At 70.8% G+C, this 55,568-nt stretch carries 57 protein-coding genes, 1 tRNA gene, 2 pseudogenes and 1 riboswitch (1 of these 61 only partly in view); of the genes and pseudogenes, 33 read left to right on the top strand and 27 right to left on the bottom strand.

The annotated features are described in order from the left end of the window. Nucleotides 1-58: 58 nt before the first annotated feature. Both P3X83_RS10315 and yidC read left to right on the top strand, forming a co-directional pair. Nucleotides 59-226 (top strand): hypothetical protein, encoded by a 168-nt coding sequence (locus P3X83_RS10315; protein ID WP_277304705.1) that lies wholly within the window; start codon nt 59-61, stop codon nt 224-226. A gap of 7 nt (nt 227-233) precedes the next feature. Next, entirely contained in the window at nt 234-920 is a 687-nt protein-coding gene (gene yidC / locus P3X83_RS10310) for a membrane protein insertase YidC (protein WP_277304704.1), read from the top strand. 91 nt (nt 921-1,011) lie between these two features. On the opposite strand, the gene P3X83_RS10305 is transcribed toward yidC, so the two are convergent. Further along, complete coding sequence (locus tag P3X83_RS10305) at nt 1,012-1,455, bottom strand: ATP-binding protein (protein WP_277304703.1); 444 nt, start codon at nt 1,453-1,455, stop codon at nt 1,012-1,014. 136 nt (nt 1,456-1,591) lie between these two features. Continuing rightward, on the bottom strand, nt 1,592-3,487 hold the full coding sequence (locus P3X83_RS10300) for a PAS domain-containing sensor histidine kinase (protein ID WP_277304702.1): 1,896 nt from the start codon (nt 3,485-3,487) through the stop codon (nt 1,592-1,594). 185 nt (nt 3,488-3,672) lie between these two features. Here P3X83_RS10300 and P3X83_RS10295 point away from each other — a divergent pair, with 185 nt between their 5' ends. Beyond that, the gene (locus P3X83_RS10295; protein ID WP_277304701.1) at nt 3,673-4,233 is read left to right on the top strand and encodes a methylated-DNA--[protein]-cysteine S-methyltransferase; all 561 of its coding nucleotides are present in this window, start codon (nt 3,673-3,675) and stop codon (nt 4,231-4,233) included. Between the two features lie 54 nt (nt 4,234-4,287). Here the strand turns inward: P3X83_RS10295 and P3X83_RS10290 are convergent, their stop codons facing one another. From P3X83_RS10290 to P3X83_RS10275, 4 genes are all read right to left on the bottom strand, one after another. Continuing rightward, on the bottom strand, nt 4,288-5,745 hold the full coding sequence (locus P3X83_RS10290; protein ID WP_277304700.1) for a cytosine permease: 1,458 nt from the start codon (nt 5,743-5,745) through the stop codon (nt 4,288-4,290). Further along, nucleotides 5,736-5,848: riboswitch (TPP riboswitch) on the bottom strand. Its footprint overlaps the gene before it by 10 nt. Nucleotides 5,849-6,018: 170 nt before the next feature. After that, on the bottom strand, nt 6,019-6,342 hold the full coding sequence (locus tag P3X83_RS10285) for a rhodanese-like domain-containing protein (protein WP_277304699.1): 324 nt from the start codon (nt 6,340-6,342) through the stop codon (nt 6,019-6,021). Nucleotides 6,343-6,359: 17 nt separating this feature from the next. After that, nucleotides 6,360-7,238 carry a DNA-formamidopyrimidine glycosylase family protein gene (locus P3X83_RS10280; RefSeq protein WP_277304698.1) on the bottom strand — a complete coding sequence of 293 codons (879 nt, stop codon included), beginning with the start codon at nt 7,236-7,238 and terminating at the stop codon, nt 6,360-6,362. A 26-nt stretch (nt 7,239-7,264) separates the two neighbouring features. Further along, a complete protein-coding gene (locus P3X83_RS10275; protein WP_277304697.1) occupies nt 7,265-7,879 on the bottom strand; it encodes a transcriptional regulator in 615 nt (204 codons plus the stop codon). 84 nt (nt 7,880-7,963) lie between these two features. Here P3X83_RS10275 and P3X83_RS10270 point away from each other — a divergent pair, with 84 nt between their 5' ends. After that, nucleotides 7,964-8,617, top strand: coding sequence for a GPP34 family phosphoprotein (locus P3X83_RS10270; protein ID WP_277304696.1), 654 nt, complete (start codon nt 7,964-7,966; stop codon nt 8,615-8,617). Between the two features lie 229 nt (nt 8,618-8,846). On the opposite strand, the gene P3X83_RS10265 is transcribed toward P3X83_RS10270, so the two are convergent. After that, nucleotides 8,847-8,978: a hypothetical protein gene (locus P3X83_RS10265; protein WP_277304695.1), complete on the bottom strand. Its 132-nt coding sequence runs from the start codon at nt 8,976-8,978 to the stop codon at nt 8,847-8,849. A 142-nt stretch (nt 8,979-9,120) separates the two neighbouring features. On the opposite strand from P3X83_RS10265, the gene P3X83_RS10260 reads away from it, so the two are divergent. Next, the gene (locus tag P3X83_RS10260) at nt 9,121-9,621 is read left to right on the top strand and encodes a nuclear transport factor 2 family protein (RefSeq protein WP_277304694.1); all 501 of its coding nucleotides are present in this window, start codon (nt 9,121-9,123) and stop codon (nt 9,619-9,621) included. A gap of 632 nt (nt 9,622-10,253) precedes the next feature. On the opposite strand, the gene P3X83_RS10255 is transcribed toward P3X83_RS10260, so the two are convergent. Next, nucleotides 10,254-11,576, bottom strand: coding sequence for an LCP family protein (locus P3X83_RS10255; RefSeq protein WP_277304693.1), 1,323 nt, complete (start codon nt 11,574-11,576; stop codon nt 10,254-10,256). Nucleotides 11,577-11,912: 336 nt separating this feature from the next. On the opposite strand from P3X83_RS10255, the gene P3X83_RS10250 reads away from it, so the two are divergent. Then, entirely contained in the window at nt 11,913-13,271 is a 1,359-nt protein-coding gene (locus tag P3X83_RS10250) for a hemolysin family protein (protein WP_277304692.1), read from the top strand. Beyond that, nucleotides 13,268-14,302: a hemolysin family protein gene (locus P3X83_RS10245; RefSeq protein WP_277304691.1), complete on the top strand. Its 1,035-nt coding sequence runs from the start codon at nt 13,268-13,270 to the stop codon at nt 14,300-14,302. The genes P3X83_RS10250 and P3X83_RS10245 overlap by 4 nt, the downstream gene beginning before the upstream one ends. Before the next feature lie 567 nt (nt 14,303-14,869). Here P3X83_RS10245 and P3X83_RS10240 read toward each other — a convergent pair. After that, a tRNA-Leu gene (locus P3X83_RS10240) sits at nt 14,870-14,952 on the bottom strand. A 147-nt stretch (nt 14,953-15,099) separates the two neighbouring features. Between P3X83_RS10240 and P3X83_RS10235 the strand changes: the two genes are divergently transcribed. From P3X83_RS10235 to pknB, 7 genes are all read left to right on the top strand, one after another. Continuing rightward, nucleotides 15,100-15,840, top strand: a complete 741-nt coding sequence (locus P3X83_RS10235) for a DUF3662 and FHA domain-containing protein (RefSeq protein ID WP_277304690.1) — start codon at nt 15,100-15,102, stop codon at nt 15,838-15,840. Nucleotides 15,841-15,857: 17 nt separating this feature from the next. Continuing rightward, the gene (locus P3X83_RS10230) at nt 15,858-16,325 is read left to right on the top strand and encodes an FHA domain-containing protein (protein ID WP_277304689.1); all 468 of its coding nucleotides are present in this window, start codon (nt 15,858-15,860) and stop codon (nt 16,323-16,325) included. Beyond that, nucleotides 16,322-17,593 carry a Stp1/IreP family PP2C-type Ser/Thr phosphatase gene (locus tag P3X83_RS10225; protein ID WP_277304688.1) on the top strand — a complete coding sequence of 424 codons (1,272 nt, stop codon included), beginning with the start codon at nt 16,322-16,324 and terminating at the stop codon, nt 17,591-17,593. The genes P3X83_RS10230 and P3X83_RS10225 overlap by 4 nt, the downstream gene beginning before the upstream one ends. 65 nt (nt 17,594-17,658) lie before the next feature. Continuing rightward, on the top strand, nt 17,659-19,005 hold the full coding sequence (locus tag P3X83_RS10220) for an FtsW/RodA/SpoVE family cell cycle protein (protein WP_277304846.1): 1,347 nt from the start codon (nt 17,659-17,661) through the stop codon (nt 19,003-19,005). Next, entirely contained in the window at nt 19,002-20,456 is a 1,455-nt protein-coding gene (locus tag P3X83_RS10215; RefSeq protein ID WP_277304687.1) for a penicillin-binding transpeptidase domain-containing protein, read from the top strand. Before P3X83_RS10220 ends, P3X83_RS10215 begins: the two co-directional genes overlap by 4 nt. After that, the gene (locus tag P3X83_RS10210; protein WP_277304686.1) at nt 20,453-21,952 is read left to right on the top strand and encodes a serine/threonine-protein kinase; all 1,500 of its coding nucleotides are present in this window, start codon (nt 20,453-20,455) and stop codon (nt 21,950-21,952) included. The genes P3X83_RS10215 and P3X83_RS10210 overlap by 4 nt, the downstream gene beginning before the upstream one ends. Nucleotides 21,953-22,035: 83 nt before the next feature. Next, nucleotides 22,036-23,880, top strand: coding sequence for a Stk1 family PASTA domain-containing Ser/Thr kinase (pknB, locus tag P3X83_RS10205; protein ID WP_277304685.1), 1,845 nt, complete (start codon nt 22,036-22,038; stop codon nt 23,878-23,880). A 162-nt stretch (nt 23,881-24,042) separates the two neighbouring features. Here pknB and P3X83_RS10200 read toward each other — a convergent pair whose 3' ends face one another. Then, nucleotides 24,043-24,624, bottom strand: coding sequence for a gamma-glutamyl-gamma-aminobutyrate hydrolase family protein (locus P3X83_RS10200; protein ID WP_277304684.1), 582 nt, complete (start codon nt 24,622-24,624; stop codon nt 24,043-24,045). 116 nt (nt 24,625-24,740) lie between these two features. On the opposite strand from P3X83_RS10200, the gene P3X83_RS10195 reads away from it, so the two are divergent. Beyond that, nucleotides 24,741-24,992 carry a cell division protein CrgA gene (locus P3X83_RS10195; RefSeq protein ID WP_277304683.1) on the top strand — a complete coding sequence of 84 codons (252 nt, stop codon included), beginning with the start codon at nt 24,741-24,743 and terminating at the stop codon, nt 24,990-24,992. 86 nt (nt 24,993-25,078) lie between these two features. Here the strand turns inward: P3X83_RS10195 and P3X83_RS10190 are convergent, their stop codons facing one another. Next, nucleotides 25,079-25,966, bottom strand: coding sequence for a rhomboid family intramembrane serine protease (locus P3X83_RS10190; RefSeq protein ID WP_277304682.1), 888 nt, complete (start codon nt 25,964-25,966; stop codon nt 25,079-25,081). A 134-nt stretch (nt 25,967-26,100) separates the two neighbouring features. Beyond that, on the bottom strand, nt 26,101-26,631 hold the full coding sequence (locus tag P3X83_RS10185) for a peptidylprolyl isomerase (protein ID WP_277304845.1): 531 nt from the start codon (nt 26,629-26,631) through the stop codon (nt 26,101-26,103). A gap of 197 nt (nt 26,632-26,828) precedes the next feature. Between P3X83_RS10185 and P3X83_RS10180 the strand changes: the two genes are divergently transcribed. Further along, nucleotides 26,829-27,341, top strand: a complete 513-nt coding sequence (locus P3X83_RS10180; RefSeq protein ID WP_277304681.1) for a hypothetical protein — start codon at nt 26,829-26,831, stop codon at nt 27,339-27,341. Nucleotides 27,342-27,610: 269 nt separating this feature from the next. Here the strand turns inward: P3X83_RS10180 and P3X83_RS10175 are convergent, their stop codons facing one another. The 3 genes from P3X83_RS10175 to P3X83_RS10165 all read right to left on the bottom strand — a co-directional run bounded on the left by P3X83_RS10175 (nt 27,611) and on the right by P3X83_RS10165 (nt 30,885). Continuing rightward, nucleotides 27,611-28,831 (bottom strand): hypothetical protein, encoded by a 1,221-nt coding sequence (locus P3X83_RS10175; RefSeq protein WP_277304680.1) that lies wholly within the window; start codon nt 28,829-28,831, stop codon nt 27,611-27,613. Next, nucleotides 28,828-29,373: a SigE family RNA polymerase sigma factor gene (locus P3X83_RS10170; RefSeq protein ID WP_277304679.1), complete on the bottom strand. Its 546-nt coding sequence runs from the start codon at nt 29,371-29,373 to the stop codon at nt 28,828-28,830. The genes P3X83_RS10175 and P3X83_RS10170 overlap by 4 nt, the downstream gene beginning before the upstream one ends. 597 nt (nt 29,374-29,970) lie before the next feature. Next, nucleotides 29,971-30,885 (bottom strand): NAD(P)-binding domain-containing protein, encoded by a 915-nt coding sequence (locus tag P3X83_RS10165; RefSeq protein ID WP_277304678.1) that lies wholly within the window; start codon nt 30,883-30,885, stop codon nt 29,971-29,973. Between the two features lie 213 nt (nt 30,886-31,098). Here P3X83_RS10165 and P3X83_RS10160 point away from each other — a divergent pair, with 213 nt between their 5' ends. Then, entirely contained in the window at nt 31,099-31,356 is a 258-nt protein-coding gene (locus tag P3X83_RS10160) for a hypothetical protein (RefSeq protein ID WP_277304677.1), read from the top strand. Here the strand turns inward: P3X83_RS10160 and P3X83_RS10155 are convergent. Next, a complete protein-coding gene (locus tag P3X83_RS10155; RefSeq protein WP_277304844.1) occupies nt 31,335-32,450 on the bottom strand; it encodes a hypothetical protein in 1,116 nt (371 codons plus the stop codon). The two genes, P3X83_RS10160 and P3X83_RS10155, sit on opposite strands and share 22 nt — an antisense overlap. Further along, nucleotides 32,450-33,859 (bottom strand): hypothetical protein, encoded by a 1,410-nt coding sequence (locus P3X83_RS10150; RefSeq protein WP_277304676.1) that lies wholly within the window; start codon nt 33,857-33,859, stop codon nt 32,450-32,452. Before P3X83_RS10150 ends, P3X83_RS10155 begins: the two co-directional genes overlap by 1 nt. A 300-nt stretch (nt 33,860-34,159) precedes the next feature. Here P3X83_RS10150 and P3X83_RS10145 point away from each other — a divergent pair, with 300 nt between their 5' ends. Further along, nucleotides 34,160-34,441, top strand: a complete 282-nt coding sequence (locus P3X83_RS10145) for a hypothetical protein (protein WP_277304675.1) — start codon at nt 34,160-34,162, stop codon at nt 34,439-34,441. Between the two features lie 18 nt (nt 34,442-34,459). Here the strand turns inward: P3X83_RS10145 and P3X83_RS10140 are convergent, their stop codons facing one another. The 4 genes from P3X83_RS10140 to P3X83_RS10125 all read right to left on the bottom strand — a co-directional run bounded on the left by P3X83_RS10140 (nt 34,460) and on the right by P3X83_RS10125 (nt 39,076). Then, complete coding sequence (locus tag P3X83_RS10140) at nt 34,460-37,249, bottom strand: TIR domain-containing protein (protein WP_277304674.1); 2,790 nt, start codon at nt 37,247-37,249, stop codon at nt 34,460-34,462. 4 nt (nt 37,250-37,253) lie between these two features. After that, nucleotides 37,254-38,189 carry a WD40 repeat domain-containing protein gene (locus P3X83_RS10135; protein WP_277304673.1) on the bottom strand — a complete coding sequence of 312 codons (936 nt, stop codon included), beginning with the start codon at nt 38,187-38,189 and terminating at the stop codon, nt 37,254-37,256. 199 nt (nt 38,190-38,388) lie between these two features. Beyond that, complete coding sequence (locus tag P3X83_RS10130; RefSeq protein WP_277304672.1) at nt 38,389-38,709, bottom strand: hypothetical protein; 321 nt, start codon at nt 38,707-38,709, stop codon at nt 38,389-38,391. A 169-nt stretch (nt 38,710-38,878) separates the two neighbouring features. Beyond that, a complete protein-coding gene (locus P3X83_RS10125) occupies nt 38,879-39,076 on the bottom strand; it encodes a hypothetical protein (RefSeq protein ID WP_277304671.1) in 198 nt (65 codons plus the stop codon). Nucleotides 39,077-39,201: 125 nt separating this feature from the next. Here P3X83_RS10125 and P3X83_RS10120 point away from each other — a divergent pair, with 125 nt between their 5' ends. The 5 genes and pseudogenes from P3X83_RS10120 (at nt 39,202) to P3X83_RS10100 (ending at nt 42,387) form a co-directional block, all read left to right on the top strand. Beyond that, nucleotides 39,202-39,549 carry a His/Gly/Thr/Pro-type tRNA ligase C-terminal domain-containing protein gene (locus tag P3X83_RS10120; RefSeq protein ID WP_277304670.1) on the top strand — a complete coding sequence of 116 codons (348 nt, stop codon included), beginning with the start codon at nt 39,202-39,204 and terminating at the stop codon, nt 39,547-39,549. A gap of 92 nt (nt 39,550-39,641) precedes the next feature. Further along, on the top strand, nt 39,642-40,337 hold the full coding sequence (locus P3X83_RS10115; protein ID WP_277304669.1) for a hypothetical protein: 696 nt from the start codon (nt 39,642-39,644) through the stop codon (nt 40,335-40,337). Next, on the top strand, nt 40,334-40,864 hold the full coding sequence (locus tag P3X83_RS10110) for a hypothetical protein (RefSeq protein ID WP_277304668.1): 531 nt from the start codon (nt 40,334-40,336) through the stop codon (nt 40,862-40,864). Before P3X83_RS10115 ends, P3X83_RS10110 begins: the two co-directional genes overlap by 4 nt. Before the next feature lie 939 nt (nt 40,865-41,803). Beyond that, nucleotides 41,804-41,914, top strand: a pseudogene (locus P3X83_RS10105) (ATP-binding cassette domain-containing protein); the annotation flags it as partial. A 74-nt stretch (nt 41,915-41,988) separates the two neighbouring features. Continuing rightward, a complete protein-coding gene (locus P3X83_RS10100; RefSeq protein WP_277304667.1) occupies nt 41,989-42,387 on the top strand; it encodes a hypothetical protein in 399 nt (132 codons plus the stop codon). An 18-nt stretch (nt 42,388-42,405) separates the two neighbouring features. Here the strand turns inward: P3X83_RS10100 and P3X83_RS10095 are convergent. Both P3X83_RS10095 and P3X83_RS10090 read right to left on the bottom strand, forming a co-directional pair. Next, nucleotides 42,406-42,525 (bottom strand): annotated as a pseudogene (locus P3X83_RS10095) (LuxR C-terminal-related transcriptional regulator); the annotation flags it as partial. A 228-nt stretch (nt 42,526-42,753) separates the two neighbouring features. Next, complete coding sequence (locus P3X83_RS10090) at nt 42,754-43,071, bottom strand: hypothetical protein (protein ID WP_277304666.1); 318 nt, start codon at nt 43,069-43,071, stop codon at nt 42,754-42,756. Between the two features lie 188 nt (nt 43,072-43,259). On the opposite strand from P3X83_RS10090, the gene P3X83_RS10085 reads away from it, so the two are divergent. The 4 genes from P3X83_RS10085 to P3X83_RS10070 all read left to right on the top strand — a co-directional run bounded on the left by P3X83_RS10085 (nt 43,260) and on the right by P3X83_RS10070 (nt 46,225). Further along, nucleotides 43,260-43,655 (top strand): hypothetical protein, encoded by a 396-nt coding sequence (locus tag P3X83_RS10085; protein ID WP_277304665.1) that lies wholly within the window; start codon nt 43,260-43,262, stop codon nt 43,653-43,655. A gap of 246 nt (nt 43,656-43,901) precedes the next feature. Beyond that, on the top strand, nt 43,902-44,429 hold the full coding sequence (locus P3X83_RS10080) for a hypothetical protein (RefSeq protein WP_277304664.1): 528 nt from the start codon (nt 43,902-43,904) through the stop codon (nt 44,427-44,429). Continuing rightward, nucleotides 44,372-44,536: a hypothetical protein gene (locus P3X83_RS10075; protein ID WP_277304663.1), complete on the top strand. Its 165-nt coding sequence runs from the start codon at nt 44,372-44,374 to the stop codon at nt 44,534-44,536. Before P3X83_RS10080 ends, P3X83_RS10075 begins: the two co-directional genes overlap by 58 nt. 255 nt (nt 44,537-44,791) lie before the next feature. After that, a complete protein-coding gene (locus P3X83_RS10070; RefSeq protein ID WP_277304662.1) occupies nt 44,792-46,225 on the top strand; it encodes a WGR domain-containing protein in 1,434 nt (477 codons plus the stop codon). A 15-nt stretch (nt 46,226-46,240) separates the two neighbouring features. Here P3X83_RS10070 and P3X83_RS10065 read toward each other — a convergent pair whose 3' ends face one another. After that, complete coding sequence (locus P3X83_RS10065) at nt 46,241-46,897, bottom strand: HNH endonuclease family protein (protein WP_277304661.1); 657 nt, start codon at nt 46,895-46,897, stop codon at nt 46,241-46,243. A 290-nt stretch (nt 46,898-47,187) separates the two neighbouring features. On the opposite strand from P3X83_RS10065, the gene P3X83_RS10060 reads away from it, so the two are divergent. Beyond that, nucleotides 47,188-47,364: a hypothetical protein gene (locus tag P3X83_RS10060; protein WP_277304660.1), complete on the top strand. Its 177-nt coding sequence runs from the start codon at nt 47,188-47,190 to the stop codon at nt 47,362-47,364. Between the two features lie 4 nt (nt 47,365-47,368). Here the strand turns inward: P3X83_RS10060 and P3X83_RS10055 are convergent, their stop codons facing one another. Beyond that, nucleotides 47,369-48,484 (bottom strand): epoxide hydrolase family protein, encoded by a 1,116-nt coding sequence (locus tag P3X83_RS10055; protein WP_277304659.1) that lies wholly within the window; start codon nt 48,482-48,484, stop codon nt 47,369-47,371. 62 nt (nt 48,485-48,546) lie between these two features. On the opposite strand from P3X83_RS10055, the gene P3X83_RS10050 reads away from it, so the two are divergent. The 3 genes from P3X83_RS10050 to fmdA all read left to right on the top strand — a co-directional run bounded on the left by P3X83_RS10050 (nt 48,547) and on the right by fmdA (nt 51,600). Further along, nucleotides 48,547-49,506 (top strand): YafY family protein, encoded by a 960-nt coding sequence (locus P3X83_RS10050; RefSeq protein ID WP_277304657.1) that lies wholly within the window; start codon nt 48,547-48,549, stop codon nt 49,504-49,506. Between the two features lie 27 nt (nt 49,507-49,533). Continuing rightward, nucleotides 49,534-50,094 (top strand): SMI1/KNR4 family protein, encoded by a 561-nt coding sequence (locus tag P3X83_RS10045; RefSeq protein ID WP_277304656.1) that lies wholly within the window; start codon nt 49,534-49,536, stop codon nt 50,092-50,094. A gap of 249 nt (nt 50,095-50,343) precedes the next feature. Continuing rightward, nucleotides 50,344-51,600, top strand: a complete 1,257-nt coding sequence (gene fmdA / locus P3X83_RS10040; protein ID WP_277304655.1) for a formamidase — start codon at nt 50,344-50,346, stop codon at nt 51,598-51,600. 69 nt (nt 51,601-51,669) lie between these two features. Here fmdA and P3X83_RS10035 read toward each other — a convergent pair whose 3' ends face one another. Further along, nucleotides 51,670-52,908, bottom strand: coding sequence for an MFS transporter (locus P3X83_RS10035; RefSeq protein ID WP_277304654.1), 1,239 nt, complete (start codon nt 52,906-52,908; stop codon nt 51,670-51,672). A gap of 95 nt (nt 52,909-53,003) precedes the next feature. Between P3X83_RS10035 and P3X83_RS10030 the strand changes: the two genes are divergently transcribed. Together P3X83_RS10030 and P3X83_RS10025 are read left to right on the top strand one after the other, a co-directional pair. Further along, a complete protein-coding gene (locus P3X83_RS10030) occupies nt 53,004-53,555 on the top strand; it encodes an ABATE domain-containing protein (protein ID WP_277304652.1) in 552 nt (183 codons plus the stop codon). 217 nt (nt 53,556-53,772) lie between these two features. Next, nucleotides 53,773-55,290: a ricin-type beta-trefoil lectin domain protein gene (locus P3X83_RS10025; protein WP_277304651.1), complete on the top strand. Its 1,518-nt coding sequence runs from the start codon at nt 53,773-53,775 to the stop codon at nt 55,288-55,290. 53 nt (nt 55,291-55,343) lie between these two features. Here P3X83_RS10025 and P3X83_RS10020 read toward each other — a convergent pair whose 3' ends face one another. Further along, nucleotides 55,344-55,568 carry the 3' end of a hypothetical protein gene (locus P3X83_RS10020; RefSeq protein ID WP_277304650.1) on the bottom strand. It continues 312 nt past the right edge of the window, so only the last 225 of its 537 coding nucleotides appear in the window; the start codon falls outside the window, past its right edge; the stop codon is at nt 55,344-55,346.

The following is a 55,568-nucleotide window of genomic DNA, read 5'->3' as shown; positions in this document are numbered from 1 at the left end:
CCAATCCCGCAGGAGACGGGTCGCGCGGCCCGGACGGCCGGCGCGTACGGTGGTTCGCATGGCTCGAATCGTGCTAGGTGTCCTGGGCGTACTGCTCGCCCTCTACGTCGTGTTCGGTCTTGTCCTTCCGATGCTGGTGGGCCTGCTCAAACTGGTCCTCGTCATCGGAGTCATCGCGGTCGTCGTGGTCGGCGTCGTGATGATCCTCGGCAAGGCCTCCAAGTGACCCGGCCGTGTTCGACGGTCTGATCGGGTTCACCGGGAGCCTGCTCGCCGGGCTCGCCGACATCGTCTCGCCGGTCGCCGGGGCCAACGCCACGGCACTGGCGATCGTGCTGTTCACGCTCGCCGTCCGGGTGCTGCTGCTGCCGCTCACGCTGCGCGCGGCCCGGGGCGAGCGGATCAGGCAGCGCCTCGCGCCGCAGGTGGGCAAGCTGCGCAAGCGCCACCGGCACAATCCGGAGAAGATGGCCAGGGAGGTCCGGGCCCTCTACGCCAAGGAGGGCGGCTCGCCGTTCTCCGGCGTGCTGCCCTCGTTCGCCCAGATGCCGTTCTTCATGCTGCTGTTCCAGGTGGCGTCCCAGCCGAGCACGCACACGCTGTTCGGGGCGCCGCTGGGCGCCCAGGTGGCGTCGGTGGTCGGCGCCTACGGGCCGTTCGGGGTGCCGGTCCTGGTGTTCGCCGCGGTGATCGCGATGATCGCCGGGGTGGCCTGGGTCTCCTCGCGCCGCGCCGCCCGCGCGGCGGAAGCGGTGACCGACCAGCCTCCGCTGCTGCGGAAGATCATGCCGCTGATGCCGTTCGGCGCGGTGCTCGCGGCGCTGTTCCTGCCGCTCGCGGCGGCCCTCTACCTGCTCGCCACCACGGCGTGGTCGGCGGCCGAGCGGGCCCTGCTCTTCCCCAAGCCCGCCACCGCCTGACCCGGCGCACGGCGGCTCACGACACACAGCGACTCGCGACACACGACACCTCACGGCGGCCCGCCTCACGCGGGCCGCCGGAGAAGCTACGTCACTCGTGCAGGACCGGGATGTCCTCATCGGCCCGATGGCCGTTGACCGGATGTGGGCACGCGACCACCGCCCAGACGGTGGTGATCTCACCCTCGTGTCTCACTCCCCAGCGTTCCGCGAGGAACTCCACGATGCCCAGGCCCCGACCCCCGAGGGAGGACAGCGCGGGAACCGCGGCACGCGGTTCGGTCGTCGCCCCTCCGTCACTCACCGCGACTTCGACGTGGCCGTCCATCCGGTGCCAGGCCACACCCACCTGCCCTGACGGCAGCGGATGCGCGTGCCTCAGCGCGTTGCTGAGCAACTCGCTGACCACCAGCACGGTGTCGTCGATGGCGGTGCGGAAGACCCCCCATTCCTGCAGGTCGGAGTGGATGCGCTGACGAGCGACGGCGACGCTGGACAGCGCGTACGGCAGCAGCACGGCGCTCGACGAACTCACCTCCCCCATTCCCGTCGGTCCCCCGGGGACCATCCTCAGTACGACCGAAATGCCCCGTTAGACCGCCATGGAAACCGACTGGCGATTACAGCTTGTGCACATTGGAGGATAGACCGAGCGTTCGCTGACCGGTTCGTTACCCCTCCCGTATATCGGTGCTGGTAGTGGCACGCGGCAGGAACAGGCGCATCCGCGTGCCGCCGCCGGGCCTCGGATGCGCGCTCACGTCGCCGCCCTGGGCCCTGGCCAGGTTGCGCACGATATAGAGCCCGAGGCCCACGCCGCCGAACCTGCGGCGGTCGCCGCTGTCGAGCTGGACGAACCGTTCGAAGATCCGTTCGCGGTCGGCGGCGGCGATGCCGACACCCTCGTCGTCCACCACGACGACCACACCGCCGTAGCCGTCGAGGTCGGGTCCGGCCTCCGGCCACGCCTCGACCCTGACCAGCCCGCCGTCCGGGGAGTACTTGAAGGCGTTGTCGAGGAGCTGGCCGAGCATGATGTCGGTGGCCAGCGGATCGCCCACCACCTTCGGCAGCTCGTCCGGCAGCACCACCTCGACCTTGTGACCGGCCGACAGCGCGGGCATGCCCAGCGTGGCACGATGCACCAGCTCGCCCAGGTCGAACCGCTCCGCCCGGACGGCCAGCTCCTCGGCCCCGGTGCGCGCGCCGAGCAGCAGGTGGTCCATGAGCCGGCCGAGCGAGCGGGCCCGCTCGGCGATCGTGTGGACGGCCGCGCGCCGCTCGGCGTCGGTCATCATGTCCCAGCGGGCGTCGAGCGTGCCCGCGAACCCGCGCACCACCGTGATCGGGGTGCGCAGCTCGTGGCTGGTGATCGCCAGGAAGAGGTCCTTGGCCTCCTCCAGCTCCTTGGCGCGGGTCACGTCGCGGAAGTCGACCACGATCTCGCCGGTCTCGGGGATCTCGGCGCTCACCACGTCGAGCCACACACCGCTCGGAAGCTGGAACGTGGCCTTCTCGCCGGGCGCGGGCAACGGAAACGGCGGCGGCCCGCCCAGCACCACGCCCGCGTGGTGGCCGGTCAGCTCGCCCGCCGCCGGGTTCCACTGGATGACCACGCCGTTCCGGTCGAGCACCGCGATGCCGTCGGCGCTGGCGTCGAACACGGCCCGTTCATGGGCGCGCTGGCGCAGGACGTCCTGGTAGGCCATCGCGTTGCCGACGGCGATCCCGGCGTGACCGGCCAGCAGTTCGAGCAGTTCCAGCTCCACATGACCTGGCTTGCGGCGGGAGAACAGCGCGTAGAGCGCCCCATAGGGCCGGCCGCCCACCGCCGCGATGCCCAGCGCGATGGAGTGCAGGCCGGGCAGCTCCGCCCAGATCAGCTTGCCGATCTCTTGTTCCTGGGTCTCCAGCAGCACGGTCTTGCCGGTGCGGAGCAGTTTGCCGACCAGGCTGGTGCGCAGGTCGGCGGTGGCGTCGCGGAGCGAGGCGGGCAGCCGGTGCCGGCTTACCAGGCGCAGCCGCTCGCCCTCGATCAGCACGAAGCCCCCGGCGTCGGCGCCGGTCAGCTCGGTCAGGCTGGCCGCGATGCGGTCGAGCACGGCGGGCAGCTCCAGCTCGGAGTTGATGTCGCCGACCACGTTGGTGAGCCGCCGCACCAGGCGCTCCCGCTGCGCGCCCCGATGCCGGGCGTCCTCGTCGTCCTGGACCAGGTGGTAGACGCAGACGTAGCCGAGCATTGCGGCCGAGGAGTAACGCAGCGCGCTGATGTCGGCCCGCACGCCGATCAGCCCGCCGTCGCGCCGGAACCGCTTGGTGCGCAGCGAGACCTCGTCGCCGGTGCGGACGCGCTCCAGCACCGCGTTGTGCTCGGCGGTCAGCTCGTGCGGCACGATCGGCGGGCGACGGCCGAGCATCTCCTCCGCCGACCAGCCGAAGAGCCGCTCCGCGGCGGCGTTCCAGAACAGCACGGTCTGGTCGCGGTCGAGGGCGACGATGGCATTGGGAGAGCTGTCCAGCACCGCCCACGCGATGCTGTCGTCACTCTCGACCTTCTCGTCACCCACAATCCCATAGTGCCCGTTTCCGTGGCCCGATCTTGGCCTTTTCGTCCGGTCCAACGTGTCACAGCGTCGTTATCCGGCCTGAGTGGGGTGTCGCCAGAACCGATGTGCCGATCCGTCCGATACGCTGCGCTCAGCGCTGTCTGTGCGACTTGTATGGCGGCTTGTATGCGAGAGGGTGAGGGCCAGTGTCCGGCGACCTCGACGCCCTGCTGCGCGTCACCTCGCCCGGTTACCGTGGTCACGGCCCCCCCGACGTCGCCTTCGGCACCACCGCGAGCCCGGTCGGCACGCTCGTGCTCGCCGTCACGGCCCGGGGCGTGGTCGCGTGCAGCTACGAGGACGAGCACGCCGTCTTCGAGCGGGTCTCCCGCGCGGTGGGCACGTTCATCGGCCCCGACCCGCGCCGTCTCGACCCGGTCCGGCGCGAACTCGACGCCTACTTCGCCGGACGGCTGCGCACCTTCACCACGTCGGTGGACATGCAGCTCGCCACGGCCTTCGCCCGCACGGTGCTGTCCATGGTGAGCGCCGTCCCATACGGCACGACCACCACCTACCAGGCGGTCGCCGAACGCATCGGCCGGCCGCGCGCGCTGCGCGCGGTGGGCAACGCGCTGACGGCCAACCCGGTGTGCGTGATCGTCCCCTGCCACCGGGCGGTGGAGGACGACGGCCCCGGCCCCTACGCGGGCGGGACCGCCGCCAAACAGAACCTGCTGCGCCTGGAAGGCGCCCAAGCCGCCTAGGACGGTTTCGCCCAGGCGGGGTTTTCGCTTGGGCCGGGTTTTCGCCTAGGTCGGCTATTCGGAGCGGTCCGCGTCCTGGAGCGCGTGGCTCGCGTCCCGGCCTTCCCTGCGGGCCCGCAGCCGCCGGTCCAGCGGTGCGATCGCCAGGGTGACCAGCGCCGACACCAGGAACGCCCCCAGCGCCGCGCTCATCCACGGCAGCGGCGCGAACCCGATGGCCTCCCGGATCCCCAGCCACAGTGACTTCCACCACTCCACCTCCGGGAGCGCCGCCAGCAGCCACCACACGCCGAACCCCAGCACCCACGGCACGATCATTAGCCAGCGGGACGGCGCGTCGCGCCCGGTGTCCCACCGCGCGCCCCCGCCGAGCAGGAAGTAGTCCACCGCGAGCACCGCGAACATCGGCACGAACACCGCCCCGATCAGCGCCAGGAAGGCCGTGTAGGCGGTCACGTCCGCGACCAGTGCCACGCCCGCGATCAGCGCGCCGATCGCCACCGAGATGACCCTGCGATCCACCCGGGGCATCAGGTTCTGCAACGACATGGTGGTCGAGTAGGTGTTGGCGAACGACTGGTCCGTCTCGCGCAGCACCAGGATGCCGAAGAACAGCGCGCCCAGCGGCGCGGACACGAACGCGCTCCACACCCGGTCGGGATCGTTCTGCACGAGCGACAGCGCCACCACGCCCAGCGCCAGGCAGGCCACCTGGGCGATCGAGTAGCCGATGAAGACGCCGCCGAACGCCGCCCGCGCCGAACGGGAGTGCCGCGCGAAGTCGGCCGCCATCGGCACCCACGACACCGAGAGCGCGATCACGTAGTCCACGGCGGGCGCGAACGCCGACCACGAACCGCCGGTCAGCGACGGCCCGCGCAGGATCAGCGCGATCGACAGCCAGACCATGGCCACCACCACCCCGGCGGTGACGAAACGGCGCAGCAGCCGGATCGAGCCGAGCGGCCAGATGGTCAGCGCCACCGTGATCACGCCCGCGACCAGCACCCAGACCCAGTACGGCACCGCCGTCCCGAAGATGGCCTGCGCGCCGTGCGCGATCACCCACAGCTCGAACGCCCCCCAGCCGACCATCTGGACGGTGTTGAGCAGCGAAGGCACATACGACAGCCGTGCGCCGAACAGGCCGCGCAGCAGCACCATGGCCGGACGGCCGGTCCGCGCCCCCGGCACGGCGGCCAGCCCGACCATGGCGGTCCCGATCAGGCTGCCCACCACGGTCGCGACGATGGCCGCCACGAACGTCAGCGAGGTCGCGGGGCCGGTGGGGGCGACCAGCGCGAGCGCGCCGGAGAATCCGAGCAGGCTGACGCCGAGGTTGGCCCAGAACGCCCCCTGGTCGAGCATGCCGAGGGTTCTGGGCGGAGGTTGGTCGAGAGTGAGGGGGGCCTCTCCGTGCTCGTGGTGAGGGTCGTCGTGAGGGTCGTCGTGAGGGTCGGAGGAAGGACCGGTGGACGGTCCGGTGTGCGGATCAATGACGTCGGACGCCATCACACGCTCCCTACGCCGGCATTACCCGGACAGGTTCAGCGGTCGGCGACGGCTTCGGTCGCCCTCTCAGCCCGGTTCGCCCCGAGCTCCCGCGAGGATCTTGCGATTGCGTCCCCCATCATGCACCATCCGATTTCGGGTGGCCATGGGTGGTCATGGGTAGTCCGGATGACGGGTGATCGGTCCCCGACCCCCTGGCGACCGTTTCGAGGCCGCGCGGACGCACCACCCGGCCGTCGTCCACGGCCCCGGGCGGGGTCGGTGCGCACGCCGTCAGGCGACGTAGGGAGGCTGCCCGCTCTCGCTGGTCATGGTGAGGCCCGCGGCGGCCCAGGACTGCATGCCCCCGCCGACGTTGACCGCCTGCCTGCCGATGTGGTTGAGCCACGCGGTGGCCTGCGCGGAGCGCCCGCCGACCCGGCAGACGACGTAGACCGTGGCGTCGTCGGGCACCTCCGCGACCCGGGCCTGCAGTTCGCCGAGCGGGATGTGGGTGGCGGTGGGAGCGTGCCCGGCCCGCCACTCGTCGTTCTCGCGGACGTCGAGCAGATAGGCGTCGCCGGGCACCGCCCGCGCCTCGATCTCGGGAACGTTCATTCCCCGATTCTCCCAGCTCACTTGAGGAGCTTGGACATCCTTCTGTCGGCGAGCGGCTTGCCGCCCGTCTGGCACGTGGGGCAGTACTGCAAGGAGGAGTCGGCGAAGGAGACTTCGCGCACGGTGTCACCGCAGACCTCGCATTTCTGCCCGGTCCGGCCGTGCACCCGGAGCCCCGACTTCTTCTCCGACTTCAGGTCCTTGGCTGCCAGCCCGCGCGAACGCTCCACCGCGTCGCGCAGCGTGGTGACGATCGCCTCGTACAGGTCGGCGATCTGCGCGTCGGTCAGCGAGGAGGCGATCTTGAAGGGCGACATCCGCGCCACGTGCAGGACCTCGTCGGAATAGGCGTTGCCTATCCCCGCGATCACCTTCTGGTCGCGTAGCAGCCCCTTGATCTGCGTGCGGTTGCCGCCGACGATCGCCTTCAGCGTCTCCGCCGTGAAGCCGGGCGAGAGTGGATCGGGCCCGAGCGCCGCGATGCCCGGAACGGTGGCCGGATCGTCGGTCACATAGACGGCCAGCCGTTTCTGGGTGCCCGCCTCGGTCAGCTCGAAGCCGGGCGCGGCGCCGTCGTCATCGGGCGCGAACCGCACTCGGACGGCCAGCGGCCCCTTGCCCGGCCGCACCGGCCTGGCCCCCGTGAGGTCTTCCCGCCAGCGCAGCCAGCCGCCCCTGGCCAGGTGGAAGATCAGGTGCACGCCGTCGCAGTCGAGGTCGAGGAACTTGCCGTGCCTGGCCACCTTGGTCACGGTCAGCCCGCCGAGCGCGGTCGGCGGCGGGTCGAAGGTCTTCAACGCCTGGAAGGCCACCACGTCGACACCGGCGATCGCGCGGCCCACCGCGTGCTCGCGAAGGAACTCCGCGAGCGACTCCACCTCGGGCAGCTCTGGCATGCCACCACACTACGTCAGCGACCGCCTCAGGAGATGTCGGGAACGTCCCAGAAGGCCAGCTCATGGGCCATGCCACGACGGAAGGCCGCCTTCGCCCGCTCCGGGTCGGGCGCGGCCTCGTCGATCATCTCGCCGATCCGCCCGGCCAGCGCCGCGAACCCCGGATCGGCGTAGGTGTCCACCCACGCGCGGTAGCGCGGCTCGGACGGCGGCGCCTCGGCGAGCATCGCGCCAAGCGTGGAATATCCCCACATGCACGGATAAAGCGCAGCCAGCCCCACCCCGTAGTCACCCGCCGAATCCAGCAGGAACTCGGTGTAGGCCGCACACGTCGGCCCCTTCCGCGCCCCGTTGAGGTCCGCGCCGAACCCCGCCGACAGCGACCGGTGCAGATTCAGCTCCTCATGCCAGGTGGCGTGGGCCAGATCTACGAGGTCGCCGAGGTGGGCGTCGGGGGCCTGCCAGGCCAGCCTGCTGAACACGCGCACATAGTCGAGCAGGAACAGGTAGTCCTGCTCCAGCCAGGACCGGAACACCCGCTCCGGCAGATCACCCCTGGCGATCCCGGCGACGGTGGGATGGGCGAGCTGCTCGGCGAGCAGCGGACGTCCGATGGCGTGCAGTTCCTCCGACAGGCGCATGTCCGCAGCCTCCCAGAAGATCGTCCCCCAGGCCCCGCCGGTTCCCGCCGTCGCGGCCCCGTACCCGCGAAGTAGTGTCGAGGCATGTTCGTCACCATCGCCGAAGAGCTCCTCCTGCTGGCCTACCGCGAAGCCGACGGCAAACCCCTGGTCTCCTCCACCGAGCTCGACGCGGGGGTGGGCGGCGCCCTGCTCGCCGAACTGGCCCTCTCCGGACGTCTCGACCTGGGCGACAAGAAGATCACGGCCGCCGACCCGGCGCCGACCGGCGACCCCGAACTCGACGACGCGCTGGCCCTGATCGCCGCGCGGGACCGTCCGCAGAAGCCCGAGTGGTGGATCAACCGGCTGCGCCCCCACGACCGGCGCAAGCGCCTGCTGGGCCGCCTGGCCGAGCGCGGGGCGCTCACCGAGGAGAAGATCAAGATCCTCGGTCTCTTCCCGGCCACCCGCTACCCCGAGCGCGACCCCGGCATGGAGACCGAGATCCGCGACCGCCTCTGGAGCACCCTCACCGGCGCCGACCCCGACGAACGCACCGCCGTACTGATCGCCATCCTGCGCGCCTGCAAACTCGACCGGAAGGTCTTCCCCGAGGCCGACAAGAAGCGCGTCAAGGAAATCGCCGAGGGCGACTGGGCAGGCACCGCCGTGGCCCGCACCATCGCCAGCATCAACGCCGCCGTAGCGGCAGGCGTAGCCGCCGCCGCAGCCGCCACCGCCGCCAGCGCAAGCTGACCCCAGCGGTCCCTCCCGGGCCCCAAGGGACGGCGAGCAGAGGTATACCCATCGGCACGTGAGGTGAGAACGAGCCCGCCCGAGCCGCCGGCGACGGCAATGCCGAGAAGGGCACCACCGACGCGTGGTGCGGCACCCACCACCGGCGCGGCGGGCAGAGCCGTCCCTCATTGCCGCGTGCCGAGGTGCGCACCGGCGGCGTGGGTGGCGTGGTCCCGTTGGGGGATTCTCAGAGGGGGCTGACCCTGGCGTCGCTCGATGTGGGGCGCGGGGCGGTGCTGAAGGCGCGGTCGGCGAAGTAGGCCAGGGTGCGGGCCTGGGTTCGTCCGTCGCCTGCCCGACTGATCAGCAGGTCGGTCACGCCCCGCTGACCACCGTCATGCTCGACGGCCTCAAGACCACCTGACCACCAACGGGTCCGGGGCCGGCGCGGGCCTGGGCTGCTCGGTTCGAGGTCTGATCGCCGCCGGTGAAGACCTGCCCAGCAGGGAGATGATGGTGCGATGAGCACAACGGATTCAGTGAAGCGGCAGGTGGGCGAACCGCGAGCAGATGAGCGGACGCCGCCGGACGCTTGGACGGTAATGGAGGGGTTCTACGCGGCCGAGGTCGCATATGTGGCCGCCGGCGGTTTCGGCACGGCGAACTATGACGACGTCGCCGCCTATCTGGATCCAGAGGTGATCTTGTATCAGGCTCCCGGACTGCCCTTCACCGGCACCGGAACATGGCACGGCCATGACGGCATGGAGCGATTCCTGGCCCGCTTCAGTGAGGTCTGGGAGTCGATGGAGTTCTTGGGACAGGAGCACTGGGGCGACCAGGACACCGTGCTCGTGCGAAACCGAGTGCGCTTTCGCGCCCGCGCCACCGGCCGCGAGGTCGAGACGCTGATCCTGCAGCACATCACCGTCAAGGACGGCCGCATGCTCGAATGCCGCCCGTTCTATTGGAACCCTCAGGCCATCACCGACGCCTGTCGGCCAGGCGACGCCGGCAGGTGACCCGGACAGCGGGTTCAAGGGCCGGCCGGGACGTACAGTAAGCGATCACCATCCGGTGGCCGTCGACCGAGTGTGGTTTCCTGGGCCGAGCTTCGCCTGACGCTTGCCTCCTCGCCCCCTCAGTCTCGTGGCCCGTGCACGGCAGCATTGCACAGGTCGGCCACTCCGGCCGCGCCAAATTTCCACCACTCCGCAGGGGGCAGCCCTCACCCGGAGGCGGGGTCGCGTCCCGTGAGGGGCTGTGGGGGTGGGGGGTGGGTAACGGTCAGACGGCACCGGCACGGGCGGTCACCCCGGGAAGGGGCCTTCAAGGAGGGGCCCTTCTAGCCGGTGCCGTAACGGCGAGGAGCGACCACGCCTGAGAAGCGCTCGGGCACCGGGCCGTCACCACGCACGGGGGGCGGATGGCAGTGGGCTTGCCGTACGACGGGCGGCAGGACGGTCGTACGCACCTGCTGTATGTGGGCGGCGGGCCATATGGCGTGCACGGGCGGCGAGGCCGAGGGCGAACGTCGGGCGGAGCCCGACCCGAGAAGGAACGGCCGAGCGGAGCGAGGACCATGAGGCGCGCGGAGCGCGGTCCTCCCGGGAAGAGCGCGGGAGCGGCCCTCGCTCGGCAGGGTGCGGTGGGGTTAGCTCTTGAGGAGGACGTCCTTGGGGACGGGCTTGTCTTCGCGCAGGGCCTGGAAGAGCCGGAGGGCCTTGGCGCGGTCCCATTGGATGACGGAGCCGACGCCCGGCAGGGTCGGGGTGGAACCGACCGGGACGCTGGTGGTGATGGGGCCGTCGCCCATGGCCAGGCCGAGGCCGAGGAGGTCGAAGGCGCCGGTGCCGCCGTCCACGAGGACGGAGTCGGTGGCGCTGGAGGCCAGCGGAAGCGAGGTGAAGGGGTTGAGCAGCACGCCGGGGCTGGCGGCCTTCTTGACGACCGCGCCGAAGAGCTGGCGCTGGCGCTGGGTGCGGTCGAGGTCGGGCAGGGCACCGGTGGCGCGGGTGCGGACGTAGCCGAGGGCGGTGCCGCCGTCGAGGGTCTGCACGCCCTTCTTCAGGTTGATTCCGGCCTTCGGGTCTCTGATGTCCTGCTTGACGTTGATCTCGACGCCGCCGATGGCGTCGACGATGCCGACGAACCCGGCGAAGCCGATCTCCATGTAGTTGTCGATGCGGATGTCGGTGACCTGCTCGACGGTGCGGACCAGGAGTTTGCCGCTGCCGAAGGCGTAGGCGGCGTTGAGCTTGTTGCGGCCCTTGCCGGGGATCGGCACGTAGGAGTCGCGCGGGAGGCTGACCAGGGTGGGACGGTCGCCGCCGGCGGGGATGTGCAGCAGCATCATGGTGTCGGTGCGCTGCCCGGCGGCCCGGCCGGTGGCGAGTTTCCTGCGCTGTTCGGCGGTGAGGCCCTTGCGGCTGTCGGAGCCGACCAGCAGCCAGTTCTCGCCGGGGGTGTCGGCGGGACGGCCCTCATAGTCGTCGAGGACGCCCTCGATCGCCACCAGCCGCCCGTTGATCCAGAAGTATCCGGCGACGGAGCCGACCAGCAGCAGCACGAGCAGGGTCGCGAGGACCATCAGGATGATCCGCAGCGGACGCCGTTTACCGCCGCCGCTGCGGCTGCGGCCGCGCGTGCCGCCGCCGCCGGGGTCTTCCGGCGGCGGGTCGCCGCCGCGGCCGGCGCGCAGCGGGCGCATGGGGCTGCTGCCGGCGCGTTCCCGGCCGTAGACGCGGCCGGAGCGCTGCCCGGAGGAGCCTGCGCGTTGCTCTGAGGCTTGCGAGAAGGCGCCGCCGGCAGCGGCGGGCTGGGGGGACACCTGTGTGGGGTCGGCCGGCCCGCTCTGGGCCGGGTAGGCGGGTTGCGGGCCCCGTCCGGGCTCGTGCGGCCGCCCGGGCTCGGGCGAGCGCATGACCCGCGTGCGGTCGTCGTCGGGTCTCTGCCCGCGGTCCGGCCACTCAGCCACGTGTCGATCTCCGCCCGTCGTCCTACTTCGATGGTCGCCACTTCGACGCTACGCCCCGGTCACCCGCGGCGCTGCGGCGTCGTCAAGGTTTTCCCATGAAAAAGTACTTATACGGCGATGATCGCGCCAATCGGAGCCGGGACCGCTAGGTGGAAACATCCATACCCTGCCCGTTCGTTACCTTTGACGACGACTGATGACCCGTGACCGCGAGTGACCACTAGCGATCACGGCACCAAGCGAGAGGACGACCGTGTCCAGTCCGGACCCGTGGAGTACCGGCCCGTGCATACGCACGGGCTCCACTGATCACACCCCCCATGCGAGGCACCGGCGGTGAGCATCGCGCTGGGCCTCATCGCCCTTGTACTTCTCACTGTGGCGACCGGCTATTTCGTCGCCCAGGAGTTCGCCTTCGTCGCCGCCGACCGGGCCGCCCTGCGCGAGCAGGCGGAGTCGGGCGACGCGGCCGCGGGCCGCGCCCTGAAGGTGACCGAACGGCTTTCGTTCATGTTGTCCGGCGCGCAGCTCGGCATCACGGTGACCGCGCTGCTGGTCAGCTTCCTGGCCGAGCCCGCCGTGGCGGACGCGGTGCGTCCGATGCTGGAGTCGTGGGACCTGCCGCCCGCCGCCGTGACCGGTATCGCGGTCGCGATCGGCGTCGTGGTCGCGACCATCGTGCAGATGGTGCTCGGTGAGCTCGCCCCGAAGAACCTCGGCATCGCCCGGCCGGAGCCGGTGGCGAAGTTCCTCGCCCGCTCCACGCTGGTCTATCTGGCCGTGGCCGGGCCGGTGATCCGGCTGTTCGACTCGTCGGCCACGCGGCTGCTGCGCAGCGTCGGGGTCGAGCCGATCGAAGAGGTCGAGCACGGCGCGACGCCGGAGGAGCTTTCCCGGATCATCTCGGAGTCCGGCGCCTCGGGCGAGCTGCCCCCGCGCCTGTCCGAGCTGCTGGAGCGCGCCCTGGAGTTCGGCGACCACATCGCCGAGGACGTGATGGTGCCGCGCCCCCGTGTGGTGCTGCTGCGCGCCGAACGGCCGGTCTCGGACCTGCTGGAGGCGCTGCGCACGTCCGGCCATTCCCGTTACCCGGTGCTCGACCACGATGACGTGCTGGGCGTGACGGGCGTGCGGGAGGTCCTGGCGGTCGGGCCGGACGAGGACGTGACCATCGGGCGGATCACTCAGCCCGCGCTGCTGATCCCGGCGTCGCTGCCGCTGCCCGCCGTCCTGGACCGGATGCGCGCGGCGCGTGACGACATGGCGTGCGTGATCGACGAGTACGGCGGCCTCGCCGGCGTCGTCACCGTCGAGGACCTGGCCGAGGAGCTGGTGGGCGAGCTGATCGACGAGAACGATCCCGCCCCGCCCGGCCCCGTGCGGCGTGCCGACGGCGCCTGGGACGTCCCCGGCACCCTCCGCCTGGACGAGGTCGAACGCGCCACCGGGCTGGCGCTGCCCGAGAGCGACGAGTACGAGACGGTCGCGGGCCTGGTGCTCGCCCGGCTCGGCCGCATGTCGGAGCAGGGTGACAGCACCGTGGTCACGCTCACCCCGGACAGCGACCCGCTCGCCGAGGACGCGGCCGCCGAGCAGCACGCCGAGCTGCGGGTGCTGTCGGTGCACCGCCGCGTACCCGAGTGGGTGCGGCTGACGCCCGCCGTCCAGACCGACTCCGCGGGGGCGCGCCGATGAGCGTCATACCCGCGATGCTGCTGGGAGTGCTGCTCCTGGCGGGGAACGCGTTCTTCGTGGCGGCCGAGTTCGCCTTCGTGTCCGCGCGCCGGCACCGGCTGGAGCAGATCGCCACCGGCGGCGGGAAGATGATGCGCGTCGCGGCCCGCGCGGCGGCCAGGGGCGGGCGGCAGCTCTCCCTGATGCTGGCGGCGGCTCAGCTCGGCATCACGCTGTGCACGCTGGGGCTGGGCATGGTCACCGAGCCGGCGATCCACCACGCCCTGGAGCCGCTGTTCGCGGCCGCGGGACTGCCGGACTCGCTGCGGGTGGCGGTGTCGTTCGGCCTCGCGCTGGTGCTGATCACGTTCCTGCACATGGTGGTGGGCGAGATGGCGCCGAAGTCGTGGGCGCTGACGCACCCGGAGACGGCCGTGCTGACCCTGGCCCTGCCGTTCCGTGGGTTCACCTGGCTGGTCCGCCCGGTCATCGGGCTCCTGAACGGGTTCACGAACGTGGTGCTGCGGATGTTCGGCGTGCGGCCGCGCGACGAGCTGGCCAGCACCCGCACGCCGCACCAGCTCGCGATGCTGGTGGGCGAGTCGGGGCGGATGGGGCTGCTGGACCGGGCCGAGCACGACCTGCTCACCCGGGCGCTGCGGGTGCAGCAGCAGCCGATCGCCCGGCTGGCCCGGCCGATCGCGGAGGCGACCGCCGTCCCGGCGGGGGCGGACGACGAGCGGGTGCGCGACGTGGCGGCGCGCAGCGGCCACGTGCGGCTGCTGGTGAACTCCGGCGCCCCGGACGCCGTGCTGGGCGTGCTGCACGTCCGCGACACGCTGACCACGCCCGGCCGCAGGGCCGGCGACCTGGCTCGCCCGGTGCCGAGGGTGGAGCAGTCGGCGACGATCCCCGAGGCCCTGACCGTGCTGCAGGAGGCTCACGCGCACCTGGGGCTCGTGACGGACGCCGAGGGCCGCGTGATCGGCATGGTCAGCCTCACGGACCTGCTGAGGGAGCTGCTGGACACCTCGGCCGTCCCCTCCCGCTGAGAGGGCGCTCAGGCGACGCCGGGAGGGGAATCGCCGCCGTCTCGTGTCACGATGCGGACGTTTCTCTCCTGGCGTAACGAACCAGCCGTAACCTCGAAGTTCCCTGTGAACATTGAACCCTTTTCCACCAGGTTCCCCAGCCGTCCTGACGGGCAGTGCCTGGTGGAAAAAGGCTCAATGCAAGCGTTCCGAAAGCGAGCCACAAGCAGGCGAGGTAGAAAAGTCTTAACAGCCGCAAGCCTCCCCCACCGCCCCAGGCCCGTCGTCCGGGGCCTTCACCCCTGGGGGGAGACCGACCATCCCCATCGAGTTCGGCCAGCCCCGACACGTGAACGGCCCAGTGAATGACAGCGCGCACCAAGCCCGACGGCGGCACCCCCCACCGCCGCGCGGGTTCACACCCCGGTCAGACGGGCCTTCGGCCGCGTCGGGGCCCGGGATGCCATATGCCAATGGCCGCTGCCGGAAGGCGAGCGGCCATGCGAGGAAAGACGACCTCTACCGAAGAACAGGAGAGGGAGGAGAAGAAGGGAATCCGGTCTCCGGAGAGCCGGAGCCTCTTCCGAGTGGGCGAGGAGGGATTTGAACCCTCACGTCCTTTCGGACACACGGACCTGAACCGTGCGCGTCTGCCGTTCCGCCACCCGCCCTTGTGGGTGCTGAGAAACAGTAGCACGGAACCGATGGTGCCACTGAACCCGGATACGATCCCTCTAGACGCGAGCGGAGAAGCCGGATGCCGGCCAACGGGCATCTGAGCCGCCGCGACCACACGCACGGAAGAAGGGAGGTACCCGGTGGGAGTCCTTCAGCGCTTCGAGCGACGGCTCGAGGGATTGGTTGAGGGAGCCTTTGCGCGGGCGTTCAAGTCCGACCTTCAGCCGGTCGAGGTCGCCAGCGCGGTTCAGCGGGAGATGGACGAGCGGGCAGCGATCGTCGCCCAGGGACGCACTCTCGTACCCAACGACTTCGTCGTCGAGCTCTCGGTCACCGACAGCGAGCGTCTGGAGGTTTATGCCGACAGCATCGGCCACGAGCTCGCCAACCTCGCCAGGGAGTACGCCAAGGAACAGGGCTACTCCTTCGTCGGTCCGGTCCGGGTCCGTTTCGAGACCGCCGAGGATCTGGCGGTCGGCCTGTTCCGCATCCGCTCCGGGGTGATCCGGGGCGCGACCGTGGAACAGGACGAGATCCGGCGCCCGGTGAGCGACCTCCCACCGGCGCGTTCGCACGCCTTCGCCGGCCGTCCGAGGCTGCTGGTGTCCACCCAGGACGACCCGCAGGGACAGCGTTCCTTCGAGCTGACCACACCGGTGACGCTGCTCGGCCGCGGCACCGACTGCGACCTGAGGCTCGTGGATCCGGGGGTGTCCCGGCACCACGCCGAGCTGCGGGTCGAAGGCCAGCAGGTCGTGCTCGTCGATCTAGGCTCCACCAACGGCACCTTCGTCAATGGCCAGCCGGTTCGCCGGGTCGAGCTCCAGAACGGCACTCGCGTGACGCTGGGGCGTACGACTCTGGTGTTCCGGCGCGATTAGGGGTAGACAAACGGTCCATGTCCGAGCTCACGCTGCTGCTGATCCGGCTCGCGTTTCTCGCGGTGCTGTGGTTCTTTGTGATCGCCGCGGTCGGCGTGATCCGGACAGACCTGTTCGGCCCACGTACGGCTACGGCGCCAAAGGCGGCGAAGGCGGCCAAGCCGCACAAGCCGGCCGCCAAACCCAGGAAGGGGGAGCCACGGCAGATGGTCGTCACAGGTGGCCCGCTGCAGGGCACCACCATTACGCTCTCTGAGACGCCGATCACCATCGGCAGGGCGAACGACGCCACGCTGGTGCTGAGCGACGACTACGCTTCCAGCCGGCATGCCCGCCTCTTCCCCCAGGACGGTCAGTGGATCGTGGAAGATCTCGGTTCCACCAACGGCACATATCTCGACCGCTCCAAAGTCACCCGTCCGACTCCGGTGCCGCTCGGTGTTCCGATCCGCATCGGCAAGACCGTCATTGAATTGCGCAAATGACCATCGCACTCCGCTACGCCGCCCGCTCGGACGTCGGCCTCCTCCGCGAAGGTAACGAGGACTCGGCCTACGCCAGCGCCCGCCTGCTCGCCGTCGCCGACGGCATGGGCGGGCACGCTCACGGCGAGGTGGCCAGCTCGGTCGCCATCGCCGCCATGGCCGCCCTCGAAAAAGACACACACGGGGGCGATCTGCTCAGCGCCATCGAGGCCGCGGTACGCGACGCGAATCGCAAACTGCACGAGATGGTCGGCCGGGATCCCAGCCTGAAGGGCATGGGCACCACGCTCACCGCGATGCTCTGGAACGGCACCCAGGTCGCCCTCGTGCACGTCGGCGACTCACGTGCCTACCTGCTGAGACGTGGTGAGCTCTACCAGATCACCCACGACCACACCCTGGTGCAGTCGCTGGTCGACGACGGCCGGATCACGCCGGAGGAGGCCGCCACGCACCCGCAGCGGTCCATCCTGCTGCGGGCGCTCGACGGCAGCGGCGAGGTCGATCCCGACCTGACGCTGCGCGAGGCGCAGGTCGACGACCGCTACCTGCTCTGCTCCGACGGCCTGTCGGGGGTGGTCAGCGCCGAGACCATGCACAACACGCTGACCACGGTCGACGAGCCGGAAGAGGTCGTCAGGGCGCTGATCGACCTCGCCAACCGCGGCGGCGGCCCCGACAACATCACCTGTGTCATCGCCGACGTCATCGAGGTCGAGGACGACGGGGTGCCGCCGGGCGAGGCGGCCGTCGTGGGGGCCGCGGGCGCGACCCGCATGCAGGTCGCCACCCAGCCGCACGAGGTCCAGGAGGGGCGCGCGACGATCACCGCCCCGCAGCCGGTCATCACCGACGAAGACCTGGAAATGCCGATGGCGGCGGCGCGCCCGGTGCGCAGGAAGCGGGTCTGGCCGTTGCTCGCCGGCGTGTTCACGGTGGCCGCCGTCCTCGTTCTGGGCGGCGGCTATTTCGGCTGGCGCTGGACCCAGGACCAGTTCTTCGTCGGCGCCAACGGAGACCAGATCGTGGTCTTCCGCGGCGTCGACGCCGAGCTGGGCCCGCTCCAGTTCTTCGAGGTGGCCAAGAGCACCGGGCAGCGGGTGTCCACGCTCGACGCGTTCCAGCAGGGCCAGATCCGCAACGGCATACCGGTCACCAGCCTCGATGAGGGCATTCGCAAGGTCGAGGAGCTGCGCGGCCCTGCGGAGAAGTCGCAGGGCGAAGACGGCACGGCCAGTCCCAACCCCCAATCCACGAGGTCTCCCTAGTTGATTTCGGTGCATCGAGCGGCGACCGGAGCGCGGCCGTGGTAGCGACCACGGGCGCCGTCCCCATGCCCGCCAAGCGACGCGGGGCGCAGCTCGCCATGCTCGCCTTCGCCGTCGCGGTCGTGATGGGCGCCTACGCCAGCGTGGGATTGGCCATCGACGGCACCATCCCGGCAGGCATGCTGACCTACGGCCTGGGCCTCGGCGGCCTGGTGCTGGCCGCCTATCTGGTGCTGGCCAAGTTCGCCCCATGGGCCGACCCGCTGATCCTCCCGCTGGTCACCCTGGTCAACGGCATCGGCCTGGTGATGATCTACCGGATCGAGACGGCCGGGGAGGACCTGGCCTCCTCGAACACCCAGCTCTTCTGGACCGCCGTCGGCATCGTCATGTTCTCCGTCACGCTGATCGTGCTGCGCGACCATCGCGCGCTGCAGCGGATGACCTACACCGCAGGCTTCGTCGGGCTCGCCCTGCTCGTCTCGCCGCTGGTCCCCGGCCTGGGCCAGACCATCAACGGCGCCCGCATCTGGATCACCCTGGGCTTCGCCAACCTGCAGCCCTCCGAGTTCGCCAAGCTCGCGCTGGTGGTCTTCTTCGCCGGTTACCTGGTGGCCAAGCGCGACGTGCTGGCCCTGGCGGGCCGCCGTCTGCTGTTCATCGACCTGCCGCGCGCCCGCGACCTCGGCCCCGTGCTCATCACCTGGGGCGTGAGCCTCGGCGTGCTCGTCCTGCAGCGCGACCTCGGGTCCTCGCTGCTGCTGTTCGGCACGTTCATCGCGATGCTTTACATCGCCACCCAGCGCACCTCGTGGGTGCTGATCGGCATCCTGCTCTTCGTCGGCGGCGCCATCCTGGCCGGGCTCGTCTTCGACCACGTCGCCGACCGTTTCACGGTCTACCTCAACCCGGAGGACCCCAAGCTCTTCGACAAGGTGGGCGGCTCCGGCCAGCTCATGGAGGGGCTGTTCGCGCTGGGCACGGGCGGGGTGCTGGGCACCGGGCTCGGGCAGGGCCACCCGTATCTGATCCCGCTGTCGTTCTCCGACTTCATCTTCGCCGCGACCGGTGAGGAACTGGGCCTCACCGGGCTGATGGCGCTGCTCATGGTCTACGCGCTGATCGTGCAGCGCGGCCTGCGGACCTCGATCGCGGCCCGCGACCCGTTCTCCAAGCTGCTGGCGGGCGGCCTGTCGTTCATCCTCGCCTGGCAGGTCTTCATCATCGTCGGCGGCGTCACCAACCTGATCCCGCTGACCGGCCTGGTCACTCCGTTCATGTCGCAGGGCGGCTCGGCCCTGCTGGCCAACTGGATCCTCATCGCGCTGCTCGTACGCATGTCCGACTCCGCCCGAAGGCCGCCGCCCCAGGCGATCCAGGACGAAGGGATGACGCAGGTGTTTCAGCGATGAACGGGCCGCTCAAGCGCGCGGCACTGGCCTGCCTGCTGATGTTCGGCCTGCTCATGGCCAATATCAACTACCTGCAGGCGGTCCGCGCGGAGGGCCTGCGCGACGACGCGCGCAACAAGCGCAACTTCTACGCCCGCTACGACGTCGAGCGGGGGCGCATCACCGCGGGCCGGGAGGTGCTCGCCGAGTCGGTGGAGAAGGAGGGACAGTTCCGCTTCGTTCGGAACTATCCCAAGGGCCCGCTCTACGCCCACATCACCGGCTACTTCTCGCCGGAGAGCCAGTCGGCCATCGAGTCCGCCCGCAACTCGCTGCTCGACGGCAGCGACCCGTCGCTGCTGATCCGGCGCAGCATCGACCTGTTCACCAACAAGGCGTCCAAGGGCGCCAACGTCGATCTCACGATCCTGCCCAAGGCCCAGGAGGCCGCCTACAACGCGCTGCGCCAGAGCGGCAAGCGCGGCGCGGTCGTGGCGCTCGACCCGGAGACCGGCGCGATCCTGGCCATGGTCTCGCTGCCCACCTTCGACCCCAACGAGCTGTCCGGCGTCGACAAGGGGGCGGTCTTCAAGCGTTACGACGAGCTGGACAAGGCCAAGAACCGGCCGCTGATCAACCGCGCCATCGGCGAGACCTATCCGCCGGGCTCCACGTTCAAGGTGCTCACCGCCGCCGCCTTCCTGGAAGACGACAGCAGCCGCAACGCCTCCACGATGGTCGACGCCCCGCAACGGCTCGACCTGCCGAACACCACCGCCGACCTGCCCAACTACGGCGGCGCGGCGTGCGGCGCGGGCCGGGTGACCCTGGTGTTCGCGCTCGAACGCTCCTGCAACACCCCGTTCGGCAAGATCGGCATCGACCTGGGCTACGAGAAGATGAAGGACCAGGCGACCAAGTTCGGCATCGGCGGCGAGCGGCTGACCGTCCCGATGGGCGTGGCCGAGAGCAGCATCGGCCCCGAGGAGGACGCCGCGGCGCTGGCCCAGGCGTCCATCGGGCAGCGCAGCGTGCAGATGACGCCGCTGGAGATGGCCCTGATCGCGGCCGGGATCGCCAACGACGGCAAGGTGATGAAGCCGTATCTGGTGAACCGGATCGCCGACGCCGAGGGCGGCGAGGTGGAGAACGCCGACCCCGACGAGCTGTCCACGGCGATGAGCTCGGAGACCGCCGCCAAGCTGCGGGAGATGATGGTCAGCGTGGTCCGTCAGGGCACGGCCACCGCGGCGCAGATCCCGGGCGTCGAGGTCGGCGGCAAGACCGGCACCGCCGAGACGGCGGAGGGCCAGGCCCCGCACGCCTGGTTCATCTCCTTCGCCCCCGCCCAGAAGCCGAAGGTGGCCGTGGCCGTGCTGGTCGAGTCCGGCAGCGCGGGCACCGACGCCTCCGGTGGTCACACCGCGGCCCCGATCGCCAAGTCGGTCATGGAGGCGGTGCTCGGGCGATGAGCTCGCGAGGGCCCACGCTGGGCAATCGCTACCTCCTGGTGGGCCGGATCGCCACCGGGGGGATGGGCGAGGTCTGGCGGGCCCGCGACGAGCTGCTCGGCCGTGAGGTCGCGGTCAAGCTGCTGCGCCAGCACGTCGCCGCCGACCCGGCGTTCCGGCAGCGGTTCCGCACGGAGGCGCGGATCACCGCCGGGCTGTCCGACCCCGGCATCGCCCAGGTCTACGACTATGGCGAGCACGCCGACGTCGCGTATCTGGTGATGGAGCTGGTCCACGGCGAGCCGCTGGCCTCGATCCTGTCCCGTAACAACCGGCTGAGCCCCGACGTCACCCTCGACGTGATCCACCAGTCGGCGCGGGCGCTGTCCACGGCCCACGCCTCGGGGATCATCCACCGCGACATCAAGCCGGGCAACCTGCTGGTCACGCCGGCCGGAGTGATCAAGATCACCGACTTCGGGATCGCGCGGGCGCTGGAGGCCGCGCCGGTGACCCAGACCGGCACCGTGCTCGGCACCGCCCAGTACGTGAGCCCCGAGCAGGCGTCGGGGGCGACCCTCACCCCGTCCACCGACCTGTATTCACTCGGCGTGGTGGCTTACGAGTGCCTGGCCGGGCGCCCGCCGTTCGTCGCGGACACGCACGTGGGGATCGCGCTCCAGCACCTCAACGACCCGCCGCCGCCGCTGCCCGAGGACGTCCCGGCGCCGGTGCGCGCGCTGGTGCTGGCCATGCTGGCCAAGGACCCGGGCAGTAGGCCGGCCGGCACCGGCGAGGTCGCGGACCGCGCCTACGCCCTGCGCGAGTCGCTGACCTCCTCCACGGGCGGCGCCGACCTGGGCAACCTCACCGACCCCTCCGGCTACCGGGTACGGCGGAGCGCCGACTCCGGGGCCACGTTCGTCGAACGCGGCACCCCCGGCGAGCCCGGCCTCTACGACCCCACGCGCATCCCCGGGATGCCGACCCCGGTGACCGGGGTCCCGGTCTCGTCCGGGCAGAGCACCACGCCGTCGGCCGGGTCGCCGCCCGATCCGGTGCCCGACACGCCGGAGGCCCCCGCCGGGCGGCCGGTGCGCCGCCGTCGCCGCCGCACCACGGTGCTGGTCGCCACTGCCGGCTGCGCCGCCGTGGTCGGGCTGGGCGGCCTGGCCCTCTCGCAGCTTCCCCCGCAGTCCCCGCAGCAGCCCATGGGCGGCAACGAGGAGCCGACCCCGTTGGTGGAGACCACCGAGCCGACGAAGTCCAAACCCTCCAACAGGACACGGCCCGCGACACGGACGCGTACCAACGCGCCCCCGGTAAAGTCGTCGCGGCCGACACCCTCGGTGTCGGTTAGCGTAAGCTCGTCGGCCACGCCCACGCGCAGGCCGACTCCCAAGCCCACACCGACCCCCACCCCGACGCCAACGCCGACAGAGACCCCCACACCTACGATGACGCCGACGGACACCCCCGATCCGGGTGACACCAACCCGCAGAACGGGCAGACGTAATGCGATACGGGGTCGATGATGGACACCGACGGCCTGTTGGCGCGCCGGCACCCGATGATGAACGGTAAGGGACAGTGCAGGAAATGACTCAGCCTCGGCTACTCGGTGGTCGCTATGAGCTCGACGGGATCGTCGGGCGCGGCGGCATGGCCGAGGTGTACCGCGCCAGGGACATCCGACTGGACCGTGTAGTCGCGATCAAGACCCTCCGCTCGGACCTCGCCAGGGACCACACGTTCCAGGCCAGGTTCCGCCGTGAGGCGCAGTCGGCCGCGTCGCTGAACCACCCGTCGATCATCGCGGTCTACGACACCGGCGAGGACATGATGGACGGCACGCCGGTGCCGTACATCGTGATGGAGTACGTCGACGGGCGGACGCTGCGCGACCTGCTCCGCGCCGACCGGCGGCTGCTCCCCGAGCGGGCCGGCGAGCTGGTGGACGGCATCCTGCGGGCCCTCGACTACAGCCACCGCGGCGGCATCGTGCACCGCGACATCAAGCCCGCCAACGTGATGATCACCCGGGCGGGCGACGTCAAGGTGATGGACTTCGGCATCGCCAGGGCGATGGCCGACGGCGCCTCCACCATGACCCAGACCGCCCAGGTGATCGGCACCGCCCAGTACCTCTCGCCGGAGCAGGCCAGGGGCGAGCGGGTCGACGCCCGCAGCGACGTCTACTCCACCGGCTGTGTGCTGTACGAGCTACTGACCGGGCAGCCGCCGTTCACCGGCGACTCTCCGGTGGCGATCGCCTACCAGCACGTCAGGGAGGAGCCGATCCCGCCGTCGCAGATCGACCGTGAGATCCCCATGTGGGCAGACACGATCGTGCTCAAGGCGATGGCCAAGGACCCCGCGCACCGCTACCAGAGCGCCGGTGAGATGCGGGCCGAGCTCCAGCGGGCCATGTCCGGGATGCCGGTCGACGCCCCGCAGCAGACGATGGCGATCAGCGCCGGCGACTACGGCGGCCGCACCATGGTCGCCCCGGGCGCGGGCGGCCCGGCGACGCAGCGCACCGGCGCCATCCCCGACTACGAGTACGGCGAGGAGACCCGCGGAGGCGGGCGCAGGCGGGCGGCCCCCAAGGGCAACACCGCGCTGCGCACCACCCTGTGGATCCTGGTGCCACTGCTGATCATCGGCGCGTTCATCGGGGTCGGCTGGCTCTATCTCAGTTCGCCGAGCGACACCCCCGCCGCCACGACGGTCACGATCCCCGACGTCTCCTCCCAGGAGGCCGCCGCCGCCACCAAGGAGCTGACCGAGGCGGGGCTGAAGGTCGTCAAGGTGACGGAGAACAGCGACGAGTTCGACGAGGGCCAGGTGATCGGCACCGACCCGCCCGCGGGGAGCCAGGTGGCCACGCAGAGCGAGGTGAAGCTCAAGGTCTCCAAGGGCGTCGAGAAGGTCAAGGTGCCCGACGTGGTCAACCAGTCCCTCGAAGACGCCAAGACGGCGCTGGAGAAGGCGGGCTTCAACACCACCGTGACGGCCAAGGCCGTCAACCGCGCGCCGGACAAGGTCTACCAGACCGATCCGAAGGCCGGTGAGTCCGTGGAGAAGGGCTCGACGGTCAAGCTCTTCGTGCCGATGGATCGCATCGAGGTGCCCGACCTGGCCGGATACACCCTGGCGGAGGCCAAGCGGGCGCTCACCCAGGCCGGCTTCCAGGTCAAGACGGTCGAGCAGCCCAGCGCCGACGTCCCCGCGGGCAATGTGATCAGCACCAGCCCGCCCGCCGGGAGCAAGCTCAACCCGAAGACGACGGTCACGATCCTGGTCTCCACGGGCCCCGAGCAGCCGCAGCAGCCCACCGAGGAGCCCACGGACGACGACGTCCCGCCGACCGACTTCCCGACCGTGGAGCCGACGGACGGCGAGCCCTTCCCCGAGCAGGACGACCCGCAGGGCGACTTCTGACGGCGCGAGGGCCCGCTCCCACCGGGGAGCGGGCCCTCGTTCGTTTTGGGGGCGACAGCGGTCGCCTGGGAGAAACAAGCCTGGGAGAACAGAAGAAGGCCCCCGCCGCTCGGGGGCAACGGCGGGGGCCTCACTGGTTAGTCGTTCAGGGAGCGCCCGGTGTTACACGATTCCGGACAACCAGTTGCCCAGCATTCGATGGCCGTGCTCCGACAGCACCGATTCTGGGTGGAACTGCACGCCTTCGATCGCCGCCGAGCGGTGCCGCAGGCCCATCACCTCGCCGTCCTCGGCGACGGCGGTCACCTGGAGATCCTCGGGCAGGCTGGGCGCGCGTACGGCCAGGGAGTGGTATCGGGTCATCGTGACCGGTGAGGGGATGCCCGCGAACACGCCGACGCCGTCGTGGGTGATGGCGCTGGTGCGGCCGTGCATGAGGGTCCGGGCGCGGCCCACGGCGCCGCCGTAGGCGACCGCGATGGCCTGGTGGCCGAGGCAGACGCCGAGCAGCGGCACCCCGATCTCGGCGCAGCGGCGGACCAGCGACACGCTCACCCCGGCCGCCTCGGGCGTGCCCGGACCAGGGCTGATCAGCACGCCGTCGAACCCGGACGCCCCGGCGTCGGCCGTCACTTCGTCTCTCGGACGGACGTCGCAGTCGGCGCCCAGTTCGCGGAGATACTGGACGATGTTGTGGACGAAACTATCGTGGTTGTCCACGACCAGTACCCGGGGAATCGCCATGGCCTCTCTCCGCGGACTATCCTTACAGCGGTCTTCGCTTGCCAGCGATTACGCTAGCCAAGTAAGCATCGGGAGCGTTCGTCGGTTCCCGGCGCACCCCACCCCAGGAGATTCCAGTGCCCAAGTCCAAGACGACGCGCAAGAAGGCGGTCTACACGCCGCCCGCCAAGACCGAGGCGGTCAAGGTCAGTCCGCGCTGGCTGGCACCGACCATGGTCGCGGCGTGGATCATCGGCATCGTGTGGATCGCGGTGTTCTACATCGTGCCGCCGGGCACGCCGTTCATCAGCACTCTTGGAAACTGGAACCTGCTGATCGGGTTTGTGTTCATCATCTTCGGTGTGGTGCTCTCCACCCGCTGGCGTTAGACCTTTCCACAGTTTTATCCACAGCCTGGGGAAGATGACCGGCGCCGGATCGGCGTGCCGTTTCCCAGGTGCGCCCGGCGAGCCGATCAGAACATGCCGAGCGCGGCGAACGGCGGGAAGATCGCGACCGTGAGCAGCAGCACGGCGACGATCACCGCGATGCCCGCCCACTGCACGAGGCCGCGGTTCTTGCTCGGCGCGTAGGCGAGGACGGCCGCCACCAGGCCACCGGTGACCAGGCCGCCCAGGTGTCCCTGCCAGCTGATGATCGAGCCGAGCAGGAAGGTGATGGCGACGTTGATGCCGATCAGCCAGAGCACGCCGCGCACGTCGTAGCCGAGCCGTCTGCCCACCACGAACAGCGCCCCGAACAGGCCGTAGATGGCGCCGGAGGCTCCCACCGCGCCCACGCCGAGCAGGTAGATCGCCACCGAGCCGCCCAGGGCGGAGGCCAGGTAGAGCGCGGCGAAGCGGGCCGAGCCCAGCCGGCGCTCCAGTTCGGGGCCGATCACCCACAGTGCCCACATGTTGAACAGGATGTGGGTGAGGGCGAGCCCGCCGGAGGTCAGCGGCAGGTGCAGGAAGGCGCTGGTGATCAGCCGGTACCACTCGCCGTTGACGGCGACGGACGCCGAGTCCATCGCGAAGTAGCCGATGACCTGCACGGTGAAGAACGTCTCGATGACGTAGGCGACCAGGTTGAGGGCGAGCAGCGCGTAGGTGACCCGTGGCACGGCGACGGCCTGCCCGCCGAACACCGCCTTGGCCTGCCGGATGGTTCTGCCGCCCTCGCGGACGCATTCGACGCACTGGTGGCCGACCGCGGCCTCACGCATGCAGTCCGGGCAGATCGGACGCTCACAGCGCTGGCAGCGGACGTAGGTCTCCCGGTCGGGATGCCGGAAACACGTGGGCACCGCGTTGGCCCCCGGCTGATCGGGGGACGTGGGCGGGATGGGCGGCTGAGTGGTCATCGCGTACTGAGGGCCCCTTCGACCGTGCGCTTATCCACAGACTGCCAGCCTATTCACCTTCGCGCATGCGCGCGCCGCCCCGATAGGCCGGTGGGGGGCGGCGGCCCGCACGGAGGGGCCGCCGCCGGGTCCGTTCAGACGCGCTCGATGGTGACTTCTTCGAGCACGACGTCCTTGACGGGGCGGGCGTTGCGCCCGGTCTCGACACGGCTGATCCGGTCGACGACGTCGGTGCCCTCGATCACCTCACCGAAGATGGTGTGCTGACCGTTGAGGTGCGGCTGCGGGCCGACCGTGATGAAGATCTGAGACCCGTTCGTGCCCCGGCCCATCTGCTTGCCCGCGTTGGCCATGGCCAGCAGGTACGGCCGGTTGAAGTAGAGATCGGGGTGGATCTCGTCGTCGAACTTGTATCCCGGGCCGCCGATGCCCTGACCGAGCGGGTCGCCGCCCTGGATCATGAACGTCGGGATGATCCGGTGGAAGATCGTGCCGTCGTAGAGCTTCGCGTTGGTCTTCTCACCGGTCTCCGGGTGAGTCCACTCCCGGGTGCCCTCGGCGAGCTCCACGAAGTTGCGCACGGTCTTGGGCGCATGGTTCGGGAACAGTTCGATCTTGAACGTGCCAAGGTTGGTACGCAAGGTTGCGATGAGTTTGTCAGCCATGAGGTGGCTGCCCCCTTTTACTACGCCTGCCCGGCAGGCGGATTCAATCGTGTTTTCATGACGGCGGCACCAAAGGCCACCCGGCATCCTCTCACGGACCTCCATGATTGAGGCGCCTTCGCAGGGGAAGGGGTCGTGACGGGGCCCCAACGACAGGGGAGGTTGTCGTGTCCCTGAGAGAAAAGAGACGCCGCGGTATGGTCATCCGACCAGAGACGTGGCAGGGCCGGATGAAGGCCCAGTACGAGCGTGCCAGGCTGCAGGTCGGCCCGATGGCCGAATCGGCCCGCGACCTGGCCGCGAGCCGGATCATCGAAGCGAGGACCTGGGCTGCTCCCAGGCTAGATCAGGCGGCCCACTCGGTCGAGGACCAACTCGCCCCCCGGGTCAGCTCGATGCTGAGCGAGGCGGCCAGGAAGGTCGATCCCAAGCCGAGGCGATCCCGCAGACTGCCGATCATGATCCTGGTCGGCGGGCTGGCCCTGGGAGCCGCGGGGTTCATGATTTATCGCAAGAACACCGCCGCCCGGGAGTGGACCGACAGCGTGGCCGGCAGTGTGGCGGGCACGGTCAAGGAGACCGCCGCCGACGCCTCGCAGTGGGCGGGCGAGAAGGCGGGCCGGGCCGGTGACAAGATCGCGGAGAAGTCCGACGCCGCCGGGCACAACGCGAACCGGCAGGCGGAGGACATCGCCAACAGGTTGTCCTGACGACGGGCGAGTCGGCGGGCGCCGGTCCCCCGATACATGCTCCAGACCAGTTCCCGGCCCCGATCCGGCACGACGTCCGGCCCGCACCGCGGATCTCCGCCAGGAGACCCGAGGCGCGGGCCGTACCCGTGCCACCCGCAGAAGCCGCTGAGGCCCGCCGAGAACGCCCGGCCCCACCCACGGTACGACTCGACGCCGCTGAGCCCCTACGGCGTTCCTGAGGCCCGTGGAGACACCCCTGTCAGACCGCCGGTCAAGCTCTCCGACGGTCAGCGGCGGGTGAAGAGAGGGATCCAGGAGCCGGGCTTCTGGCTGTTCTCCCGGTACCCGGTGAGGGGTTCGAGGGTGCTGCCGTCGGCGGCGACCAGGACGAGGCGGTTGCGGAACTCGCTCTTGACGCATCCCGACCCGCCGTCGCTCTCGCAGGCCCACGCGATGAGGTGGTCGTTGCCCGCCCAGGCCGCGAGCTGCTCGACCCAGTGCCCATTGAGCGGGCGGACCGGCGTGACCTTGCCACTCGCGATGTCGCGAACGCCTGTTATGGCTGACTTGTCTGGACTCTCGTCGGCCAGTCGCCGCCCGTCGGGAGACTTACCGGCCTGCTGGTAGACCTTGGTCTCCAGTGGCGGGGCCGACGCGGCCTTGCCCTCAAGGTCCATGTACCTCCGGTCGTTCTGGCCGAAGACCGGGGCGATCGAGACCAGGCCGCCGTCCCAGCTCCACCGCACGTCGTCACGCCGCCCGCTGCCTTGGCTCTCCGGTTCGGCGAGCGGGAAGAAGCGGGACGTCCCGCTCTCCACCTCCAGGATGACGTAACCGTTACGGCTGGGCGGCAGCATGTACTCGCTGTTGTCCTTCGGGACCTCCCTCTCGTCGGGGTCGGCGCTGTAGGTGGTGAGGAGCAGCCGCCTGCCGTCGGGGGACCACTGCACGGACCCGGGCTTCTGTCCCAGTTCGATCCAGCGGACCTCGCCGCCCTTCCGGTCGAGCAGCCCGACGCGGGTCGTGCCGTACGGCTCCAGCACCGCGACCTGGTCGCCGCCCCGCGCGATGTCCAGGTGCGCCCACTCGGTCTTCCTGTACTCCTGGGCCGCGTCGTCGAACAGGTACCAGGTGTCGACGTTGACCTGCCGCTCCGCGGAGATCTTCCGCTCTGACCAGACGCTGTAGGCGAACGCCGCCACGTCGTGCGCCCCGATCAGCCGTCCCTTCGGCGGCGAGGCGTCCGGGTCGGCGCTGACGCCGTAGTCCGTGGGCGGCTCCGGCGTCGCGGTGATCGGGGTCGTGAGCACCGCCGTGCCCCCGCCGACCACGCCCGGCACCACGATGACCGCCGCGACGGCCGCGGCGACGGCCCCCGCGAACGTCGCCCCCACCCGTACCCGCCGGCGGGTGCGCCGCCTGATCGCCCGGTCCGCCAGGTCGGCGGGGACCCGCGCCTCCTCCGACCACTCGCGCATGGTCCGCTTGAGCATCTCGTCGATCGTCATGCCGTCGCCTCCCCGAAGATCGTGTAGGGATCCCCCATCGCCATCAGCTCGGGGGCGAGCACCCGCAGGCGGGCCAGGGCCCGGTGGGCGGTGCTGCGCACCGTCCCGACCGAGCAGCCGAGTTCGGCCGCGACATCGGCCTCGGGCAGGTCCTCCAGATACCGGAGCACCAGTACGGCGCGCTGCCTGGCGGTGAGCCTGGCCAGCGCCCGCCGTATGACGATCTTCAGCTCGGCCGCGTCTGTGGCGTCCGGGTGCACCCGCTCGGGCGGCTCGGCCACGGCGGTCTCGTTGCGTCGCCAGCCCAGCCGCCACCAGGAGACCTGCTGCCGGTACATCACCTGGCGCACGTACGCCTCGGGGGAGTCCACGCTCCGCCAGCGGGTGAACGTCTTGGCCAGGGCGGACTGCAGGAGATCCTCCGCGCCGTGCTGGTCGCCTCCGGCCAGCAGATACGCCACACGCATCAGCGCCGGCGAGCGCGCCGACACGAAATCGCGGAACGCCCGCTCGTCATCGTGGTCCACGACCACCTCCAGCATCCGTCACGCCCTTAGAGACGCGACGGGACGACCGTCACTATGCCCCCCGCCGTGAACCGGCCGATGAACCCGAAAAGGCGTTGCCCGGCGGACGGCCCGCGGTTACGTTCGGCCCGAGATCCGCCGTCACCGGCGGCGACGGCACGAGAGTACGCGGGCCGCGAGCGGCCCCGGCCAGGAGGTCCCATGCGCATCCGCATGGTCGCGTCCACCGCGTCGTTCCGGGAGTCCGCGGCGACCACCGGCTGATCCGTACCGCCAGGGACTCCTGGGAGCGAGCGGTTTCCGTAGCCACCGGATACTTACCGGATCCTCTCTCCCCCCAAGGAGTCTCTTTTGCGTGCGTGCGTGCGCGCGATCGCGCCGGCACGGGCGGACCCGCCCGGCTCGGGCGGATTTCCACAAGCTGTGGACGGCTTCCGCGATCTCCAACCTCGGCGACGGCGTCGGCTCCGTCGCCGGTTCCCTGCTCGTCGCCTCGCTGACCGCCGATCCCGCCCTGGTGGCCGGGGCAGCCGCCTGCTGCGGTCATCACGGTGGTCGCCTGGCGGCCCTTCCGGGCGGCGGGCGGCACGCGGTGACGGGGCGGGAGCCGTCCTACCGGGCGGTCCCCGCATCCGCGTCGAAGAACTCCACGATCCCGGAGAACCCATCCGTGCCCCGCCCGGCCGCCACCGCCCGGAGGGAGATCTCCTGGACGGCCCGGATCAGGCTCGCGTCGATCCCCCGCCGTTCCGACGTGTGCACGACGTGATCCAGGGTCGCGACGACCGAAAGGATCGTGGAATCGTCGCCCGGATGGCTGCGGGTGTCCACGGGCACGGTGAGCTCGTCGACGACCTGTGCCATCAGCGTGCCCATGCCCTTGGCGAAGGGGGCCAGGTCGGCGGCCGTGACGTTCTCCGCCCGCGCCAGGGCCATCCCGTGGAGCATGCCGCCCATGCCTGTCCAGAACATGTCGAGCAGCGCCAGGTCGTACGCGGCGGCCCGGCCGGGGTCGGCGCCCAGGTGACTGCGCGTGCCGCCCAGGGCCGCGAGCACGGGCGCGGTCTCCTCGTACAGGTCCTCGGGACCGCTGAGGAGGAACACGGCGTCCGGCCCGCCGATGGTGACGGTGGGGGTCATGATCGCCCCGTCGAGGTAGCGGACGCCGTGCCCGGCCGCCCATTCCGCCGCCTGCCTGGCCCTGTCCGGTGTGTCGGCGGTGAGGTTGACCAGGGTTCGGCCCTTGAGGTCGCCCGCCGCCCGGTCGAGGATCGCCTGCGAGGCGTCGTAGTCGAGCACGCAGACGACCACCACGTCGCCCGCGGCGACGGCCTCGCCCGGCGTCTCGGCCACGACCGCGCCCCGGGCGGCCAGGTCACCGGCCTTGCCGGGGGTGCGGTTCCACACGGTGGTCGGGTGGCCCGCCGCCAGGAAGGCCCCCGCCAGCGCGCGGCCCATCGGCCCGAGCCCGAGGACGGTGACGGGCGTGCGATCAGTGGATACGTCGGTTGGTGAGTCGGTAGGCATGTCTCCAGGGTTTTGCAGGTGGGCCCCGGCCGCAAGTACCCACTATTAAGTGGGGTACTTACCAAGAAGTCAGTACAAAGCCGTCCGGATGCGGACAGCACGTCAACCGGCGACCACAGGCAGGCGTCATGCTCACGTTTGGCACGGTCACACTGGCCACCGGCGCCTCTGCAACCACCATGGCCGCCCGGTCCCACCGCTTGGAGACATCCGGTGAACCCACCCGAGCAGTCCCGCCCGCCCCGCCTCGCCACCGGGCTCCTGATCGCCTTCGTCGTACTCGGGGTGGTCGGCCTCGTCATCGTCGGGGCCATGTACTGGAACGCCACGCGCGGCCCCGGCGAGGACGGCGAGCCCGCGCGGTCACAACCGGCGCAGACCGAGTCGCTGCACTCGCAGCGAACCCTCTTCGAGGCCGAGGGGACGGCCACGATCCAGGGCCGGGACGTTCACCTGAGAGCCTTGCGGTAGGCGGCGAGCAGGTCCGGCCGCAGCAGGTGGCCGAGGCCCGCGCGGGCCAGGCGCACGCCCAGCGCCGCCTCGGCGTCGCCGAGCGCGGCGGCGGTGCCGGGCAGGCTCCAGTCGTGCGCGGCCAGCAGGGTCAGCAGGTGCCCCCGCCGGATCTGCGCCTCCGAGAGCCGGAACGTCTTCAGGTAGGCGAGCCGCCCGCCGTCATCGACGATCATTTCGCCGATGTGGTTCTCCCGGCGCGGCTCGAACGCGGGCAGGAAGCGCCGCAGCCGGAACCGGCCGAGGCGGTACACCTCGTCGATCCGCGCCGGGGACGCGATCATGCCCGCCGCCATGATGTCGTCGTGGAACTCCGCCCACTCGCGCTCCCTGCGGGCGGCCTGCTCCCTGAGCCCGGCCAGGGAGGACACCAGGGCGTCGTCGATCGCGGCCTCCATCGGGTTCGCCCGGTGGTAGAGCGCGTAGTGGTAGACCTGCTCGCCGTACATGTCTTTCACGAGGGTCGGGTGCAGCGCCCGGTAGTCGTCCGGGTGGGGCACCACGAACGCGCCCGCCAGGGCGTCGCCCGTGTAGAGCACCATGCCGCACTGCCCCGGGTGGATCTCGAAGACGCGCAGTGCGTCGTCCAGCCCGCGGATCGCGGCCCCGGTGTACGCCTCCTCGGCGCGCGGCGACAGGCCGTGCGTCACCGCCCGGTGCGACCACTCCTGCCAGGCGATCTCGGGGCCGCCGAAGTGCAGCGCCAGGAACCCTTCGAGCGCCAGGTGCAGGGGCAGGAACCGGAGCCGGTTCTTGTCCAACCGGCGGGCCATCCGCCGCCGGAAGCGGAGGGCGACGTGCCGCTCGGGGGAGCCGAGCTGCGTGCCGTACGTCGCCGCGGGGGTGCCGTCGGTGGTCCACGAGGCGACGAAGGCGTGCGGGACATAGGCGATGTAGTGCGACCGGTCCGGCAGGGAGACCTCTGACAGCTCGTCGCCGTAGGCGCGGAGGTCGAGCCGGAGGTCCGTGACCGGGTCCTCCCGCACCAGCGGCACCAGCCGGACCGCGCCCCAGGTCTGCGACGGCCGCGCGGCCAGCCCGGTCATGTCGATCATCACGGCTCCGTCTCCTCGGCGTTCCGCAGGTGCGTCTCGGCGCGCTCGGCCAGGTAGGCGCGCAGCTCGCCCAGGCCGGTACGGCCCTCGGCGAACGCGGCCAGTTCCACCAGGGCGGGCAGGTTCTCCGCGTCGCGGATCCCGACCGTCGGCACCATGGGCGACAGGCGGCGCACGTCGAACGCCTCCGCGTCGTAGACCGGGTTCAGGTGGACGACGCGGACCCGTCCGCCGGGGTCGAGCCTGCGCCGCCAGACCCGCAGGACCTCCCCGGCCAGGCCAGGCGGCGCGTTGTCCCAGCCGTCGGAGACGATGATCAGCCGGTCGGGGGACGTTTCGAGGGCGTCGATGATCCGGCCGCCCAGCGGGGTGGGACCGACCGGCCGAACGAGGAGCGGGTCGGCGTGCCCGCCGAGCCACAGACCGCGATACTCGCCCGCCAGCGCCGCGAGCAGGTGGTGGCAGGCCAGCGCGACGGCGAGCGGCCGGTTGCGCTTCACCGGCGACCCGAACGACGAGAAGCTGTCGTCGAGCACCGCCGTGACCTTCCCCCATGTGCCCGCCCGCGCCCCGGCCGCGCGGGCCGCCGAGGCCCGTAGCGCCCCGGTCAGCTCGGCCCGCCGCTCCGCCCTGACCCGCGGCGGCAGCGACAGCGCGTAGGACGCCAGCCGGACCAGCGGCATCGCGGCCAGGTCGGCGGCGGTGTCGGCGCCGGCGCGCCCGGCGGCCTCCGTCAGCCGCAGCCGCTCCAGCCTGGTCATCTGGGGGGCGATCCGGGCCAGGAAGACCTCTCGGTCGATCCCGCGCCGCGCCGCGAACCCCTCGGCCACCGTGTACGGCAGGTCGTAGAGCGCCTGCTTGTCGTAGTGCGCGCGCCGCCACGTCTCCAGCACGGGCGTCTCGAAGCGGGCCCGGCGGCGCGGGGCGAACAGGAAGTCGCCCAGCTCGCCGGGCGGCTTCAGATGCGCGTGACGGATCGCCGCCTTCAGCGCGGAACGGTACTTCACCGCGTCGAAGGCCAGGTCGGGCCGCGCCGCCAGCCAGTCGCGGACGATCGCCCGCGTGCGCCGGTTGTTCGTGCCGTCCCGGCGCAGCCCGGCGAACAGCCGGTATACCCGGGGCGGGCTCATCCGGCGCAGCCGCCAGGCGATCAGCCGCCCGTCGCCGCCGGGCTCGCGCAGCACGTTGCGAATGATCAGCGCGGCGTTGTGGTCGTTGACGTCGAGCGCGAGCAACGCCCGATAGACGTCCGGGTAGTTTCCCTGGACGTACCGATGCAGGAAATCCAGGGAAAGGCGCTGTTCCCACTGGGAGTCGCGGAACTCGCGCTGACCCGTCGAGGTGATCACGGCGTTCGCGAAGAGCAGGATGTCCTCGACCTCGATGAGGTCGGCGTAGCTCTCGCCCATCGCGCCCCCCTGGCTTCCTCCTGGCTTCCGGCATGGCGGATCGGCCGGGGAATGGGGGAACGAACTGCGAAGCGTCGCTTTTAAGGCGGATCCCGGAAGTCGCACCGAAGTCCCGCGGCCGATCTGCGCCCGACCATAGCAGCGCGCTTCCGGGTGACGCGAAGCGTTTTCCCGGTAATGGCGGAGCAAAGCGTCTCTTGAGATATCTGGAACGACCTGAGCGGGGTATCAGATTAAACATGTGAACGGCCCTGAACGCACGCGGCTCAAGGTTGCCGATCGCCGAGAGGACCGAGGCTCATGGGTGGGGAGAAACCGTCGACGTTCGCCCGAGAGGTGTTCGCGGTATGGGAGGTCGACGCGGGCGACCGCGGCGCCGGAGGCGTCACGCTCAACCGGGCCACCGCGCACCGCGAGATGGTCCGCGCCCTGGAGGAGTTCCCGCGCTGCCGCGGCCGGGTCAGGCTGGCGATCCTCGACTCCGGCGTCGCCTACCGGTACGGCGAGACCGTGGTGACCGCACACCGTCACGGCCGTGCCTTCGTCACCGTCGCCGGTGACGCCTGGGAGGCCACCCTCTGATCGTCGCGCGGCCCGGCGTCAGCGGGCGCACCGCAGGTCCGGCGGCGGGTCGAGCGGGGCGTAGCGGCGCCATTCCGCGGCCGTGAGGTCGCGGCCCGCCGCACGGCAGGCCGCCCGCGCCCAGGCCGCCTCCGACAGGTTCCAGCGCGTGGTGCTCCCGCCTCCCGTGACGGTGATCAGGTCGCGGCGGCCCGGCGCGAACCCCAGCGTCGTCGTGTTCGGCTCCTCCGGGTCGGGGAGGCTCGCGGTGCCGACGACCTCCCCCGACGGCAGCGCGACGACCACCAGCGTGCCGTCCGTGCGCAGGCCGGCGACGAGGCCGCCGTCGTCGGACGCCGCGAACGTGTACGTGTAACCGCTGTCGGACGGGATGGAGCGGATCCGGCGGCCGGTCGCCGCGTCCCACAGTTCGAAGCCGGGGACGTCGCGCCGCAGGAGCAGCGCGGGCCCGGCGAAGTCCACGCCCGTCGCGGGGCCGCCGGGAAGGTCGCGGACGCGCCCGGTGGTGACGTCCACGACCTTGACGGCGTCCGTCGCCGCGAGCGCGACCGTCTCGCCGTCCGGGGCGATCGCGGCCACGCGGCGGTCGGGCTCGCTGCCGAACCGCGAGAGGTCCGCCTGCACTGCGACCTCGCGCAGCACCCGGCCGGTGGCCGGGTCGCGGACGACGACGCGGCCCTGGGCGTCCACCAGGACCAGCCGCCGTCCGTCGCCGGACAGCCGCGCGACGGCGACCCGCGCCGTCGCGGGCCCGGGCGTCCACGTGCCGGTGAGCGTGGGGTCTCGGGTCACGTCGTGCACCTGGCCGCCGCCGTCCGGCGTGGTGGCCAGGTAGAGCGACCGGCCGTCGGCGGACCACACCGGCGGCCCATAGGAGAGCGGCGGGGGATTCATGATCACGGTCGGGCCGTCCGCCGGTTCGAGCGGGCCCACGACGGCGACCTGGCCGCTCCCGGCGACGACGGCCAGACGCCGGCCGTCCCGGCTCACCGCGAGGCCGCCCAGCGGGCAGGCCCGGCACGTGAACGGCACGGAGAGCGGCGGTTTCGTGGCGATCCTGGTGTCCTGGGCGAGGTCCCACACGATCAGCGCGGTGCCGGTGGCAGTGATCAGGTGGTCGGCGTCGCCGAGGAACACCGGGGCGGCCCCACGTTCGGCGCCGGTGAGCTCCTGGACGCCGGCGGCGCCCCGGATTCCCAGCACGTACACCGTGCCCGCCCTGGTCACCGCGATCCGCGTGCCCTCCGGGCTGATCGCGAAGTCGCCGGGGTTGGGCGCGGCTACGGGCAGTTCCGTCGAGAAGTACGGCTCGGCGCCCGGATCGGTCGTGCGCCAGAGTCTGGTGCCGCCGGGCCCCGTCCAGCCGAAGTAGCCGCCGTCGGACGAATAGCCCGCGACCAGGCTGTTGGCCGGGAGGCCCCGGCCGGCCTTGGAGCCACCGTCGGGGCGAAGGCCGGGCACGGAGCGGCGTTCCCATTGGCCGTCGCGACCCAGCAGGTAGAGCGTGTTCTCGTCGGGCAAAGAGAGCGAGCGTCCCGGCGGGTACTTCAGGTCGATCTTTTCGCTCGTGCCGCCCTCGAACAGGGTCAGCCTGCCGAGCCGTCTCGGCCGGGTGAAGGCCCCCAGCGGCCGGTCCGTGTCGTCCCGCCCGGCCAGCAGCGCGACCCGGGCGCCCGAGGGGGACACGGCGACCCACTCCGGGGCGTTCCCCGCCGGGACCGGCAGGGGCCGCCGCTCGCCGTCCGCCCACCGGTACGCCTCCCGGCCCGCGATGGCCGCCAGCACCCGGCCGTCGGCGCTCAGCGTGAGGCGGGTGACCTGGGCCTGCCCGAGCCTGATCTCGGCGCGGGTGTTCCCGGTGAGATCCCAGCGCACGACCCGCCCGTCCCCCGTCCCGGCGGCCACGACCCGCCCATCGGCAGACGCGGCCGTGGCGGTCACCCGCGCGCCGACCTGGAGGAACCGGTCCAGATGCGGCTCGGCGGTCACCGCCTGGAAGAGCGCGGACCGGGTGTGGACGTCGGGCTCCAGCCGGTACGCCTCGACGGCGAGGAGCTGGGCGAGGTCCAGCCGGCTGCCCAGGCTCGCCACCGCCGCCGAGGCGAACGCCCTGGCCGTGGCGATCCGCGCCTGTTCCCTGGCGGTGTCGCGCTGGGTGAAGGCGACCCGCGAGGCCACCGTGGTGCCCATGGCGAGCACCGCGAGCGCGGTCGCCGCGCTCCAGGCCACCCGCATGGTCTGGCGGTGCCTGCGCCGGTGCTCCCCCTTCAGGGCGTCCTTGGGCACTCCGCGGATCGCCGAGGCCAGCCCGGCGACCGCGTCGTCCAGCCCGGGATCCGCCGCGCCGGTGTGGCCGGCCTCCTGCCACGGGCGCAGATCGACCCAGTGCGGCTCCTCGGCGAACGCGCCGCGCAACGCCTGCGGCAGCGCCGTCGTGGCCGCCCAGTCGGCGTCTCCAGCCGCCTCGTCCCAGACGAGCAGCCCGTCGGCCAGCACGATCAGCAGGCGGTCGCTCGACCGGTTCGCGAGCCACCAGCGCACCTCGCGGTTCACCCACACCGACCCGGCCGCCGAGGGCGAGGCGACCAGGATGAACCATCGGGAACCGGCCAGCGCCCGCTCGATCGAGGACCACAGGCCGGGGTCGGCCGCGAGGTTCGTCTGGTCGCGGAAGACCCGCATCGCCCGGGCGCGGTACCACGGCTTGGCGAACCGCTGCAGCTCGCGTTGCAGGGCGGCGGCGAGCCCGCCCTCCTGCTCGTGCCCGTGGCTGTAGGAGATGAACGCGTCGTACTCCTGGGAGACCATGGCGTCACCCGGCCCGCAGGTCCCAGACGCGGACGCTGTGGTCGTTGGAGGCGCTCAGCGCGACCGGCTCGCCGCGCACGACGCCGAAGGCGACCGAGGTGATCACATCGTGGTGGCCCCGGCGCGGGCCGCCGATCGGGCGCTGGGCGAGCAGGTCCCAGACGCGGACGGTCAGGTCGAGGCCGCCGGTTATCGCGATGGGCCTGCCGTCGAGTTCGCCGTAGGCGATGGCGGTCACCGTCGAGGTGTGGCCGCGCAGCGGACCGCCCACCTGCGCCCGGCGGGCAAGGTCCCATATCCGCACGGAGTGGTCGAACCCCGCGACGATCGCCACGGCACGACCGCCCAGCCTGCCGCAGGTGAACGCGCTGAGCCGCGCCCCGCCCAGGACCTCGCCGGAGAGCCGCGCGCGCGACAGGTCCCAGACGCGCACCGGATCGATGCCGCCGTTGCCGGTGAGCAGCACCGGCCTGCCCTCGACGGTGCCGAGGGCCAGCTCGGTCACCCCGAACAGATGGCCGCGCATGGCGCGTCCGATCCGCTTGCCGGTGCGCAAGTCCCAGACACGGGCCGTCTTGTCGTCGCTCCCGCTGACGGCGATGGGGCCGCCGCGCAACATGCCCGTCGCGACGGCCTGCACGAGGCCGGTGTGACCCTTCATGTCGCCGCCGATCGCCCGCCCGGTGCGCAGGTCCCAGACCCGCACCGCGTAGGTCTTGCCCTCGTTGTCGCCGGTGACGGCGACGGGCCTGCCGTCGAGCGAGGCGAACGCCACGGAGTAGACGTAGTCGGCGGGGATGGTCAGCGAGCCGCCGACCGGCACGCCCCGGTCGAGGTCCCACACCCGGACCGTGGGATCGCCCCCGGCGCTGACCAGCGCCGGCCTGCCGTCGATCCGGCCGTAGGCGATCGAATGGACATAACTCGTGTGGCCGTTCAAAGAATGGCCGTCGCGTTTCACGGCCGGGGTGGCGGAAACGGCGCCCGGCGTGGTTCTCCGCGCCGGGGGAGGCGAACCCGTCGCGGTACAGCCGGCCAGTAACACGAAAGCGGCGATCATTGGAAGCGCGCGCACGAATGGAACGTACCATCGGCCGCCGACCGGGAAAATGGCCCAAGAATTCGGCCCATTTAATTACTTATTCGTCGCCGTCGCCTTCCTGCTCGAACAGTTCCGCGAGATCCCGGCCTCCGGGGAGTCGAGCGCGGTGAAGATGTCCAGTGCCCGCGCGGCCTTCGCCCGTCGCCAGCAGGCCGACGGCCGAGATCATGCTGCCCTCGTACGCCAGCCGGTGCGCGGGCGCGGCCGAGGCCAGGTAGTAGGCCGGCAGGCGGCGCAGCGCCAGCGCCCTGGCCTGCGGGCGCTCCGTCGCCTCCAGGGTCCGCAGGGCGAAGGCCCGCAGCAGGTCGAGGAAGCGGTAACGGCCGGGCGCGTACGGCTCCAACAGGCAGGCCGCCATTCTCCTCGGCCTGGGCGACGGTCGTGCACAGCACCGCGGCCGCCGCCTCCGGCTCGATGGCGGGGCCGCCGACCAGGGACAACAGCCGGAACGCGCGTGCCTGCGCGAGGTCCAGGTGCTTGCAGGCGAGGGCGAACGCGGCCTCGGCGGCGTCCGATCCGCGGCGGCGCTAGCCGTCCAGCCGGGCGGCGAGCGTGCCGATGGACCGGGAGGGGCGCGCGGCCAGCAGGGCCGCCGCGATCCGGACGGTCAGCGGCAGGAACCCGCAGCCCGCCACGAGCCGGGTGGCCGCCACGGGCTCGGCGGCCACCCGCTCGCTGTCGGCCACCGAGACGAGCAGCATGCGGGCCTCGTCGGGGCGCAGCACGTTTCTCGCGAGGGAGCTAGCGGTACGGGATCACGTGTTTTCTGAGGTTCGGGACGTGTTTGAACGCTATGGGTTCGAGGCGTTGCAAACGCCCTGACGTCCCCGCGTGCGGCGGGTCACTCGGTGTGGAGCGGATCATCGGGCTTCTGGACGGAGACGACAGGGAGATCGGGGGTCTCGATGTCGCGGTCACGGTCATGGACGACGAGTGGGCCAAGGAGGTGATGGGTTTCGCGGGCCGGTTGCGAAGTGCGGGCCTGCGTAGCGAGATCTATCTGGGATCGAGCCGGAAGCTGGCCAAGCAGTTGAAATGGGCGGCCGACAGGCGGGCGCGTTTCGCGCTCATTTACGGACGGCAGGAACGAACCGAGGGATTGGTCACGGTTCGGGATATGGATTCGGGAGACCAGAAACAGATTTCCATCGATCAGTTGGCGGCGCATCTGACGGAAAGGTGCGTCGTGTCGCGGTAATGAGTCTGGGAGGTCATGGTGCATGGGTGTGCAAGGCGACCGGATTTTCGCGGCGATCAAGGAGTGGGGTTTCCCCGACCTTCGGTGAGTGCATGTGCTGGGAGGCCGCGTACGCGGTCCAGCTCAAGCAGGCCATCGACGCCGCTCGGAAGAATCAGGACGAGGTGACGCTGGCATCGGTGGCGGCGCTGTTCGCCGTGAAGGATGCCAATCTCAAGAAGGCGCGGCGTCTGCTGGAGCAGGTGCTCATCGACCACGACCGTAAGGGGATGTGGTCCGATCTCGACAAGCGGGCGGCGCGGCTCGACATCGAGGACGTGTCCGAACGCTGGGCGCGTGGACTTGTCGAACATCCCTTCCCGATCGCGCTTCGTTCCCTCCGGTTCAACTGGACGTACATGAAGGAACATGGCGTCCGTGCGTTCTACGAGATGACCACCCGGTATGTGGATCATCTGAGTGACAACACCGCTCGATGGCTGGGCGCTTGGGAGCAAGAGATCAGTTCCGGGATCGTTGACCGGGTCACGACGGGAGGAATGCGATCTCGCCTCCGAAGAAGCGCCGATGCACTGCAACGTATGCAAGAAGACCATTGCCGCTCTGCTCTACCTCGACGGGTAGCGGCAGGCTGCACGAATGGTCCAGGCGTCGATCTGGAGCCGCCCGGGTGCGGCGCGGCGCGGGGCGGGACCGGCCTCCAGGCCGCATGCCCGGCCCCGCTGGAAACAAGTAAAGAAAGTTTGAGCCACCTGGTGTGCACTGGCGCAGTAATGTCCGTTCCGTGACTCAGCCAGATCGTTCTACGAAGATCCGTATTGGGCAGGCGGCGCAGGACTGGATACGCAAGCGCACCCATATTCGGAGACCCGCCAAAGCTTCACCCAGGAAAACTTCGCCTGAAAATAGTTTGCCTAGGGAGAGGGTTGAATGGACCCCTGCACTTGTCGTCATCGCCGCGTCGGTTCCGGTTCTGCTAATTTGCGCCCTGGCCGTCAAGCTGTCATACAGCATGGGCGTGACGGATGGGGTCGAAGGGGGGAAAGGTAACTCGGTGTCCACGGTTACAGTTACAGAAATAATCACCGCCAACGCTACGGTGACGAAAAGCGTGACGCGGACGGCAACGCCGAAGCAGCACCGGCAGTCGCGCGTAACGGTCACCGCGCAGCCATCTCGGCCCGTGCAGAATCCTGCTCCAACCAGGACAAAGTCCGCGCCGAAGTCGAGCCTGAACGCCAGCGAAGATCCGTTCCCGGAGGCTGACAATCCGGATACCAACAGTAACGATAGCGATCCATTCCCAGAATCGTAGTTGAGATGTTTTGGATAGCGGAAAAACTTCGTCCCCGATGCGGGGGCAAGATTCATTACCGTGACGGTACGTATATTTCTCGTGCCCCAGTTCTCTCTTAGGGATGCTTGCTCCTAATTCATATACCGCGAAGTCATATCTAGCGCTGACGGGTGGCGATTCCGTGCGGATCTCCCAAACTGGTCACTGATATGGCGCGAGTAGTCGGCGATCCAGGTTTCAGCCGGTGGCGGGAGTTGGTGGCGGCTACTGCTGGGTGTGCCCAGCCGGTTCATCTGGTCGGTGAGTCCGTGATCGCCGATGCGGCCACTGGGGGGAGGTGCGGCACGAATACGCGTCGGCGGATGAGCCTCATGGGCGACTGCTGGTGGCGTGTGGTAATCGGCGGGCCACGGTCTGTCCGGCGTGCTCTCGCACCTATCAGGCGGATACGTTCCAGCTCATTCGGGCGGGGCTGGCGGGGGGTAAGGGGACGCCTGATGGGGTGAGCGCTCATCCTCGGGTGTTCGTGACGTTGACCGCGCCCGGCTTCGGGCCGGTGCATGCTCGGCGTGAGCGGTCGGGGCGTGTGGTGGCGTGTCGGCCGCGTCGGTGTGGGGTGTGTGATCGTGGGGTGCCGGGTGCGGCATGAGGCCGGTGATCCGCTGATTGGTCAGCCGTTGTGTGCCGACTCTTACGACTACGTGCGGGCGATGCTGTGGAACGCGTCTGCGGGGGGTTGTGGCATCGGTTCACGGTGGCGTTGCCGGTGGAGCTGGCGCGGCTGGCGGGGATGTCTCGGGCGGCGTTCCGGCGTTCGGTGCGGGTGTCGTTCGCGAAGGTCGGGGAGTTTCAGCGGCGGGGGCTGGTGCACTTCCATGGAGTGCTGCGGCTGGACTGTGCGGGTGGGCCGGGTGAGTGTCCGCCTGGGTGGGCGGATATGCGTCTGTTGGCGGCGGGGAGGCGGCCGGACGGCGCGCGGGCTCGTTCTCGCTCGGCATGGGCCAGCGGCTCGCCATCGCGGGCGCGCTGCTGGGCGATCCACCGACCCTGATCTTGGACGAACCGGTCGGTTGCCCGCCCCGAAGCAACACGACGGCGGCCTCACGGGGGCGGTCGCCGCCGAATGGATCAAGCTCCGCAGCGTGCGGAGCACCCTGTGGACGCTCGCCGCCGCCATCGCCCTGGTGGTGGGCGGAGTGATCCTCGCCGCGGCCTCCACCAGGTCGCAGCACGCCGGCGGCACCGTCCTCGGCGTCGCCTTCTACCTGCCGATGCTCGGCCTCGGCACGCTGATCCGCGGCGCGGCGGGCGCGATCTCGCTGCTCTTCGTGCTGCTGCTGATCGTGCCCATCCTGCTGCCCGCCGTCGATCTGGACCTGGTCGCGGCCTACCTGCCGGGAGACGCAGGCGCGAACCTGATGCGCGTCAGCGCCGACGAGCCGTACGTACGGGCAGGTGACCGGAGGGCTGATCATGCTCGGCTGGACCCTGGCGTCGATCACTTCGCCGGATACCTGGCTCTGCGCCGCAGGGACGCCTGACCGCCCGGGGCGGGGCGTTCAGCCGGGCTCGCTCCCGGTCAGCCCCGCCTCGTAGGCGACGATCGCGGCCTGCACGCGGTTGCGCACACCGAGCTTGGTCAGGATGGCGCTGACGTAGACCTTCACGGTGCCCTCCACCCGGCGGTGGCTCGGTCACCGGGGTCGGGCTCTCGGGGAACGCGTGCGGCAGCCGGGACGCCACCTGCGCGTACGGCTTGCCGACCGCCACCCGCTCGAACGCCACGGGATCCAGCACCGCCGTCAGGTTCTGGTAGGCGAACCCCACGACAGTGAGCAGCAGCACGGCGGCGAAGGCCAGGGGCAGGGCGAACGCCAGCACGAACCCGCGCCGAGCGCGGCGGCGGCTCAGACGATCGCGGCGACGCCGCCCCGCGCCCGCCGTACCTCGGTCACCCTCAGACCGGCCAGGTAGCTCGTGACCACCACGGCGATGGTGTGGCGGTCGACGGGGCCCATCGGATCGGGCGCGGTCAGCGCGACGCGGACGGCCAGTGCCGTGAGGGGGCGGCGGCGTGCCGTCCCCGCCGCGACCGCCAGCGCGGCCGACGGCAGGACCAGGGACCACCAGACGTTCCCGCCCACCCCGGCGTCCAGCGCCCACAGCACGACCGGGCCGGACATGAGCGACCACAGCCCGACGGCCCGCCACGCTGATCTCCGCACGACACGAACGTTACCGTCCGGGTCGGACGCATCTGTCTTTAGTGACGGATATTGCCAATCCCAAACAAAATCACCGACTATTCATCCACGGCGATCACTCCGGCGAAGGAACCACGCCAGACGGCTCGCCGCGCCGCCCCCACCGGGGCGCGGCGCCCGATTCCACCGTCACCCAAAAGGAGACCGGAATGCGCAAGTCGTTCAAAATTGCATTACCCGCCATTCTCACTGCCGGACTGCTCGCCTTCCCGGGCGCGTTCGCGTCCTCGGCGTCGGCGTCCAGCAGCGCCGCGACCGGCGCGGCGGGCGGATCGGCCTCCGCGATGGCCCTGTCGGTCAGCGGCTACTGCGAGCCGCTCGCCCGGCGCTTCCTCTGCTCGGTCTCGGTCAGCGGCGCGGTCGCGCCGGTCGCCGTCCGCTGGTACGTGAACGGCTACTACATCCCCTCCTACGACAACCGCACCTTCGTCGGAATCGGCTGCCAGCCCACCTTCAGCTACGACATCCGCGCGACGGTGTCCGACGCCACCGGCGCGTCCGCCGACTACCACACGGTCCCCACCTGCCGTTCCGGCAACCCGTGATCCCTGACGCTTCCGGGTGCCCGCCGCCGCCCTGCCCGGCGGCGGCGGGCCGCTCGGCCGGCCGGTGGCGGACCTGGACGCCGCCCCCGCGGGTGTCCAGGCGGATTTCATGCCGACGAAACCAGAAAGCCCGGCGGCATTTTCGCGTCACCCTGAAACGGCAATTCGGATCACCCCTCTGGGGGTAGCCGGAAATGCCCCCGAAGGGGGGTGACCACATATCCGGCACGCGGTTAACGTGGGCCGGTGACAGTTAAGTCGATCTTGATGGACGTGCTGCTCGCCGTCACGTTCACCGGGCTGACCATGGTCACCCTCGCGGCGGACGGCGAGACCGCCTCCCTCGCGTACCTTCTCGTCGCGCTCATGACCGCGCCCATCGCGCTGCGGCAGCGGGCCCCAGTGCTCACCATGTGCGCGATCCTCGGCGCGATCGGCGCCTACGTCCTGTGTTACGACGACATGCGGTTCAACACCGGCGTCGGCATGCTCGTGGCCATGTTCACCGTGGCGACCCTGCGTCCCCGGTGGGCGGCGGCGGTGATGTTCACGCTGACCGCGGGGGTCACGACCATGGTGCACGTCCGCCTGGACCCCGATACGGCACTGGTGGACACCGCCCAGGTGATGGTGATCGTGTTCGGCGCGTGGGCCCTCGGCGAGGGCGCGGGCGGCTTCCTGCTCAAGGACGGCCCGCCCGGCCGCATCATCTCCTCGTGCGCGCCATCGCGGCCGGAGCCGTCCTGCTCGCGCCCCCCATCACCCACCGCCTGATCGAGACCTACGCCGACCGGCACCGCGCCGCGACCACCTCCCGGGCCCGGCTGTCCGGCCTGACCGCCAGGAGACCGGAATCCTGCGCCTCGTCGCGTACGGCCTGACCGACCAGGAGATCGCCGGGCGCCTGGTGCTCAGCGAGGCCACCGTGAAGACGCACGTGAAGCGGATGTGTCCAAGCTCGCGCCCAACAGCCGCGCCCAGGCGGTCGTCGTGGCCTACGAATCCGGTCTCGTCACCCCGCGCGGGCGCACGGACGCCTGAGATGCCCGGGTCGCCGCGCTGACAGGTTTCTGTCGCCGTGGTGCTCTAGTCTCCCGACCAGTCGATCAAGCCCGGCGAATCCTGGAGAAGCGGACATGACCTACCTCGAACTGTCTGAGGACGGCGGCGGAGCGCACAAGTTCTACGAGGTGACCGTGGCGGGCACCCAGGTCACGATCACCTATGGGCGCATCGGCGAGGCCGGTCAGACGAAGGTCTCGAAGTTCTCCTCCGAGGCGCAGGCGCAGGCCGCCGCGCAGAAGAAGATCGGCGAGAAGACCCGCAAGGGCTACGCGGCGGCGGTGCGCGGCGTGCGGCAGCGCCGCGCGATCACCCGCAGGACCATCGCCAGCACCCGCTCGACCGCCCTGCAGGCGCCGGTCTTGTGGCGCTTCGACAGCGGCGCGGCGGCGTTCGGCATCTTCGTGGACGGCGAGCGCTGCTGGGTCGGCAACCAGCGCGGCGACGTCTACACCGTTACTCACACGGGCACCGTGACCGGCCGCTTCCGGCTCCCCGACGGCGTCAAGTGCATCGTGGCCGACGACTTCTGGATCTACGCCGGCTGTGACGACGGCCGCGTCTACGACCTGAGCGGCAAAGTCCCGAGGTCCGCGTACGAGATCGCCGCCGACGTCGACATCTACTGGCTGGACATCCACGACGGCGTGCTCGGCGTCTCCGACCGCGCCGGGCGGATCACCACCATCGACTACGAGGACGAGTTCCAGTGGGCGCGGGCAGGCGCCGGGAACTCCGCCTGGATGGTCAGGTGCGACGAGGACGCCATCTACCACGGCCACTCCAACGGGGTCGCCCGCTACGACAGCTCGGACGGCACGCTGATCTGGGAGAACAAGGTCGCCGACGACGTGCTGTTCGGCTGGCAGGAGGAGCACTCGGTCTACGCGGGCACCGCCGGCCGTACCGTGCACCGCCTGGCCAAGGGCGACGGCCGGGTCGAGGCCGTCTACCGGTGCGACGGCGCCGTCTACTCCTGCGCCACCTCCCCCGGCGGGCGGCACGTCTTCGCGGGCGACAACCAGTCGTCGGTCTACTGCTTCGACGCGTCCGGCGAGCGGCTGTGGAAGCTCGGCACCGGCTGCGGCTCGGCGTTCTCCATGCAGTACCTGGACGACCGTCTCTACATCGTGACCACCGACGGCTCGCTGGCCTGCATCGACGCCAGCGAGGAGGCCATCGCCGCGGCCCGCCAGGGCACCGTGCCCCAGCCCGTGGACGTCAAGGCCGCGGCCTCGCTGGCGGTGGTCGAGCCGTCCGCCGTCCTGGAGACCGTTCTGGAGACGGTCGTGTCGACGGGCGGCCCAGACCGCGGCGTGGTCGTGGAGTGCGTCCGGGAGGGCGAACGGCTGCGGGTCCGCGTGGTCACCCCCGGCTACGAGTCCTGGAACGTGCAGTTCCCCAAGGACGTCCGCGAGCCGGGCGCCCGCTACGTCGTCGACGGCATCCGCCCCGCCGGCCGCGGCGGCTTCTACCGCGCCTACGGCGAGATCCGCCGCCTCCTCTGACCGCCCTGGGAGACGTCAGCGGCGGCAGGTGCGGAGCATGTTGAGGAGGGCCTTCTTCTCGCCGCGGGTGACGAAGAGCCGGTAGTGGCGCTTCACCGTGATCCATGAGGTCGCGTAGCGGCACCAGTGGGCACGTCGCTGCGGGCGCCAGCTCTGCGGGCCCTTGCCGCCCTTGGCGATGTTGGCGGAGTGGCTGACGGTGAGCAGCTCGGGGCGGGTGAGATCGTTGGCGAAGGCCCGCCGTTTGGCGGCGCTCCAGCGCTTGGCGCCGGAGCGCCAGGCGTAGGCGAGCGGCACCACGTGGTCCACGTCCACGTACTTCTCACTCTTGAGCCGCTTGCCGTCGTACGGGCTGTACCAGACCCCCTTGACCGGATGACAGGACGCGTTCCGGCGGACCCTCCGCCCGTCGCGGGCCAGCACCAGCTCCCGCGTGTCGCACTTGCCCCGGCGATCGGCCCACCGGGCCTGGAACTTCTTCCGGCTGTACCCCCGGATCGATAACGGCCTGGCGACCTTGAGCTGCGCCAGCACGCGCCGCGCGAGGGCCGCGCCCTCGGCGTGCGATCGCTTGCGCGGTTCCGCCGCCACGGGCGGGGCGAGCACGGCGGTGACCGGAATGACCAGCAGGGTGAGCACCACGACGTGTACGGCCCGTCTCAGGAAGATCATATTTTGCCATTACCCACCACGATCCCGCCCCATGGCGACCGGGTTCGGGTCAGCCCGAATTGATGCAGAACAGGTGACCTTCCGGGTCGGCCAGGACGGTCCACTGGTCTTCGCCGGGCTGGACCACACCGGATGGTCGGCGACGGAGGCGCGCGACGGTCATCGGCTGGTGCTCGTGCGGCGCGGCCGGTTCCGGCGGTGGGCCGACGGCGGCAGCGCCGATCTGGATCCGACGACCGCCTACCTGAGCGCCCCCGGCGAGGAGGAACGGTTCGCACACCCCGCCGGGGGTGACGTCTGCACGTCAGTGCAGGTCACGCCCCGGCTCTGGGACGGGCTCCACGGCCGGGCGACGGTGGACGTGGACGCGCGTCGGTCTCGCGCACCTGACCCGCACGGTCCGCGAGCACCTGGGGCACACGCCGGTCGTGCTGCGCCGCCTGGTGGCGGCGGAGCAGCGGCGCTGAGCGCTCAGCGCACCAGCCGGAAGAAGCCGCGGATGTCGTCGATCAGCAGGCCGGGGGCGTCGTGCGCGGCGAAGTGGCTCCCCGAGTCGTAGACGTTCCACGACACGATGTTGCGATGGTCGCGGTCGGCGAACGGCCGGATCGACTGGAAGTCCCACGCGAAGTTGGCCAGCCCGAGCGGCACGGTGGTGGGCTCCGCCGGCTTGTCCTTCGCGTGGAAGTCCTCGTAGTACAGGCGGGCGGCCGACGCGGCCGTGTTGGTCAGCCAGTAGATCATCGTGTTGGTGAGCACGTAGTCTGGGTCGAGGGTCGGGCCGAGCAGTTGCGCGTTCCACCCCAGTTGCCCCACCGGCGAGTCGGCCAGCGCGTGGGCCAGGGTCTGCGGCGCGGTGGACTGCAACCGGTCATAGGCCCCGCCGTTCTCCAGCCACCAGGCGAGGAACTCGACCTTCTTGCGGTCCTCGTCGGACAGGTTCTCCAGCTCGGCGGGGTCGCCGGACGGGAAGGAGAAGACCTGGGTGACGTGCACCCCGATGACGTGCTCGGGGTCGTGGCGGCCCACCTCCGGCGAGATCAGCGAGCCGCCGTCGTTGCCGTGCGCGCCGTACCGCTCGTAGCCGAGGCGGCGCATCAGCTCGGCCCACGCCCTGGCGATCCGGTACCTGTTCCAGCCGCGCTCGGTGGTGTGGCCGGAGAAGCCGAAGCCGGGAATCGAGGGGATGACCAGGTGGAACGCGTCGGCCGGGTCGCCGCCGTGCGCCCTCGGGTCGGTGAGCGGGCCGATCACGTCCAGGTATTCGACGATCGTGGTCGGCCAGCCGTGGGTGAGCAGCAGCGGAGTGGCGTCCGGCTCGGGTGAGCGGATGTGCATGAAGTGCACGTTCTGGCCGTCGATGACCGTGGTGAACTGCGGGTACTCGTTGAGCTTGGCCTCCCACGCGCGCCAGTCGTATCCGTCGCGCCACCGCTGGACCAGGCCGCGCAGGTATTCAAGCGACACGCCGTAGTCGTTCCCGGCGTCCGGCAGTTCGTCGGCCCAGCGGACCCGGGCCAGGCGTCCGGCCAGCTCGTCCAGGTCGGCCTGCGGGATGTCGATGCGGAATTCGCGAATCTCGGTCATGTCATCGACTCTGTCAGCCCATTAGGACGAGTTTGCTCCTAAATGGCTGCCAGACTTGAGGAATGCTGGAAACCTCGGCCCGCCTGCTGCGACTGCTCTCCCTCCTGCAAACCCAGCGCGACTGGACCGGCGGCGAACTCGCCGACCGGCTCGGGGTGAGCGGGCGGACCGTCCGCACCGACGTCGAGCGGCTGCGCACCCTCGGCTACCCGGTACTGGCCACGCGCGGGGCCGTCGGCGGGTACCGGCTCGGCGCGGGCGCGGCCCTGCCGCCGCTGCTGCTCGACGACGAGGAGGCGGTCGCCGTCACGGTCGGCCTGCGGACGGCGAGCGGCGGCGCGATCGCCGGCATCGAGGAGGCGTCCCTGCGGGCGCTGGCCAAGCTGGAGCAGGTGCTGCCGTCCCGGCTCCGCCGCCGGGTGAACACCCTGCAGACCTACACCGTGCCGGTCCCGCGCGACGACGCCGGTCCCGGCGTCGATCCGGCGATCCTGACCGTGCTGGCCGCGGCCTGCCGCGACCGCGAACGGCTCCGGTTCGACTACCAGGCCCATTCGGGCGCGGACACGGTGCGCGAGGTCGAGCCGTACCGGCTGGTCAACTGGGGCCGCCGCTGGTACCTGCTGGCGTGGGACATCGAGCGGGCCGACTGGCGCACCTTCCGGGTGGACCGGCTGCGGCCCCGCACCCCGACCGGGCCCCGCTTCACGCCGCGCGAGCTGCCGGACGACGACGTGGCCGCGTACGTCTCGCGCCGCGCGTCCGCCGCCGCCTGGCGCTACCGGGCGCGGGTCACCGTACAGGCTCCCGCCGAGGTCGTCGCGGAGCGGATCAACCCGGCGGTCGGCACGGTCGAGCGCGTCGACGAGAACTCCTGCGTCCTGCACACCGGCGCGGACACGGTGGAGACCCTCGGTGTCTATCTCGGCCTGCTCGGCGCGGACTTCCACGTCGCCGGGCCGCCCGAACTCCTCGCGCACCTGCGCGCGCTCGCCGGGCGATACGCGCGGTCCACCACCTGAGGCCCGCGCGGGTGGCAGGATCACCCCATGGCCGACATCGACGTACTTTTACGACAGGTCTCCGCGAAAGCGGCCGAGACCTCAGACGAGGACGAGCTGCCACCCGCCGCGACGGCCGAGCAGATCGAAAGCGCGGAGCAAGTCCTCGGCTTCCGGCTTCCCCCGCTGCTGACCCGGCTCTACCGCGAGGTCGCCAACGGCGGTTTCGGCCCTGCCTACCGGCTGCTGCCGCTCACCGGCGAGGGACGCACCGCCGTCGGCGAGTACCGCGAGGTCCGCGCGACGCGCAAGCCGGGCGAGACGTCCTGGCCCGCTGCGGTCCTGCCGATCCTGGACTGGGGCTGCGGCATGTACGCGGCGGTGGACTGCCGCGACCCCGGCGGCGCGGTGCTGCTCTTCGAGCCGAACGGCGTCGGCGCCGACTGGCACGACGCGTGGTACGTGGACGCGGAGAGCCTCGTCGCCTGGCTGGAGATCTGGCTCTCGGAGACCGGCTGGTACGAGGGCGACGTCGCCGAAGGGTACGAGGAGGCGCGCGAACCGCAGCCGTGGGAGGCGGCCCGCGCACGCCTGTCGGAGCCGGACTGACGCGGGTTCAGGCGACCTCCGGACCGGGCGGGGGAAGCTCACGCCTGAGGCGGTCGTCGGCCATGCCGAGATCGCTGCCGCTGAAGGCGTCCCACGTCATGGTCGAATGATCGCGCGATCTACCGTGCCGGGTCCGCGAGTTGAGCGAAGTGGGACGGACACTTTCCATTAACCCGCTGAACTGCGGATATATCTAATTTGGAGGTGTCTCGCGACGCCTGCCAGTCGCGATACCGAAAGGACCCAGCCGTGCCGGAGCTGATCTTCCCACTCGACTCGACCAAGAAGTTCACCGACCAGGTCAAGATCGGCCACAACCGCTGGCATCCGGAGATCCCGCCGGTGGCGCAGGTACGGCCGGGCGACAGCTTCCGGGTCCACTGCCGGGAGTGGTTCGACGGCGCGATCCACAACGACGACTCCGCCGAAGACGTCCGCGACGCCCCGTTGAAGACGGTGCACGCGCTCAGCGGCCCGTTCGCCGTCGAAGGCGCCGAACCGGGCGACCTGCTGATCGTGGACATCCTCGACCTCGGGCCCATCCCCCAGGAGGACAGCGGCCCGCTGGCCGGTCAGGGCTGGGGCTACACCGGGATCTTCCCCCTGAAGAACGGCGGCGGCTTCCTCACGGAGCAGTTCCCCGACGCGTACAAAGCCATCTGGGACTTCTCCGGCCAGACCGCTACATCGCGCCATATTCCCGGAGTGTCCTTCGTCGGCATCGTCCACCCCGGCCTGATGGGCACCGCGCCGTCCGCCGAACTGCTGGCCAAGTGGAACGCCCGTGAGGCGGCGCTGATCGCCACCGCCCCGAACCGGGTACCGCCCCTGGCCCTGCCGCCCGAGCCCCAGGACGCCATCCTCGGCTCGGTGCCGTCGTCGGACTTCGATCGGGTGGCCGGCGAGGCGGCCCGCACCGCACCGCCCCGGGAGAACGGCGGCAACCAGGACATCAAGAACCTCACCCAGGGCTCCCGGATCTTCTACCCGGTGTTCGTGCCCGGCGCGAACCTGTCGGTCGGCGACCTGCACTTCTCCCAGGGTGACGGCGAGATCACCTTCTGCGGCGCCATCGAGATGGGCGGCTTCATCGACCTGCACGTCGATCTCATCAAGAACGGCATGCAGACCTACAACGTGGGAGAGAACACCATCTTCATGCCGGGCCGCACCGCCCCGCAGTACAGCGAATGGCTCGCGTTCTCCGGCACGTCCGTCACCCTGTCCGGCGAGCAGCGCTACCTCGACTCGCACCTGTCCTACCAGCGCGCCTGCCTGCACGCCATCGACTACCTGACGACGTTCGGCTACACCCCCGAGCAGGCGTACCTGCTGCTCGGCGCCGCCCCGATCGAAGGCCGCCTGTCCGGAGTCGTGGACATCCCCAACGCCTGCGCCACCGTCTACCTGCCGACCGCCATCTTCGACATCGACATCCGCCCGAGTTCCTCGGGCCCGATCCGCGTCGCCAAGACCGGCACCGCCCCGCACGCCGCCTTCCAGTGAGGCCGGTGGATCTCGCCGAGAGTGCGGAGGAAGTACGGCGTACGTGACCCTGGTCCCACGATCGATAGATCAGGTACACGGCGCCTCTTCCTTCGGCTCGATGGCCGCCGACAGGTCGGTGCGCAGAGCGTAAGGGACGAAGACGACAAATACGGCGACGGCGAGGGCCGTGGCGAGGGCGAAGGCCGTCCGGATGCCCCACAGTTCGGCCACGACTCCGGCCAGGGCCGCGCTGATCGGGATGACGCCCCAGCTCAGCACGCGGGAGGCGGCGTAGACGCGGCCCAGCATTTCCGGGGGCGACAGGTTCTGCCGGATCGTGGCCACCAGGACCCGCCAGACGCTCGACCCGGCGCCCGCGATCACCGCGCCGGCGGCCACCGTCCATACCGGTCCGCCGAACGCCACCGGGGCCACCAGCAGGACGGTTCCGGCGGCGTCGGCGATCAGCAGCCTGGTCACTCCGAACCGGCGGCGTAACGGCTCGACGACCGCCGACGCCAGGAGTCCGCCCACGGCCATCGCCGTGAGCAGCAGGCCGTACTGGGCCACGGTGAGGCCGAGCGCGCCGGGGCGGACCGCGTACACGACGAGCAGCGACTCCGCGATGGCCCACGGGACGTTCATGACCGCGGTGAAGAGGGTCAGCGTCCGCACCACCGGCTGCCGCCACAGGTGACGGAAGCCCGCGACCACCCCGCTGCTTACCACAGGGGTGCCGGCGGGCTCGCGGCGCAGGGTCATCAGGGCGATCCCGGCGACGGCCAGCGCGTAGAGGGTCGCGCTCGCCCCCGTGGCCAGGGCGAGGCTGACGCCCGCGAGGAGACCCGCGAGCGGCGGGCCCGCCAATTGGTTGGTGACGTTGATGGTCGCCTCCACGCGCGCGTTGGCGCGGTTGCGGCCCGCCGGTTCGACGACCAGGGGGATGGTCGAGGTCAGCGCGGTGTCGACCAGCGCCTCCGCCGTCCCGAGCAGCACCGCCACGACGAGGATCATCGGCAGCGACAGGACGTCGGTGAGGTAGGCGGCGGACAGACCGGTCAGGGCCAGCACGCGGACCAGGTTCACCCCGCTCAGCAGCGTCCGGCGATCGACGCGATCGACGATCCAGCCCGCGTGCAGGCCGAAGAGCGGCCAGGCCAGGGAGAGCGCGGCCGTCACGGCGGCGACCCCGCCGGGCGAGGCGTCGGCGGCGAGGGCGAGCAACGGCAGGACGAACAGCGTCAGGCCGTCGCCGAGGTTGGCGGCCCCGGTGCCGAACCACAGCGCGTTGAACGACCGGCCCAGCGACACGGGGAGGAGACGCATCCGCTTCTCACCTTTCAAAGGCCTTTGACCGGTCATAGCGTGACGCGTGCCCATCTGACCTGTCAACCGTATTTGAACGGTGAGACACTGGAGGCGTGACTGCCATCGAGCTCGTCGGAAACGCGCTGTGCCTGGACTTCGCCAACACGGTGAACGACCGTCCGGTGGCCGATCGAGACTGGCTGCGAACCCCCGACGAGGCGGTGACCTGGGCCGCCGCGACCGGACACCCCATCGGCGACCCCGAAGGCGTCGCCGCCGCACTGCCCGAGGCCCGCACCCTGCGCGAGGCGATCTACCGGGTCTTCCGCGCGCTCGCCGTCGGCGAACCCCCACCACGGCCGGAGCTCGACGTCATCGCCACCACCCACGCCCACGGCCTCGCCCAAGGACGCCTGGAGGAGGCCGACGGTGGTTTCCGCTACTCCTGGCCGCCCCCGCGTACGGCGCGCACCCTGCTCTGGGAGGTCGCGGCCTCGGCCGTCGAACTCCTCATCCACGGCCCCCTGGACCGCCTCGGCGAATGCGACTCCTGCTGCTGGCTCTTCCTCGACACCAGCAAGAACCGCCGCCGCCGCTGGTGCAGCATGACCACCTGCGGCACCCGCGATAAATCCCGCCGCTACTACGCCCGTCGCCCTTCCTGACGCGCGCCGGATTCACCAGGAAACCTGGAAATTGGTCAGGAAACGGGCTGTCATGTGGATATCGGGGTCACGGACAATGTGCGCGACCGACGGGAGGAGAGCCATTCAGCCTTCCCACGCGGCGTTGGCCGGAAGCGCCGGATGGCGATCGGCTGAGGCGGCGCCGGGGTGATTCCCGGCGCGACTTCTCCATCCTCACCCCCCGCAAAGGACAACCGTGCGACTCACCGCATTGACCGGTGCGGCGGCATTGATCGCCGCGCTGGCCGTCCCGTCCATTCCCGCCCAAGCCGCGACCCCGACCCCCACCCCTCCCGCCGACGGCCCGAACATGGTGCAGGCCCTGCAGCGCGACCTGCGGCTCAGCCCCGAGCAGGCCCGCGTCCGCCAGGCCCACGAGGCCGCCGCCGGCACCGTGGAGGCGCGGGTCCGCAAAAGCCTCGGAAACCGCATCGGCGGCACCTGGTACGACGCTGGGCGGGAGCGCCTGAGCGTCGGCGTGCTCAACGCCGATGACGCCACGGCGGTCCGCGACGCGGGCGCCACCCCTGTGACCGTCCAACGCGGCGAAGAGCGGCTCGCCGCCGTCAAGGCCGCGCTGGACCGGGCCGCGAACACCGCAGGAAGCGACGTCTACTCCTGGTACGTGGACGTGCCGGGCAACACCGTGGTGGTGACGGCCGCCGACCTGACGGCGGGCGAACGGTTCGTCCAGGCCGCGGGCCTGTCCGCCGGCGACGGAGTGCGCGTCGCCGTCGATCGGGCGGCCAGGCCGCTGAGCGACATCCGAGGCGGCGACGAGATCGGCATCGGCGTCGAAGGGCAGGGCAGGATCGGCGTGTGCTCGGTGGGCTTCGCGGTCGACGACGGCGGCTTCATCACCGCCGGCCACTGTGGCGTGCCGGGCTACCTCACCCTGGGCCCCGGCGATTCCCCTCAGGGCACCTTCGTCAGCTCGACCTATCCGGGCGGCGACCTCGCGTGGGTCCGCACCAACGACGCCTGGACGCCCCGCCCGTGGGTCAACGACCACAGCGGCGGCAATGTCCCGGTGACCGGCACCCAGGAGGCCCCGATCGGGGCGTCGGTCTGCCGGTCCGGCCGTACGACGCAGTGGCGCTGCGGGGTGATCGAGGCCAAGGACGTCACCGTCAGATTCTGGAACGGCATCGTCCCTGGGCTCACCAGGACCACGGCGTGCGCGGGGGGCGGCGACTCCGGCGGACCGTTCATCTCCGACAGCGAGGCGCAGGGCGTGCTCTCCGGTGGCGGTGGCGACTGCACCTCCGGGGGTTTCACCCTCTTCCAGCCGGTCAATCCGATCCTTCACCAGTACAACCTCACCCTGACCACCACAAAGCGCACCGGGCAGATCATCGGATGGAAGAACCGGTGCGTTGACGTGCCGTCCGCGCAGCCCGCCCCGGGCGAGCGTCCCAGGCTGTGGCAGTGCGGCCCCGGCGGCGCCCAGCTCTGGACGTTCCACCGGGACGGCACGATCCGCGACTTCAACCTGTGTCTCGACGTCGCGGGCGGCTCCACCGCCGAGCGCGCCGCCGTCCAGCTGTCCCGCTGCGACGGCGGGCCGTCCCAGCGGTTCTCGCTCACCACGGCGGGCGCCCTGGTCAACGCCAACGCCGGCAAGTGCGTAGAAGCCGCGGCGGGCGGCGCGGCCAGCCGGCTCCAGTTGGCGACCTGCCACGGCGGCGCCCGCCAGCAGTGGCGCAGGGGCTGATCGACGGCCAAGAGGGAGGGCGGCGGCGCGCAATGCCGTCGCCCTCCCGGTCTCTATGAGATCAACTCGGCAGTATGCTGAGAGTCAAGTCCTGGAGGAACCGAGCGATCCGTCATGGTTAGTCCATACGCGTACCCATCGAATTCATGACAGAGCCCGTTACGCTCCCGTTCCCTCTCCTGCCTTCCTTGTCCAGGTAGACGGTTATGCCGACGCCGGCCTTGCCGTACTGCCTGACCAGGCCGGGGGTCGTCCGTCGCGAGTAGCGCGATCTTGCG

The organism is Spongiactinospora sp. TRM90649 (assembly GCF_029382225.1).
In the GTDB taxonomy this organism is placed as follows: Bacteria; Actinomycetota; Actinomycetes; order Streptosporangiales; family Streptosporangiaceae; genus Spongiactinospora.
Note: the sequence above shows the minus strand (reverse complement) of the source record. Positions and strands in the feature narration are given on the sequence as shown.

Coding starts and splice junctions, on each gene's coding strand:
- P3X83_RS10215 (WP_277304687.1), top strand. CDS start 19,002: ATGAACGGGCCGCTCAAGCGCGCGGCACTGGCCTGCCTGCTGATGTTC.
- P3X83_RS10155 (WP_277304844.1), bottom strand. CDS start 32,450: ATGATCGACATGACCGGGCTGGCCGCGCGGCCGTCGCAGACCTGGGGC.
- P3X83_RS10285 (WP_277304699.1), bottom strand. CDS start 6,342: ATGAACGTTCCCGAGATCGAGGCGCGGGCGGTGCCCGGCGACGCCTAT.
- P3X83_RS10150 (WP_277304676.1), bottom strand. CDS start 33,859: ATGGGCGAGAGCTACGCCGACCTCATCGAGGTCGAGGACATCCTGCTC.
- P3X83_RS10130 (WP_277304672.1), bottom strand. CDS start 38,709: ATGGCGGCCTGCCTGTTGGAGCCGTACGCGCCCGGCCGTTACCGCTTC.
- P3X83_RS10165 (WP_277304678.1), bottom strand. CDS start 30,885: ATGCCTACCGACTCACCAACCGACGTATCCACTGATCGCACGCCCGTC.
- P3X83_RS10085 (WP_277304665.1), top strand. CDS start 43,260: ATGCGCAAGTCGTTCAAAATTGCATTACCCGCCATTCTCACTGCCGGA.
- P3X83_RS10230 (WP_277304689.1), top strand. CDS start 15,858: ATGTCCGAGCTCACGCTGCTGCTGATCCGGCTCGCGTTTCTCGCGGTG.
- P3X83_RS10070 (WP_277304662.1), top strand. CDS start 44,792: ATGACCTACCTCGAACTGTCTGAGGACGGCGGCGGAGCGCACAAGTTC.
- P3X83_RS10170 (WP_277304679.1), bottom strand. CDS start 29,373: ATGCTGGAGGTGGTCGTGGACCACGATGACGAGCGGGCGTTCCGCGAT.
- P3X83_RS10185 (WP_277304845.1), bottom strand. CDS start 26,631: ATGGCTGACAAACTCATCGCAACCTTGCGTACCAACCTTGGCACGTTC.
- P3X83_RS10225 (WP_277304688.1), top strand. CDS start 16,322: ATGACCATCGCACTCCGCTACGCCGCCCGCTCGGACGTCGGCCTCCTC.
- P3X83_RS10270 (WP_277304696.1), top strand. CDS start 7,964: ATGTTCGTCACCATCGCCGAAGAGCTCCTCCTGCTGGCCTACCGCGAA.
- P3X83_RS10210 (WP_277304686.1), top strand. CDS start 20,453: ATGAGCTCGCGAGGGCCCACGCTGGGCAATCGCTACCTCCTGGTGGGC.
- P3X83_RS10045 (WP_277304656.1), top strand. CDS start 49,534: ATGGCCGACATCGACGTACTTTTACGACAGGTCTCCGCGAAAGCGGCC.
- P3X83_RS10140 (WP_277304674.1), bottom strand. CDS start 37,249: ATGGTCTCCCAGGAGTACGACGCGTTCATCTCCTACAGCCACGGGCAC.
- P3X83_RS10175 (WP_277304680.1), bottom strand. CDS start 28,831: ATGACGATCGACGAGATGCTCAAGCGGACCATGCGCGAGTGGTCGGAG.
- P3X83_RS10290 (WP_277304700.1), bottom strand. CDS start 5,745: ATGGCGTCCGACGTCATTGATCCGCACACCGGACCGTCCACCGGTCCT.
- pknB (WP_277304685.1), top strand. CDS start 22,036: ATGACTCAGCCTCGGCTACTCGGTGGTCGCTATGAGCTCGACGGGATC.
- P3X83_RS10260 (WP_277304694.1), top strand. CDS start 9,121: ATGAGCACAACGGATTCAGTGAAGCGGCAGGTGGGCGAACCGCGAGCA.
- P3X83_RS10245 (WP_277304691.1), top strand. CDS start 13,268: ATGAGCGTCATACCCGCGATGCTGCTGGGAGTGCTGCTCCTGGCGGGG.
- P3X83_RS10200 (WP_277304684.1), bottom strand. CDS start 24,624: ATGGCGATTCCCCGGGTACTGGTCGTGGACAACCACGATAGTTTCGTC.
- P3X83_RS10315 (WP_277304705.1), top strand. CDS start 59: ATGGCTCGAATCGTGCTAGGTGTCCTGGGCGTACTGCTCGCCCTCTAC.
- P3X83_RS10115 (WP_277304669.1), top strand. CDS start 39,642: ATGTGCTGGGAGGCCGCGTACGCGGTCCAGCTCAAGCAGGCCATCGAC.
- P3X83_RS10065 (WP_277304661.1), bottom strand. CDS start 46,897: ATGATCTTCCTGAGACGGGCCGTACACGTCGTGGTGCTCACCCTGCTG.
- P3X83_RS10190 (WP_277304682.1), bottom strand. CDS start 25,966: ATGACCACTCAGCCGCCCATCCCGCCCACGTCCCCCGATCAGCCGGGG.
- P3X83_RS10180 (WP_277304681.1), top strand. CDS start 26,829: ATGGTCATCCGACCAGAGACGTGGCAGGGCCGGATGAAGGCCCAGTAC.
- P3X83_RS10055 (WP_277304659.1), bottom strand. CDS start 48,484: ATGACCGAGATTCGCGAATTCCGCATCGACATCCCGCAGGCCGACCTG.
- P3X83_RS10280 (WP_277304698.1), bottom strand. CDS start 7,238: ATGCCAGAGCTGCCCGAGGTGGAGTCGCTCGCGGAGTTCCTTCGCGAG.
- P3X83_RS10050 (WP_277304657.1), top strand. CDS start 48,547: ATGCTGGAAACCTCGGCCCGCCTGCTGCGACTGCTCTCCCTCCTGCAA.
- P3X83_RS10275 (WP_277304697.1), bottom strand. CDS start 7,879: ATGCGCCTGTCGGAGGAACTGCACGCCATCGGACGTCCGCTGCTCGCC.
- P3X83_RS10145 (WP_277304675.1), top strand. CDS start 34,160: ATGGGTGGGGAGAAACCGTCGACGTTCGCCCGAGAGGTGTTCGCGGTA.
- P3X83_RS10035 (WP_277304654.1), bottom strand. CDS start 52,908: ATGCGTCTCCTCCCCGTGTCGCTGGGCCGGTCGTTCAACGCGCTGTGG.
- P3X83_RS10220 (WP_277304846.1), top strand. CDS start 17,659: ATGCCCGCCAAGCGACGCGGGGCGCAGCTCGCCATGCTCGCCTTCGCC.